At 73.1% G+C, this 56,171-nt stretch carries 50 protein-coding genes and 1 pseudogene (1 of these 51 running past the window's edge); 22 read left to right on the plus strand and 29 right to left on the minus strand.

The features are described from left to right. Positions 1–474 precede the first annotated feature (474 nt). The gene (gene aspS / locus ABZY13_RS11265; protein WP_356629197.1) at positions 475–2,238 is read right to left on the minus strand and encodes an aspartate--tRNA ligase; all 1,764 of its coding nucleotides are present in this window, start codon (positions 2,236–2,238) and stop codon (positions 475–477) included. Between the two features lie 161 nt (positions 2,239–2,399). On the opposite strand from aspS, the gene ABZY13_RS11270 reads away from it, so the two are divergent. Further along, entirely contained in the window at positions 2,400–4,550 is a 2,151-nt protein-coding gene (locus tag ABZY13_RS11270) for a SpoIIE family protein phosphatase (protein WP_356629199.1), read from the plus strand. A 156-nt stretch (positions 4,551–4,706) separates the two neighbouring features. Here the strand turns inward: ABZY13_RS11270 and ABZY13_RS11275 are convergent, their stop codons facing one another. The 4 genes from ABZY13_RS11275 to ABZY13_RS11290 all read right to left on the minus strand — a co-directional run bounded on the left by ABZY13_RS11275 (position 4,707) and on the right by ABZY13_RS11290 (position 6,840). Then, positions 4,707–5,678, minus strand: a complete 972-nt coding sequence (locus ABZY13_RS11275) for a pirin family protein (protein ID WP_356629201.1) — start codon at positions 5,676–5,678, stop codon at positions 4,707–4,709. Positions 5,679–5,768: 90 nt separating this feature from the next. Continuing rightward, a complete protein-coding gene (locus tag ABZY13_RS11280) occupies positions 5,769–5,891 on the minus strand; it encodes a hypothetical protein (protein WP_356629203.1) in 123 nt (40 codons plus the stop codon). Beyond that, positions 5,864–6,259: a hypothetical protein gene (locus ABZY13_RS11285; RefSeq protein WP_356629205.1), complete on the minus strand. Its 396-nt coding sequence runs from the start codon at positions 6,257–6,259 to the stop codon at positions 5,864–5,866. The genes ABZY13_RS11280 and ABZY13_RS11285 overlap by 28 nt, the downstream gene beginning before the upstream one ends. A gap of 116 nt (positions 6,260–6,375) precedes the next feature. Further along, positions 6,376–6,840: an SseB family protein gene (locus tag ABZY13_RS11290; protein ID WP_356629207.1), complete on the minus strand. Its 465-nt coding sequence runs from the start codon at positions 6,838–6,840 to the stop codon at positions 6,376–6,378. Positions 6,841–7,007: 167 nt separating this feature from the next. On the opposite strand from ABZY13_RS11290, the gene ABZY13_RS11295 reads away from it, so the two are divergent. The 3 genes from ABZY13_RS11295 (at position 7,008) to ABZY13_RS11305 (ending at position 10,646) form a co-directional block, all read left to right on the plus strand. After that, positions 7,008–8,834, plus strand: coding sequence for an acyl-CoA dehydrogenase (locus ABZY13_RS11295; protein ID WP_356629209.1), 1,827 nt, complete (start codon positions 7,008–7,010; stop codon positions 8,832–8,834). A 105-nt stretch (positions 8,835–8,939) separates the two neighbouring features. Further along, a complete protein-coding gene (locus ABZY13_RS11300) occupies positions 8,940–10,235 on the plus strand; it encodes a M18 family aminopeptidase (protein ID WP_356629211.1) in 1,296 nt (431 codons plus the stop codon). A 159-nt stretch (positions 10,236–10,394) separates the two neighbouring features. Further along, on the plus strand, positions 10,395–10,646 hold the full coding sequence (locus ABZY13_RS11305; RefSeq protein ID WP_356629213.1) for a DUF6458 family protein: 252 nt from the start codon (positions 10,395–10,397) through the stop codon (positions 10,644–10,646). Positions 10,647–10,827: 181 nt separating this feature from the next. Here ABZY13_RS11305 and ABZY13_RS11310 read toward each other — a convergent pair whose 3' ends face one another. Both ABZY13_RS11310 and ABZY13_RS11315 read right to left on the minus strand, forming a co-directional pair. Next, positions 10,828–12,693 (minus strand): NHL domain-containing thioredoxin family protein, encoded by a 1,866-nt coding sequence (locus ABZY13_RS11310; RefSeq protein WP_356629215.1) that lies wholly within the window; start codon positions 12,691–12,693, stop codon positions 10,828–10,830. Between the two features lie 29 nt (positions 12,694–12,722). Next, the gene (locus ABZY13_RS11315; protein ID WP_356629217.1) at positions 12,723–13,136 is read right to left on the minus strand and encodes a cupin domain-containing protein; all 414 of its coding nucleotides are present in this window, start codon (positions 13,134–13,136) and stop codon (positions 12,723–12,725) included. A 51-nt stretch (positions 13,137–13,187) separates the two neighbouring features. On the opposite strand from ABZY13_RS11315, the gene ABZY13_RS11320 reads away from it, so the two are divergent. Both ABZY13_RS11320 and ABZY13_RS11325 read left to right on the plus strand, forming a co-directional pair. Further along, positions 13,188–14,195 carry a helix-turn-helix domain-containing protein gene (locus ABZY13_RS11320; RefSeq protein WP_356629219.1) on the plus strand — a complete coding sequence of 336 codons (1,008 nt, stop codon included), beginning with the start codon at positions 13,188–13,190 and terminating at the stop codon, positions 14,193–14,195. Continuing rightward, positions 14,192–14,683, plus strand: coding sequence for an LURP-one-related family protein (locus ABZY13_RS11325; protein ID WP_356629221.1), 492 nt, complete (start codon positions 14,192–14,194; stop codon positions 14,681–14,683). The genes ABZY13_RS11320 and ABZY13_RS11325 overlap by 4 nt, the downstream gene beginning before the upstream one ends. Positions 14,684–14,775: 92 nt before the next feature. Here the strand turns inward: ABZY13_RS11325 and ABZY13_RS11330 are convergent, their stop codons facing one another. Continuing rightward, positions 14,776–15,576, minus strand: coding sequence for a carbon-nitrogen family hydrolase (locus ABZY13_RS11330; RefSeq protein WP_356629223.1), 801 nt, complete (start codon positions 15,574–15,576; stop codon positions 14,776–14,778). A 228-nt stretch (positions 15,577–15,804) separates the two neighbouring features. Here ABZY13_RS11330 and ABZY13_RS11335 point away from each other — a divergent pair, with 228 nt between their 5' ends. Beyond that, positions 15,805–16,629: a maleylpyruvate isomerase family mycothiol-dependent enzyme gene (locus tag ABZY13_RS11335; RefSeq protein WP_356629225.1), complete on the plus strand. Its 825-nt coding sequence runs from the start codon at positions 15,805–15,807 to the stop codon at positions 16,627–16,629. Between the two features lie 165 nt (positions 16,630–16,794). Continuing rightward, positions 16,795–17,616 (plus strand): class I SAM-dependent methyltransferase, encoded by an 822-nt coding sequence (locus ABZY13_RS11340; protein ID WP_356629227.1) that lies wholly within the window; start codon positions 16,795–16,797, stop codon positions 17,614–17,616. A gap of 424 nt (positions 17,617–18,040) precedes the next feature. Here ABZY13_RS11340 and ABZY13_RS11345 read toward each other — a convergent pair whose 3' ends face one another. Both ABZY13_RS11345 and ABZY13_RS11350 read right to left on the minus strand, forming a co-directional pair. Beyond that, on the minus strand, positions 18,041–19,336 hold the full coding sequence (locus ABZY13_RS11345; protein WP_356629229.1) for an MFS transporter: 1,296 nt from the start codon (positions 19,334–19,336) through the stop codon (positions 18,041–18,043). After that, on the minus strand, positions 19,333–19,983 hold the full coding sequence (locus ABZY13_RS11350) for a GntR family transcriptional regulator (RefSeq protein WP_356629231.1): 651 nt from the start codon (positions 19,981–19,983) through the stop codon (positions 19,333–19,335). The genes ABZY13_RS11345 and ABZY13_RS11350 overlap by 4 nt, the downstream gene beginning before the upstream one ends. A 204-nt stretch (positions 19,984–20,187) precedes the next feature. On the opposite strand from ABZY13_RS11350, the gene ABZY13_RS11355 reads away from it, so the two are divergent. Further along, on the plus strand, positions 20,188–21,087 hold the full coding sequence (locus ABZY13_RS11355) for a serine hydrolase (RefSeq protein ID WP_356629233.1): 900 nt from the start codon (positions 20,188–20,190) through the stop codon (positions 21,085–21,087). A 74-nt stretch (positions 21,088–21,161) separates the two neighbouring features. On the opposite strand, the gene ABZY13_RS11360 is transcribed toward ABZY13_RS11355, so the two are convergent. Genes ABZY13_RS11360 through pdhA (ABZY13_RS11370) form a run of 3 tightly spaced genes read right to left on the minus strand, consistent with a single transcriptional unit; the run spans position 21,162 to position 24,802 of the window. Then, entirely contained in the window at positions 21,162–22,613 is a 1,452-nt protein-coding gene (locus ABZY13_RS11360) for a dihydrolipoamide acetyltransferase family protein (protein ID WP_356629235.1), read from the minus strand. A 10-nt stretch (positions 22,614–22,623) separates the two neighbouring features. Then, positions 22,624–23,601: an alpha-ketoacid dehydrogenase subunit beta gene (locus ABZY13_RS11365; RefSeq protein WP_356629237.1), complete on the minus strand. Its 978-nt coding sequence runs from the start codon at positions 23,599–23,601 to the stop codon at positions 22,624–22,626. Between the two features lies 1 nt (position 23,602). Next, positions 23,603–24,802, minus strand: coding sequence for a pyruvate dehydrogenase (acetyl-transferring) E1 component subunit alpha (gene pdhA, locus ABZY13_RS11370; protein WP_356629239.1), 1,200 nt, complete (start codon positions 24,800–24,802; stop codon positions 23,603–23,605). 431 nt (positions 24,803–25,233) lie between these two features. Between pdhA (ABZY13_RS11370) and ABZY13_RS11375 the strand changes: the two genes are divergently transcribed. Further along, entirely contained in the window at positions 25,234–26,277 is a 1,044-nt protein-coding gene (locus ABZY13_RS11375) for a phosphotransferase (RefSeq protein WP_356629241.1), read from the plus strand. A 15-nt stretch (positions 26,278–26,292) separates the two neighbouring features. On the opposite strand, the gene ABZY13_RS11380 is transcribed toward ABZY13_RS11375, so the two are convergent. Then, positions 26,293–27,957 carry a protein kinase gene (locus ABZY13_RS11380; RefSeq protein ID WP_356629243.1) on the minus strand — a complete coding sequence of 555 codons (1,665 nt, stop codon included), beginning with the start codon at positions 27,955–27,957 and terminating at the stop codon, positions 26,293–26,295. Positions 27,958–28,309: 352 nt separating this feature from the next. Here ABZY13_RS11380 and ABZY13_RS11385 point away from each other — a divergent pair, with 352 nt between their 5' ends. Next, a complete protein-coding gene (locus tag ABZY13_RS11385; RefSeq protein ID WP_356629245.1) occupies positions 28,310–29,950 on the plus strand; it encodes a protein kinase in 1,641 nt (546 codons plus the stop codon). 131 nt (positions 29,951–30,081) lie between these two features. On the opposite strand, the gene ABZY13_RS11390 is transcribed toward ABZY13_RS11385, so the two are convergent. Further along, positions 30,082–30,624: a bacterial proteasome activator family protein gene (locus ABZY13_RS11390; RefSeq protein WP_356629247.1), complete on the minus strand. Its 543-nt coding sequence runs from the start codon at positions 30,622–30,624 to the stop codon at positions 30,082–30,084. A gap of 304 nt (positions 30,625–30,928) precedes the next feature. Between ABZY13_RS11390 and ABZY13_RS11395 the strand changes: the two genes are divergently transcribed. After that, entirely contained in the window at positions 30,929–31,723 is a 795-nt protein-coding gene (locus ABZY13_RS11395) for a hypothetical protein (RefSeq protein WP_356629249.1), read from the plus strand. Positions 31,724–31,776: 53 nt separating this feature from the next. On the opposite strand, the gene ABZY13_RS11400 is transcribed toward ABZY13_RS11395, so the two are convergent. After that, positions 31,777–32,757, minus strand: a complete 981-nt coding sequence (locus tag ABZY13_RS11400) for an NAD(P)H-quinone oxidoreductase (protein ID WP_356629251.1) — start codon at positions 32,755–32,757, stop codon at positions 31,777–31,779. A 125-nt stretch (positions 32,758–32,882) separates the two neighbouring features. Between ABZY13_RS11400 and ABZY13_RS11405 the strand changes: the two genes are divergently transcribed. Next, a complete protein-coding gene (locus ABZY13_RS11405; protein WP_356629253.1) occupies positions 32,883–33,905 on the plus strand; it encodes an ATP-binding cassette domain-containing protein in 1,023 nt (340 codons plus the stop codon). Then, positions 33,902–34,750: an ABC transporter permease gene (locus ABZY13_RS11410; RefSeq protein WP_356629255.1), complete on the plus strand. Its 849-nt coding sequence runs from the start codon at positions 33,902–33,904 to the stop codon at positions 34,748–34,750. Before ABZY13_RS11405 ends, ABZY13_RS11410 begins: the two co-directional genes overlap by 4 nt. A gap of 33 nt (positions 34,751–34,783) precedes the next feature. Here ABZY13_RS11410 and ABZY13_RS11415 read toward each other — a convergent pair. Beyond that, positions 34,784–35,464, minus strand: a pseudogene (locus tag ABZY13_RS11415) (NAD(P)-binding protein); the annotation flags it as partial. Between the two features lie 212 nt (positions 35,465–35,676). Here ABZY13_RS11415 and ABZY13_RS11420 point away from each other — a divergent pair. Further along, on the plus strand, positions 35,677–36,813 hold the full coding sequence (locus ABZY13_RS11420; RefSeq protein ID WP_356629257.1) for a potassium channel family protein: 1,137 nt from the start codon (positions 35,677–35,679) through the stop codon (positions 36,811–36,813). Between the two features lie 109 nt (positions 36,814–36,922). Here the strand turns inward: ABZY13_RS11420 and ABZY13_RS11425 are convergent, their stop codons facing one another. The 5 genes from ABZY13_RS11425 to pdhA (ABZY13_RS11445) all read right to left on the minus strand — a co-directional run bounded on the left by ABZY13_RS11425 (position 36,923) and on the right by pdhA (ABZY13_RS11445) (position 43,708). Beyond that, entirely contained in the window at positions 36,923–38,383 is a 1,461-nt protein-coding gene (locus ABZY13_RS11425) for a molybdopterin molybdotransferase MoeA (RefSeq protein WP_356629259.1), read from the minus strand. Further along, entirely contained in the window at positions 38,380–39,354 is a 975-nt protein-coding gene (locus ABZY13_RS11430; protein WP_356629261.1) for an NTP transferase domain-containing protein, read from the minus strand. The genes ABZY13_RS11425 and ABZY13_RS11430 overlap by 4 nt, the downstream gene beginning before the upstream one ends. A 672-nt stretch (positions 39,355–40,026) precedes the next feature. Further along, positions 40,027–41,571, minus strand: a complete 1,545-nt coding sequence (locus ABZY13_RS11435; RefSeq protein ID WP_356629263.1) for a dihydrolipoamide acetyltransferase family protein — start codon at positions 41,569–41,571, stop codon at positions 40,027–40,029. Then, a complete protein-coding gene (locus ABZY13_RS11440; RefSeq protein ID WP_356629265.1) occupies positions 41,571–42,575 on the minus strand; it encodes an alpha-ketoacid dehydrogenase subunit beta in 1,005 nt (334 codons plus the stop codon). Before ABZY13_RS11440 ends, ABZY13_RS11435 begins: the two co-directional genes overlap by 1 nt. Beyond that, the gene (gene pdhA, locus ABZY13_RS11445; RefSeq protein ID WP_356629267.1) at positions 42,572–43,708 is read right to left on the minus strand and encodes a pyruvate dehydrogenase (acetyl-transferring) E1 component subunit alpha; all 1,137 of its coding nucleotides are present in this window, start codon (positions 43,706–43,708) and stop codon (positions 42,572–42,574) included. Before pdhA (ABZY13_RS11445) ends, ABZY13_RS11440 begins: the two co-directional genes overlap by 4 nt. Before the next feature lie 190 nt (positions 43,709–43,898). Between pdhA (ABZY13_RS11445) and ABZY13_RS11450 the strand changes: the two genes are divergently transcribed. Then, a complete protein-coding gene (locus tag ABZY13_RS11450) occupies positions 43,899–44,384 on the plus strand; it encodes an Lrp/AsnC family transcriptional regulator (protein ID WP_356629517.1) in 486 nt (161 codons plus the stop codon). A gap of 14 nt (positions 44,385–44,398) precedes the next feature. Here the strand turns inward: ABZY13_RS11450 and ABZY13_RS11455 are convergent, their stop codons facing one another. Both ABZY13_RS11455 and ABZY13_RS11460 read right to left on the minus strand, forming a co-directional pair. Further along, positions 44,399–44,986, minus strand: a complete 588-nt coding sequence (locus tag ABZY13_RS11455; protein WP_356629269.1) for a TetR/AcrR family transcriptional regulator — start codon at positions 44,984–44,986, stop codon at positions 44,399–44,401. Continuing rightward, positions 44,986–46,500 (minus strand): 3-hydroxyacyl-CoA dehydrogenase, encoded by a 1,515-nt coding sequence (locus ABZY13_RS11460; protein ID WP_356629271.1) that lies wholly within the window; start codon positions 46,498–46,500, stop codon positions 44,986–44,988. Before ABZY13_RS11460 ends, ABZY13_RS11455 begins: the two co-directional genes overlap by 1 nt. 192 nt (positions 46,501–46,692) lie before the next feature. Between ABZY13_RS11460 and paaN the strand changes: the two genes are divergently transcribed. After that, positions 46,693–48,384: a phenylacetic acid degradation protein PaaN gene (paaN, locus tag ABZY13_RS11465; RefSeq protein WP_356629273.1), complete on the plus strand. Its 1,692-nt coding sequence runs from the start codon at positions 46,693–46,695 to the stop codon at positions 48,382–48,384. A 92-nt stretch (positions 48,385–48,476) separates the two neighbouring features. Here the strand turns inward: paaN and ABZY13_RS11470 are convergent, their stop codons facing one another. From ABZY13_RS11470 to ABZY13_RS11480, 3 genes are read right to left on the minus strand one after another with little or no spacing between them, the layout of a single operon-like run. Continuing rightward, entirely contained in the window at positions 48,477–49,232 is a 756-nt protein-coding gene (locus ABZY13_RS11470) for a TrmH family RNA methyltransferase (protein WP_356629275.1), read from the minus strand. Beyond that, positions 49,229–50,464, minus strand: a complete 1,236-nt coding sequence (locus tag ABZY13_RS11475) for an HTTM domain-containing protein (protein ID WP_356629277.1) — start codon at positions 50,462–50,464, stop codon at positions 49,229–49,231. The genes ABZY13_RS11470 and ABZY13_RS11475 overlap by 4 nt, the downstream gene beginning before the upstream one ends. Further along, positions 50,461–51,366 carry a DUF5819 family protein gene (locus tag ABZY13_RS11480; RefSeq protein WP_356629519.1) on the minus strand — a complete coding sequence of 302 codons (906 nt, stop codon included), beginning with the start codon at positions 51,364–51,366 and terminating at the stop codon, positions 50,461–50,463. The genes ABZY13_RS11475 and ABZY13_RS11480 overlap by 4 nt, the downstream gene beginning before the upstream one ends. Positions 51,367–51,648: 282 nt before the next feature. Between ABZY13_RS11480 and paaA the strand changes: the two genes are divergently transcribed. The 5 genes from paaA to ABZY13_RS11505 are packed head-to-tail and all read left to right on the plus strand — an operon-like array spanning position 51,649 to position 55,334. Further along, positions 51,649–52,674: a 1,2-phenylacetyl-CoA epoxidase subunit PaaA gene (gene paaA / locus ABZY13_RS11485; RefSeq protein ID WP_356629279.1), complete on the plus strand. Its 1,026-nt coding sequence runs from the start codon at positions 51,649–51,651 to the stop codon at positions 52,672–52,674. Further along, positions 52,671–52,961 carry a 1,2-phenylacetyl-CoA epoxidase subunit PaaB gene (gene paaB / locus ABZY13_RS11490; RefSeq protein ID WP_356629281.1) on the plus strand — a complete coding sequence of 97 codons (291 nt, stop codon included), beginning with the start codon at positions 52,671–52,673 and terminating at the stop codon, positions 52,959–52,961. The genes paaA and paaB overlap by 4 nt, the downstream gene beginning before the upstream one ends. Beyond that, positions 52,958–53,692: a 1,2-phenylacetyl-CoA epoxidase subunit PaaC gene (gene paaC / locus ABZY13_RS11495; protein WP_356629283.1), complete on the plus strand. Its 735-nt coding sequence runs from the start codon at positions 52,958–52,960 to the stop codon at positions 53,690–53,692. The genes paaB and paaC overlap by 4 nt, the downstream gene beginning before the upstream one ends. Further along, positions 53,686–54,252 carry a 1,2-phenylacetyl-CoA epoxidase subunit PaaD gene (gene paaD, locus ABZY13_RS11500; protein ID WP_356629285.1) on the plus strand — a complete coding sequence of 189 codons (567 nt, stop codon included), beginning with the start codon at positions 53,686–53,688 and terminating at the stop codon, positions 54,250–54,252. The genes paaC and paaD overlap by 7 nt, the downstream gene beginning before the upstream one ends. Then, a complete protein-coding gene (locus tag ABZY13_RS11505) occupies positions 54,252–55,334 on the plus strand; it encodes a 2Fe-2S iron-sulfur cluster-binding protein (RefSeq protein WP_356629287.1) in 1,083 nt (360 codons plus the stop codon). Before paaD ends, ABZY13_RS11505 begins: the two co-directional genes overlap by 1 nt. A gap of 127 nt (positions 55,335–55,461) precedes the next feature. Here the strand turns inward: ABZY13_RS11505 and ABZY13_RS11510 are convergent, their stop codons facing one another. Both ABZY13_RS11510 and ABZY13_RS11515 read right to left on the minus strand, forming a co-directional pair. Beyond that, a complete protein-coding gene (locus ABZY13_RS11510; protein WP_356629289.1) occupies positions 55,462–55,809 on the minus strand; it encodes a rhodanese-like domain-containing protein in 348 nt (115 codons plus the stop codon). 110 nt (positions 55,810–55,919) lie between these two features. Further along, positions 55,920–56,171 carry the 3' portion of a hypothetical protein gene (locus ABZY13_RS11515; protein WP_356629291.1) on the minus strand. 597 nt of this gene lie beyond the right edge of the window, so the window shows 252 of its 849 coding nt (coding positions 598–849); its start codon lies beyond the right edge, outside the window; the stop codon is at positions 55,920–55,922.

Here is a 56,171-nt window from a genome sequence, read left to right on the forward strand (position 1 = left end):
GCCCGCGACAGCGGCGGCAACCTGTACCGCAACAGCGGTGACGGCAAGGGCTCGTTCGGCGGCCGAGTGAAGATCGCGACGGGCTGGAGCGGCTATAAGTCGGTGTCCTGACGCCTGCCACGGACACGAGGAAGGCGCCCGGGGTCTGGTACTCCGGGCGCCTTCGGTCGTTCAGGCGAGCACGGCTTCCTCCAGGAAGGAGGGCGGGGCGACTGGACACAGTGCTCGAGGCACGCGGAATCCCCTCTCCGACGACGTCCGCGAACGCATCACGACCTGCACCGACGCCGATGTCCTCGACCACTGGCTCCGCCGCGTCAGCGCCGTCACCCGCGCCGAAGACCTCTTCCCGGAGCCAGACCCCGACCCTGCCGCGCACTGAGCGCCTGTGCCGAGTGCCGCCTGGGCAGCGGGACGCGAAGGCGCCCGGAGCCCTCCTCGGGCTCCGGGCGCCTTGAAGGTCAGCGCGGATGGTTACTTCGGCTGCGGCTTGCGCACCGACAGGTGCAGTTCCCTCAGCCGGGCCTCCTCCAGCTCCGTCGGCGCGCCCATCATCAGGTCCTGGGCGTTGCCGTTGAGCGGGAAGGCGATGGTTTCGCGGATGTTCGGCTCGTCGGCCAGGAGCATCACGATGCGGTCGACGCCGGGGGCGATGCCACCGTGCGGCGGGGCGCCGAAGCGCAGCGCGCGGAGCATGCCGGCGAACTCGCGCTCGACGGTCTCGCTGTCGTAGCCGGCGATGGTGAAGGCCTTGATCATGATGTCCGGCTCGTGGTTCCGGATCGCGCCGGAGGACAGTTCGACGCCGTTGCAGACGATGTCGTACTGCCAGGCCAGGACGTCCAGCGGGTCCTGGCTCTCCAGGGCCTCCATGCCGCCCTGGGGCATCGAGAACGGGTTGTGCGAGAAGTCGATCTTCCCGGTCTCCTCGTCCTTCTCGTACATCGGGAAGTCGACGATCCAGCAGAACCGGAAGACGTTCTCCTCGAAGTGCCCGGCGCGCTTGGCGGCCTCGACCCGCACCGCGCCCATGATCTTCGAGACCTCGTCGAACTCGCCCGCGCCGAAGAACACGGCGTGACCGGCCTCCAGACCGAGCCGCTCGGTGAGGACCTTGACGTTCTCCTCGGTGAGGAACTTGGCGATCGGGCCGGACAGCGTCCCGTCCTCGCCGACGCGCACCCAGGCCAGGCCCTTGGCGCCCTGGGAGACGGCGTAGTCGCCGAGCTGGTCGAAGAACTTGCGGGGCTGGTCCTGGACCGCGGGCACCGGCAGCGCGCGGACGTGCTTGCCGGCGAACGCCTTGAACTCCGAGCCCTCGAAGACGTCGGTGATGTCCACCAGCTCCAGCCGGGCGCGCAGGTCCGGCTTGTCGGAGCCGTACTTCAGCATCGACTCGCGGAACGGGATGCGCGGGAAGGGGGAGGTCACCTCACGGCCGTTGCCGAACTCGGTGAACAGCTCCGTCATCAGCTTCTCGATCGGCTGGAAGACGTCCTCCTGCTCGACGAAGCTCATCTCGACGTCGAGCTGGTAGAACTCGCCCGGCGAGCGGTCGGCGCGGGCGTCCTCGTCGCGGAAGCAGGGCGCGATCTGGAAGTAGCGGTCGAAGCCGGAGATCATCAGCAGCTGCTTGAACTGCTGCGGCGCCTGCGGGAGGGCGTAGAACCTGCCCGGGTGCAGACGGGACGGGACGACGAAGTCGCGAGCGCCCTCGGGGGAGGTGGCCGTGAGGATCGGCGTCGCCATCTCGTTGAAGCCGAGGGCGACCATCTTCTGCCGGATCGCCGCGATGACGGCCGTACGCAGCATGATGTTGCGGTGCATGCGCTCGCGACGCAGGTCCAGGAAGCGGTACTCCAGACGCCGCTCCTCGTTGACCCCGTCCTCGGTGTTGATCGTGAACGGCAGCGGCTGGGCGGCGCCGAGCAGCTCCACCTCGCCGACCTCGACCTCGATCTCGCCGGTCGGCAGGTCCGGGTTGACGTTCTCGGCGCCACGCGAGACGACCTTGCCGTCGACGCGGACCGTGGACTCCTTGGAGACCTTGTCCAGAGCCTCGTAGGCGGGCGTGCCGGGACGGGCCACGAGCTGCGTGATGCCGTAGTGGTCGCGCAGATCGACGAAGAGGATGCCGCCCAGGTCGCGCCGATTGTGCAGCCAGCCGCTCAGCCGGACGTCGGTGCCGACGTCAGAGGCGCGGAGCTCGCCGCAGGTGTGGGACCTGTACCGATGCATCGTCGTTTCATCCAGTCTTCGCGGATCGGGCGTCGTGGGTCGTGTTTCACGTGAAACACGGTCCAGGGTACCGGGCGACCCATGATCGCCTCCCCTCCATTGCCCCGCCCGGCCATCGGGATCAGTGGCACGGTTCGATCCCGTGTTCCTACAGTGGGGCAATGCGCACTGGTGAGCCCCTGCCCTCCGTGGGGGACGTCCTCGCTTCCCTCGCGACCGGTCTGTGGCACTGGGACACCGCCAAGGGACTGGTCACCGTCGACGCCGAGGCGGCGCGGCTGCTCGGGCTGCCCGCCGAGGAGACCGTCCTCACCGAGGCCCAGGCGCGGGCCCGGCTGCACCCCGTCGACTGGAACGAGATCACCGGCGTCGTCCAGCTCGCCGTGGCCGAGGAGACCCTCGCCGAGGTGCGCATCCGGATCATGGACGACCAGGGGCGCCAGCTGCGCGTCGTCCGCAGCCGCTCCAAGCCCTCCTTCGACCCCGTGCGCAAGGCCTACGAGCTGATCGGCACCCTCCAGGAGGTCACCGACCCCTCGCCGGGTACCCCGGCGGGGCGGCGCGCGGTCACCGGGGACTGGCGGCGCTCCCGGGAGGCGTTCCTGCTGGACGCGGGCCGGGCGCTGGCCGAGGCTCGGTCCACGGAGGAGGTACTGCGCGTCGCCGCGGGGCTGTCGATGCCCGGGTTCACCCCGGACGGGCTGGCGGTCTTCGGCGTGGAGGGCGAACGGCTGACGGTCATCGGCCACCACGGGCAGAACTCCGGCGACGAGGACCCCTTCACCCAGATGGCGCTGACGACGGACTACCCGGCCGCCGAGGTCGTCCGCACGGGGCGGGCGGTGTACCTGTCCTCGCCGGAGCAGTACAAGGCCCGCTACCCGCTGACCTGGCCGCTCGCCGAGCGGTTCGGCCGGCAGTCCTGGGCGTTCCTGCCACTGGCGGTCGCCGGACGGACGATGGGCGCGTGGATGGCCGCCTTCAGCTATCCGGTCGCCTTCACCCCGGACGAGCGGTCGGTGCTGACGACCGTGGCGCGCATGCTCGCGCAGGCCCTGACGCGGGCCGGTACCGCCGAGAGCGAGCGGGAGCTGACCGACGGGCTCCAGCGCTCCATGCTGCCCACGCTGGGTCCCAAGATCCCCGGCATGAGCATCGCCGCCCGCTACATCCCCACCGGCGGCGGGCTCCAGGTCGGCGGCGACTGGTACGACATGATCCCGCTGCCCGGCTCGGGACGGTTCGCACTGGTCATCGGCGACGTCCAGGGGCATGACGTGCGGGCGGCCGGGCTGATGGGCCAGCTGCGGATAGCGCTGCGCGCCTACGCCTCGGAGGGCCACCGGCCGGATGCCGTGCTGAGCCGGGCCTCCCGCTTCCTGCACGGCATCTCCGCCCCGGACGACGGCCCCGCCGACGCGCGCTTCGCCACCTGCCTCTACGTCGAGGCGGACCCCGCGACCGGGGTGCTGGACATAGCCCGTGCCGGGCATCCGGACCCGGTGATCCGCATGGCCGACGGCACTGTGCTCCGGCAGCCGACCGCGGGCGGCCTGCCGCTCGGCATCGACCCGGACGCCGACTACCCCACGACCCGGCACGTCCTCGAACCCGGCGAGACGATGCTGCTGTGCACGGACGGCCTGATCGAGACCGGCGGCCACGACCTCGACAGCGGCTGGCAGCGCATCCGGCCGGTCCTGGAGGCCCGCGAGGGCGGCCTGGAGGAGCTGGCCGACGCCCTGGTGCAGGCCGTGCACGGACCGTCCTCCCACCACACCACGGGCCGGCTCGCCGACCGGCGGGAGGACGACATCGCCGTACTGCTGCTGTGCCGGCACGGCGGCGGATGCGGCTGCGGGGAACCGGTGACCGAGCGGCCGACGGTGCGCCGGACCATGCTGACGGTGGCGCAGGCCGAGCCGGAACGGGTCGCGGTGGCCCGGCAGCAGCTGCGGGACCTGCTGCACGACTGGACGTCGGAGGACCAGGTCGACTCCGCCGTCCTGCTGCTGTCGGAGACGCTGACCAACGTGCTGGTGCACACCGACACCGACGCGCTGCTCACCGCGGAGGTGGGGGGCCGGGCGCCGCGGCGGCGGATCCGGGTGGAGGTCGCCGACACCAGCGACGACCTGCCGCACAAGCGCCGACCCGGCGAACTGGCGTCCTCGGGGCGCGGGCTGATGCTCATCGAGATGCTGGCCGACTCGTGGGGCGTCGACCCGCGGGGCGAGGGGAAAAGCATCTGGTTCGAGTTCTGGGAGGGCGCGGAGGGCGGGGAGGCCGGGGAGGACTCCCGGGACGAGTAGGCCCGGGTCCCGATCGCCCGCTCGTCCATGTCGAAGCGACGTGCGTCCTCTTCTGGACCAGCCCTCCGCCGTGTGCCTGCGACCTGTTGGTCATCGGGCGGCGCGGGCGGTCCCGTCCGCCCCCGGACGGGACCGCCCGCTTGCGGCTGACGGGCCCTACAGCCCGCCCTCCGACATCCCGTGCACCGCCGGGATCGTCCCCAGCCGGCCCTTCTGGAAGTCCTCGAACGCCTGCTGGAGTTCCTCGCGGGTGTTCATGACGAACGGGCCGTAGTGGGCCATGGGCTCGCGGATGGGCTGTCCGCCGAGGAGGACGACCTCCAGGTCCGGCGTGTGGGAGTCCTGCTTCTCGTCCGCGCGGACGGTCAGCGAACCGCCGGCGCCGAAGACCGCGGTCTGCCCCCTGTGGATCGGACGGCGTTCGGCGCCGACCGAGCCCCGGCCCGCCAGCACGTATGCCAGGCCGTTGAAGTCCTCCCGCCACGGCAGGGTGACCTCCGCGCCCGGCGCGACCGTGGCGTGGATCATCGAGATCGGGGTGTGCGTGATGCCGGGGCCGGCGTGGCCGTCCAGCTCGCCCGCGATGACGCGCAGCAGCGCTCCGCCGTCGGGCGTGGTCAGCAGTTGAACGCTGCCGCCGCGGATGTCCTGGTAGCGCGGGGCCATCATCTTGTCCTTGGCCGGGAGGTTCACCCACAGCTGGAGGCCGTGGAAGAGACCGCCGGACATGACCAGGTGCTCCGGCGGGGCCTCGATGTGGAGGAGGCCCGCGCCCGCGGTCATCCACTGGGTGTCCCCGTTGGTGATGGTGCCGCCGCCGCCGTTGGAGTCCTGGTGGTCGAAGACGCCGTCGATGATGTAGGTGACCGTCTCGAAGCCGCGGTGGGGGTGCCAGGGGGTGCCCTTGGGCTCTCCGGGCGCGTACTCCACCTCTCCCATCTGGTCCATCATGATGAACGGGTCGAGGTGGCGGTAGTTGATCCCCGCGAACGCCCGGCGCACCGGGAAGCCCTCGCCCTCGAAACCGCTGGGCGCGGTCGTGACGGTGAGCACGGGGCGGGCCACGGCTCCGGCGGGCGCGGTCACACGGGGAAGCGTCAGCGGGTTCTCGACGGTCACGGCGGGCATGTCGACCTCCTTGGGCGGCGTACGGACCACTTTAGTTGAGCATTGAACTTCCTGCCACCCTCAACCGCGGCGCCTTGGCGGGCATTCCCCTCACTCCGGCGGCGTGCCCGGCAGCGCGGCGACCGTCCGGCCCGTCGCCGCCAAGCCGCACAGCAGCCCGCCGGATTCGCTCTCGCCCCTGACGATCAGCAGGAGCAGGACGGTCGGGTACACGGCGACCAGGGCGCCACCGGGTGCTCGGTCTTGAGGCGCAGCCTCCGCACCCGCTCGACGGCCACCGCCGGCCGGGGACCGGCGGCGTCCCGGTCGGGCGGCCGGCGCCGCACCGCCCCGGCGAACGCGGCCACGGCCGGGGCGCCGGCCGCGGCGATCCGGGGCGGCGGGTCCGGGGCGACGACCGTGAGGATCAGGGTCCGGCCTCCGCGACCGCCCGCCTCGACGCGTTCGACCGCCGCCACGGGGATGCGGTGGCGCAGCCCGCGGCGCTCCGGCGGAGCCTCCCCGGCACACAGCCGGGCCGTCGCCCCGAGCCGGTCGGCCGGCACGAGGGGTGAGGTGCGGTCGTTCTCGGGCGACGTCACGCGGGAACTGCAGCGAGCACGTCACGCGGGAACCCTAGGGAGCGCGGGGGCGGGCGCGCAGGCGTTCGATCAGGGTCGGCCGACGGGGCCCCGTCGGCCGGTGCGGCCGGGCGCGTTCAGCCGTACATCCGGCGCATCGCGAAATCGACCATCTGCTCGACGGCCTTCGCGTCGAACACCATCCGGTGCTCGCCCTCCATGTCCAGGACGAAGCCGTAGCCGGTCGGGAGCAGGTCGATCACCTCGGCGCCGGTGATGACGAAGTACTTGGACTCCTTGCCCGCGTAGCGGCGCAGCTCCTTCAGCGAGGTGAACATGGGGATCACCGGCTGCTGGGTGTTGTGCAGGGCGAGGAAGCCGGGGTTGTCGCCGCGCGGGCAGTAAACCTTGGAGGTGGCGAAGACCTGCTGGAAGTCCTCCGCCGCCATCTGGCCGGTCGTGAAGGCGCGCACCGCGTCCGCGAGGGAGGGCGGGGACGGCTCGGGGTAGAGCGGCGGCTGCTGGCCGTACCCGCCCGGCATCTGCTGCTGCGGCGGGACGTAACCCTGCTGAGCCCCTACGTTCTGGTCGTAGCCGTACATGCCCCACAGACTACTGACACCCCGAGAGGGCTGGGTCACAGATGTCCGGATCGGGGTTGCTTCTTATTACCGACGGGTAGCATCATCGTAGCTACTTGTTGGTACGCGAAATCAGCTGCGAGGAGTCAGTGCCTCGCCGATACCTCTCTTTCTACGGAGCCGTCGCCATGGGGCACTACAAGTCGAATCTCCGCGACATCGAGTTCAACCTCTTCGAAGTCCTCGGGCGGGACAAGCTGTACGGCACCGGCCCGTTCGCGGAGATGGACGTCGACACCGCCAAGAGCATCCTCGACGAGCTGACCCGGCTCTCGGAGAACGAGCTGGCGGAATCCTTCGCCGACGCGGACCGCAACCCGCCCGTCTTCGACCCGCAGACCCACACCGCCCCGGTGCCGGCGTCCTTCAAGAAGAGCTACCAGGCCTTCATGGACTCCGAGTACTGGCGTCTGGGCCTGCCCGAGGAGATCGGCGGCACCACCTCGCCGCGCTCCCTGATCTGGGCGTACGCGGAGCTGATCCTCGGCGCGAACCCGGCCGTGTGGATGTACTCCTCCGGCCCGGCCTTCGCGGGCATCCTCTTCGACGAGGGCAACGACGTGCAGAAGCACATCGCGAAGATCGCCGTGGAGAAGCAGTGGGGCTCCACGATGGTCCTCACCGAGCCGGACGCCGGCTCGGACGTGGGCGCCGGCCGCACCAAGGCCGTGCAGCAGGAGGACGGCTCCTGGCACATCGAGGGCGTGAAGCGCTTCATCACGTCCGGCGAGCACGACATGTCGGAGAACATCCTCCACTACGTCCTCGCCCGCCCCGAGGGCGCCGGCCCCGGCACCAAGGGCCTGTCCCTCTTCCTCGTCCCGAAGTACCTCTTCGACTTCGAGACCGGCGAGCTGGGCGAGCGCAACGGCGTCTACGCCACCAACGTCGAGCACAAGATGGGCCTGAAGGCCTCCAACACCTGCGAGATGACCTTCGGCGACCAGCACCCCGCCAAGGGCTGGCTGATCGGCGACAAGCACGACGGCATCCGCCAGATGTTCCGCATCATCGAGTTCGCCCGCATGATGGTCGGAACGAAGGCGATCTCCACCCTGTCGACGGGCTACCTCAACGCGCTGGAGTACGCCAAGGAGCGCGTCCAGGGCCCCGACCTGGCGAACTTCATGGACAAGACCGCGCCCAAGGTCACCATCACCCACCACCCCGACGTGCGCCGCTCGCTCATGACGCAGAAGGCGTACGCGGAGGGCATGCGCGCCCTGGTGATGTACACCGCCGCCGTCCAGGACGAGATCCAGGTCAAGGAGGCCGCCGGCGAGGACGCGTCTGCCGAGCACGCCCTGAACGACCTGCTCCTGCCGATCGTCAAGGGCTACGGCTCCGAGAAGGCCTACGAGCAGCTCGCCCAGTCGCTGCAGACCTTCGGCGGCTCCGGCTTCCTCCAGGAGTACCCGATCGAGCAGTACATCCGGGACTCCAAGATCGACACCCTGTACGAGGGCACCACGGCGATCCAGGGCCAGGACTTCTTCTTCCGGAAGATCGTCCGCAACCAGGGCGCGGCCCTGAACTCCCTCGCCGAGGACATCAAGAAGTTCCTCGCCCTCGGCACCGGCGGCGAGCAGCTGGCCGGCGCCCGCGAGCACCTCGCCAAGGCCGCCGTCGAGCTGGAGGCGATCGTCGGCCTGATGCTGACCGACCTCGCCGCCACCGAGCAGGACGTCAAGAACATCTACAAGGTGGGCCTGAACACCACCCGCCTGCTGATGGCCTCCGGCGACGTGATCGTCGGCTACCTGCTCCTCAAGGGCGCCGCCGTCGCGGCCGAGAAGCTGGAGTCGGCCTCCGCCAAGGACGTCCCCTTCTACACCGGCAAGATCGCCGCGGCGAAGTTCTTCGCGGCGAACGTCCTGCCGGGCGTCACCCTGGCCCGCAAGGTCGCCGAGGGCGTCGACCTGGACCTGATGGAGCTGGACGAGGCCGCGTTCTAGTTCCGCCGCCTTTCCCCGGCCGCCTTTTTCCTCGCCGTCCTTTTCCTCCCGAAGGCCCGCTCGCCTAGCCGCGAGCGGGCCTTCGGCCGTCGTTAAGGTGAACCCATGAGCGAACCCTCACGCTTCGACCGCGGCCACACGGACGACCTGATGTCCTTCCTGACGGCGAGCCCCACGCCGTACCACGCCGTGGCGAACGCCGCCCAGCGACTGGAGAAGGCCGGCTTCAAACAGGTCGCCGAGACGGACGCCTGGGACGGGACGAGCGGCGGCAAGTACGTGCTGCGGGGCGGCGCGCTGGTGGCGTGGTACGTCCCCGAGGGCGCCGCAGCCCACACCCCGTTCCGCATCATCGGCGCCCACACCGACTCCCCCAACCTGCGCGTCAAGCCGCTGCCCGACACCGGGGCGCACGGCTGGCGCCAGGTCGCCGTGGAGATCTACGGCGGACCCCTGCTGAACTCCTGGCTCGACCGCGACCTGGGCCTCGCCGGCCGGCTCTCCCTGCGCGACGGCACCACCCGGCTGGTCAACGTCGACCGCCCGCTGCTGCGCGTGCCGCAGCTCGCCATCCACCTGGACCGCGCGGTCTCCACGGACGGCCTCAAACTCGACAAGCAGCGCCACCTCCAGCCCGTATGGGGCCTCGGCAACGACGTCCGCGACGGCGACCTGATCTCCTTCCTGGAGGAGTACGCCGGACTGGGCGCCGGCGAGGTCACCGGCTGGGACCTGATGGTCCACTCCGTGGAGCCCGCCGCCTACCTGGGCCGCGACCAGGAACTGGTGGCCGGCCCGCGGATGGACAACCTGCTCTCCGTGCACGCCGGCGTCGCCGCCCTCACCGCGGTCGCCGCGGCGGGCGACCTGCCGTACATCCCCGTCGTCGCCGCCTTCGACCACGAGGAGAACGGCTCGCAGTCCGACACCGGCGCCGACGGACCGCTGCTCGGCGGCGTGCTGGAGCGCTCGGTGTTCACGCGCGGCGGGTCGTACGAGGACCGGGCGCGCGCCTTCGCCGGGACCGTCTGCCTGTCCTCCGACACCGGGCACGCCGTGCACCCCAACTACGCCGAACGGCACGACCCGACGCACCACCCGCGCGTCAACGGCGGCCCGATCCTCAAGGTCAACGTCAACAACCGCTACGCCACGGACGGTTCGGGCCGGGCGGTGTGGGCGGCGGCCTGCGAGCGGGCGGACGTGCCGTTCCAGTCGTTCGTCTCCAACAACTCCATGCCCTGCGGCACCACCATCGGGCCGATCACCGCGGCCCGGCACGGCATCAAGACCGTCGACATCGGCGTGGCGATCCTGTCGATGCACAGCGCACGGGAGTTGTGCGGCGCGGACGACCCGTTCCTGCTGGCGAACTCGCTCGTGGCCTTTCTGCGCGGGTAGTTGACCGGGAGTCGGCGACGCCGGCCGATCGATTCGAGGTAATCGACCGCGGGTGGTTGACAATTGCCGAGGACTGCCTCCCGGAAGCCGGGGTACCCGATCCGCACCGGAATCGCCGGAACGCCCGGCATCACCGGACCGGAAGAGGGAGGCAAACTCATGGGCCTCGGCGGGTGCATCATCCTCATCGCCGTGGGAGCCATCCTCACGTTCGCGACCGACTGGGACATGCAGGGTGTCAACCTCGACCTGGTCGGCGTGATCCTGATGATCGTCGGACTGATCGGCGTCACGACCTTCAGCAGCATCGCCCGGCGCAGGCGCGTGGTCGTGCCGCCCGCGTCGCCGGTCGTCGAGGACGCTCCCCACACCCACCGCCGCGACGGCTACAGCGACGGGTACGGCGTCTGAGCCCGATCCGACAGCCGGATCCGGCAGCCTGGCCGGCCGCGGCGGGGGCCTAAACGGCGAACGGCCGAAGCGGCGAACGCCTCGGCCCGTCGGACCGCCAGGGACGCGGCGGACGCTCCGCCCCTCGCGGCGGCGGGCGACGCGTCCGCCGCCTCGGCGCCCCCGCGGCGGCGGACGCGGCTCAGGCGTCCAGGCCGGCCAGGACGAGGGGCAGGCGGTCCGCGCCGTCCTCGGTCAGGCGGACCGGGACGCCCCAGTCCTGCTGGTGCACATGGCAGGCCGGGTACTCGTTGGCCGGGTCGTCGTCGCAGGACGCGGCCATCGCGGAGACGTGCAGGACTCCTTCCACGACGGCGGCGTTGAGTTCCAGGGCGCGGGACAGGTCCGTTCCCGCGCCTTCGCCGTGCAGCAGCAGCTCGGGGGGCGTGGCCGAGACCAGCAGCCGGGTGGACGGCCCGTACCGGGTGTCCAGCTTCTGCCCGGCCGGCGCCTGGAAGATCACGTCCAGCTCCAGCCGTCCCGGCACCACCTCGGTCGCCGCGCGCCGCGTGCGGTGGGCGACCGCCTCGACGCGCACCGCCTCCTCGGGCAGCCGCAGGCGGGTGAGCCGGTGCCGGGCGGACTCCACGACCACGATGTCGTCGCCGGCCAGCACGGCGTCGCTCGGCTCGCGCAGGTCGGTGGCCAGCGTGGTGACGTCTCCGGTCACGGGGTCGTAGCGGCGCAGGGCGTGGTTGTAGGTGTCGCTGATCGCCACCGAGCCGTCCGGGAGCGCGGTGACGCCCAACGGGTGCTGGAGCAGGGCCTGTCCGGCGGCGCCGTCGCGGTGCCCGAAGTCGAACAGGCCGGTGCCGACGGCCGTGTGAACGACGCCGTCCACGTCCACCCACCGCAGCGCCGACGTCTCCGAGTCGGCCAGCCACAGCCGCTCCTCCGTCGCCGCCAGCCCCGAGGGCTGCGCGAACCACGCCTGGGCGGCGGGCCCATCGACCAGCCCCTCGTTGGTGGTGCCGGCCGCGACGCCGACCGTGCCCTCGGCCGGGTCGTACGTCCACAGCTGGTGCACGCCCGCCATCGCGATCCACACCTTGCCCCGCCACCAGGCGACGTCCCACGGCGAGGAGAGGTCGACCTCGCGGGCCGGGCCCGAGGCGGGCGAGCCCTGCCACCACTGCCGGCCGGTGCCCGCGAGGGTGGTGACCTCGCCGGTGTCCGGATCCAGCCGGCGCAGGGCGTGGTTGACGGTGTCGGCGACGGCCACGGAACCGTCGCCGAGCAGCGCGAGCCCTTGCGGCTCGTTGAACGCGGCCCGGTCCGCGGCGCCGTCGGCGAAGCCGCGCTCCCCGGACCCGATCCGCCGCACCACCGTCTCGCCGTCGGCCGCCAGCTCCACCAGCTGATGCCGGGTCGTGTCGCTGACCAGGAAGGTCCCGCCGGGCAGCAGCAGCGCCTTGCCCGGGAAGCGCAGCACCGTGGGCTCCGGCTCGGGCGCGACGTACGGGCCGTCGCCGCGCCGCAGCGTGCCCTTCGCGGCGTGCTCCGCCTCCAGCTCCGTCACCAGCCGCTCAATGGCGTGCACATGCCCCTCACCGGCGTGCTGGGCGACGACGTACCCCTCCGGGTCGATCACCACCAGCGTGGGCCAGGCCCGTACCGCGTACTGCTTCCAGGTCGCCAGCTCGGGGTCGTCCAGCACCGGGTGCTCCACCCCGTACCGCTCGACGGCGTCGACGACCGCCGCGTGCTCGGCCTCGTGCACGAACTTCGGCGAGTGGACGCCGATCACCACGAGGGTGTCCCGGTGCTTCTCCTCCAGCTCGCGCAGCTCGTCGATGACGTGCAGGCAGTTCACACAGCAGAACGTCCAGAAGTCCAGCAGCACGATCCGCCCCCGCAGGTCGGCGAGGGTGTACTGCTTCCCGCCCGTGTTCAGCCAGCCGCCCCTGCCGGTCAGCTCGGGGGCGCGGACGCGGGCGCGGCGGGCGGTCGGGGCCGGGGTCTTGGCCGGGGTCGGATCCGGGGTCGGGGCCGGGGACGAGTCGCTCATGGATCAAGGGTGCCACCCGGCGCCGGCAGTCACCCCAGCGCGTGGCCCGTCGTGGCGTCGACGTGCGCCGGGATCTCGTCGTGGCGGTCGCCGACCGTGAGTGTGCCGGTGGGCTCGAAGAGGAGGATCTCGGTGGGCACGGGCGCGTACGGCTTGTGCTCGGTGCCGCGCGGGACGGTGAAGACGGAGCCCTTGGGGAGGACGACCGTGCGCTCCCCGGAAGCTTCGCGCAGGGCGATGTGGAGCTCCCCCTCCAGGACGAGGAAGAACTCGTCGGTGTGGTCGTGGACGTGCCACAGGTGCTCGCCCTCCACCTTCGCCACGCGGACGTCGTAATCGTTGACGGCGGTGACGATGCGCGGGCTCCACCGCTCGGCGAAGGAGGCGAGGGCGGCGGGGAGGGAGACGGGCTCCTGCGGCGTGCGTGCCTGAATCTGCGTCATGGCGTCATCGTCGCGGGGGCCGGAACGTCGTACGAGTGCTAGAAATCGCAGATGCCGCAACGATCCTCTCAGCCCTCGCCGGGCACCCACCGGGTCGCCGTGATCGTCGACGAGGGCACCAATCCGTTCGAGGTCGGCTGCGCCACCGAGCTGTTCGGGCTGCCACGGCCCGAGCTGGGGGCGGCGCAGCCGCTGTACGACGTCACGCTGTGCGGGCCCGCGCCCGTCATCCGGATGAACCACGGGTTCCTGACCGTCGGCGACCTGCCCGGACTGGAGGCCGTGGACGAGGCGGACACGCTCGTCGTCCCCGGCCGGCCGGACAATGTCGTACCGCGCGCGGAGGCCGTGCTCGACGCCGTCCGGCGCGCCCACGCGCGCGGTGTCCGCGTCATCGGCTTCTGCACCGGCACGTTCGCGCTCGCGGAGGCCGGGCTGCTGGACGGCCGGCGGGCGACGACGCACTGGATGTGGGCGGACTCCTTCCGGCGGCTGCATCCGCGGGTGCGGCTGGAGCCGGACGTGCTGTTCGTGGACGAGGGCGACGTCCTCACCGCCGCCGGCAGTGCGGCGGCCCTGGATCTCGGGCTGTACGTCTGGCGGCGCGACCACGGCGCGGAGGTCGCCAACGCGGTCGCGCGGCGGCTCGTCTTCGCCGCGCATCGTGACGGCGGGCAGCGGCAGTTCGTGGAGCGGCCGGTGCCCGAGGCGCCCGACGAGTCGCTCGCCCCGCTGCTCGCGTGGGCGCAGGAGCGGCTGGGCGAGCCCTTGACGGTGGCCGGTCTGGCCGCGCGGGCGGCGGTGTCGCCGGCCACCCTGCACCGGCGGTTCCGCGCCCAGCTCGGCACGACGCCGCTCGCCTGGCTCACCGGGGAGCGGGTGGCGCTGGCCTGTCGGCTGATCGAGCGGGGCGAGGAACGCCTCGACGTGGTGGCCGAGCGCTGCGGACTGGGCACGGCGGCCAATCTGCGGGCCCGGCTGCGGCGCGAGACGGGGCTCAGCCCATCGGCCTACCGGCGGCGTTTCGGGCCGGCCGCCGGGGAAGCGGTGTGCTCATGAGATACCTCGTGCGCGACCGGCTCCTCGCCTTCGGCGACGACTACTGGATCGAGAACGACAGCGGCGACAAGGTGTTCCTGGTCGACGGCAAGGCCATGCGGCTGCGGGACACCTTCGAGCTGAAGGACAGCGAGGGGCGGGTCCTGATCGACATCCGCCAGAAGATGTTCGCCCTGCGGGACACGATGGTCGTCGAGCGGGACGGCGAGCCCCTCGCGACCGTCCGGCGCAAGCGGCTGTCGCTGCTGCGCAACCACTACCGGGTGACCCTCGTCGACGGCACGGAACTGGACGTCAGCGGGCGCATCCTGGACCGCGAGTTCGTCATCGAGTACGACGGTGAGCCGCTCGCCGTGATCTCGCGCCGGTGGCTGCACGTCCGGGAGACGTACGGCGTGGACGTGGTGCGCGAGGACGCCGACCCGGCGCTGCTGATCGCGGTGACGGTGTGCGTGATCCAGCTGTCGGACAAGGAGCGGGAGGACTGAGGGAGGCGCTGGGCACGGGCGGGACGGCCGAGGCCGGTGGGGCGGCCGAACCCCGCGGCCGACGCCGAGCCGGCCGGTCCCGTCGTGGTGGCTCAGGGGCGGGGCGGCGGCTCGACACCCAGGACGCGGTCCTTCAGCGCCGGGAACTGTTCCCTGGTCGCCGGCACCTTCGCGGGGTCGAACTCCACCGTGAGGACCTCCTCGCCGGCGCCGGCCTCGGCCAGGACCTCGCCCCACGGATCGACCACGATCGAGTGACCCGCCTGGGGAACTCCGGCGTGGGTGCCGGCCGTTCCACACGCGAGGACGAACGACTGGTTCTCCACCGCCCGCGCCTGAGCCAGCAGCGTCCAGTGGGACCGCCGTCGCTCCGGCCACCCCGCCGACACGACGAAGGTCTCCGCGCCCGCGTCCACCAGGCCGCGGAACAGTTCGGGGAAACGGAGGTCGTAGCAGGTGGCCAGACCGAGCGTCGTCGCGCCCGGCAGACGGACCGTCACCAGCTCGCGGCCCGCCGCCATCAGCACCGCCTCGCCCTGGTCGAAGCCGAAGCGGTGCACCTTGCGGTAGGCGGCGACCAGATCGCCGGAGGGGGAGAAGACGAGAGAGGTGTTGTACAGCGGCCCCTCGGGGTCGCGCTCCGGGATCGAGCCCGCGTGCAGCCAGACGCCCGCGTCGCTCGCGGCCTTCGCCATGGCCTCGTGCGTCGGCCCCTCGACGGGCTCGGCCTCCCGGGCGAACTCCTCGTAGGCGAAGGCGCCGGTCGTCCACAGCTCCGGCAGCACCACGAGGTCGGCGCCCGCCTGGTCCCGTACCAGGGAGGCGGCCCGGCGCCGGCGGTCGGCGACCGATTCGCCCTCGTCTACGGCGATCTGGATCAGAGAGGCGCGCACACTACCACCGTCCTGGCATGGGAGGCCGTCCATACGGGCCTACGATCGTCACACGAAAGCACTGCCGGGGTGCCTGCGAGCAGCGTAACTTGGGGGTCCTCCCTGTTCGAGCCGAGCCGAGAACACGGGAGAGTCCCGAGCCCACCGCCGACCGCAGCCACAGCCACCTCCCACTGGCAAACGCCGCCACAAACTGCCCGTGTACCGACCGCCGAGGGGTCCCGTTCCGTGAGTCTGCATCCCACCCTCCAGCCCTACGCCGACGCCTGGACGCACTCCATCGAAGCGATATCCGAGCTGGTGCTGCCGCTTGCGGAGGCGGACTGGAACCGGCGGACGCCGTGCCCGGGCTGGTCCGTGCGGGACATCGTGTCCCATGTCATCGGCCTGGACTGCGAGATGCTCGGCGATCCGCGCCCCATTCACGCGCTGCCGCGCGACCTGTTCCACGTCACCAACGACCACCAGCGGTACATGGAGATGCAGGTCGACGTCCGCCGCCACCACACGGCGCCGGAGATGACGTCCGAGCTGGAATACACGGTCATCCGCCGCAACCGGCAGATCCGCAACGACTCCCGCGCCCCGGGCGCCAAGGTGCGCGGGCCGCTCGGCGCGGAGCTGACCCTCGAGGAGTCCATGCGCAGCCACGCGTTCAACGTGTGGGTGCACGAGCAGGACCTGCGCGCCGCCCTCGGCCGGCCCGGCAACCTCGACTCGCCCGGCGCGCAGGTGGCGCGGGACGTGCTGCTGGACGCGCTGCCGGACGTGGTGGCGAACAGGGCCCAGGCGCCGCGCAGTTCGGCGATCGTCTTCGACGTGAACGGGCCGGTGGAGTTCCTGCGCACGATCCGCGTCGACATCCAGGGCCGCGGCACCCTGGAGACGGCCCCCGCGCTCGGGCCGGCCGCCGCTCTCACCCTCGACTGGGAGACGTACGTCCGCCTGGCCTGCGGCCGGGTGACGCCGGAGGCGGTGGCGGACCGGGTGAAGACGGAGGGCGACCCGGATCTGGCGGCGGCGATCCTGCGGAACTTCACGGTGACGCCGTAGGACTTCACCGCGTCCGTCGCGCGGACGCCGGCGCCGGTTGTTCGGCGCCGGGCACTCGGTCCCGGTTGCTCAGTCCCGGTTGCTCAGTCCGGTCGTTCGGCGTCGGTCGTTCGGCGTCGGTTATTCGCTGTCGTCGGCGGTCGTGCCGTCACTAGCGTGCGCCCCATGAGCGACGACCTCTCCAGCACCGCCCCGGCCGCCTCCGCCGCCGCGTACGACGGCCCCGCCCGTCTCACCCGCCTCCCCTTCCACGGCCCCCTGTCGGAGGCGCGCGCCGACGACCTGGTACGGCGGCTCGCGGGAAACGCGCCCACGACCGTGCTGGACATCGGCTGCGGCTGGGGCGAGCTGATGCTGCGCGTCCTGGCCGCCGTGCCCGCGGCGACCGGTGTGGGGATCGACCTCCACGCCGAGGACCTGGAGCGGGGTCGCGGGGCGGCGCGGGAGCGCGGTCTGGACGGGCGGGCGCTGTTCGTGGCGGAGTCGGCGGCGGGGACCGCGCGCGGCCCGGCCGACCTGGTGCTGTGCGTGGGCTCCAGCCAGGCGCTCGCGCCGGACGGGCCGGAGGCCGGGGACCACCTCCCCCACGCCCTGCGCGAACTGCGCCGCCTCGTCGCCGACGGCGGCCGGGTCCTGCTCGGCGAGGGCTTCTGGCAGCGCACCCCGGCCCCCGCGGAACTGTCCCGCATGTGGCCGAACGCCTCCGCCGCCGACCACCACGACCTGGCGGCCCTCATCGGCCTCGCCGTCGGGGCCGGGTTCCGCCCGGAGTGGATCGAGACGGCCAACACGGACGAATGGGAGGCATTCGAGTCCGCGTACCTGGCGGACACGGAGGTCTGGCTCGCCGCCCACCCCGGCCATCCCCGCGCCGCCGAACTGCGCGCCCGTGCCGACCGCCACCGCTCCGCCTGGCTTGCCTACCGGGGCGTCCTGGGCCTGGCGTACCTCACGCTGGTCCCGGTGACGACACCGGCGCCCGCCTGACGACCGCCCCGGCCGGCGGGGCCGCCCCAACCGGACGGCCGCCCCGACCGGTGGGGCTGCCCCGACCCGACGGCCTCCCCGACCCGACGGCCGCCCCGGCCGGGCGTGCCCCACGCCGGCCCCGGCGGCGGCAGCGCCGCCCGCCCTGTGCCGACCGGGCGTACCCGGCCGAACCGGGTTCACGACCGGGACCGGGACCGACGCCCGCGCACGCCCCACCGACCACCCCGGCCTGTGAGACGTCCCGGGCGAACGTGCCGCCCGGCCGGAAGGGCCGCGGCTCGCCACCAGCCGCTCCCGTTCCTGTGGGCGCGCGCAGTCGGCGCCGCCGCGGGATCGTCGCGGCGGCCGGACCGACGTCTCCCGCCCGACGGGCCCGCCCCGGCCGGATCAGGCCCTTCGCCCGGTCGAGCCCTTCACCACCTCACGCCGGCACATGCACCGTCTCCACCCGGCTCGCCACCAGGCGCTCCCGCTCCCGGCGCGCGACCCGTCGGCGCAGCCGCAGGATCTGGGAGATGCCCAGCGCCTGGAGGACGAACACCGACGAGAACGCGATCCGGTAGTCGTCGTCCGTCGCGTCCAGCAGGACGCCGACGGCGAACAGCGTCACCATCGACGCGGTGAAACCGCCGATGTTCGTGATGCCGGAGGCCGTTCCCTGACGCTCCGGCGGATTGGCGGGGCGGGCGAAGTCGAAGCCGATCATCGAGGCCGGGCCGCAGGCCCCGAGCACCGCGCACAGCGTGATCAGCAGCCACATCGGCGCCCGCTCGCCCGGATAGCCGATCGTCGCCCCCCACAGCAGCGCCGTCGCCCCGATGGTGCCCAGCGCCAGCGGCAGCCGCGCCTCGTGGTGCCGGGCGATGATCTGGCCGTACACCAGCCCGAACGCCATGTTGGAGAGCACCACCAGCGTGAGGAGTTCACCGGCGGTCGCCCGGGACAGGCCCTGCGACTCGACCAGGAACGGCAGGCCCCACAGCAGCAGGAACACCATCGCCGGGAACTGCGTCGTGAAGTGCACCCACAGCCCCAGCCGCGTCCCCGGCTCACGCCAGGACATCGCGATCTGCCGCCGGACGTACGCCGCGCCCCGGTGCGGCACCGGCTCCGGCTCGTGCCCCTCGGGGTGGTCCTTGAGGAGGGTCAGCACCAGGACGAAGACCACGGCCCCGGCGATCGCGCTGCCCGCGAAGGCCGCCGTCCAGCCGACGCCGTGCAGCAGCCGGGCGATGACGAGGGTGGAGACCAGGTTGCCCGTCATGCCGGCCAGACCCGCGAGCTGCCCGATCAGCGGTCCGCGCCGGGCCGGGAACCAGCGGCTGCCCAGCCGCAGGACGCTGATGAACGTCAGCGCGTCGCCGCACCCCAGCAGTGCCCGCGAGGCCAGCGCCATGCCGTACGTCGGGGAGAACGCGAACCCGAGCTGTCCCGCCGTGAACAGCACCGCGCCGAGCGCCAGCACCTTCCTGGTGCCGAGCCGGTCGACCAGCAGGCCGACGGGTATCTGCATGGCGGCGTAGACCATCAGCTGGAGGATGGAGAACGTGGACAGCGCGGACGCGCCCACGCCGAAGCGGTCCGCGGCGTCCAGTCCGGCCACGCCGAGCGAGGTGCGGAAGATGACGGCGACGAAGTAGACCGAGACGCCGATGCTCCAGATGGCGACGGCGCGCCGGCCGCCGGGCGGGTCGCCGGGCAGCGTGCCCCGGCTCATCGGACCTCTCCCCGCGCGAGGTGCGAGAACCAGCCGACGTGCCGGTGGACGATCTCCACGGCCGCGTCGGCGTCCCCGGCCCGCAGCGCCGCCAGGATCTCCTCGTGCTCGGCGAGGGTCTTGGCGATCCGGTCGGGGTGGGAGTGCATCACGGCGACGCCCATCCGCAACTGCCGGTCGCGCAGCTGGTCGTAGAGGCGCGAGAGGATCTCGTTGCCGCCGCTGCGGACGATCTCGGCGTGGAAACAGCGGTCGGTGACGGCCGCGCCCGCCAGGTCGCCGGCCGCGGCCTGCTCCTTCTGCCGCGACAGCAGCCCTTCGAGGCGCTCGACGAGGCCCGGCGGCGCGGGCACGGCCTTGCGGGCGGCGTGCTCCTCGACCAGCAGCCGGGTCTCGACGACGTCCGCGATCTCCTGCGCGGAGACGGGCAGGACGAGCGCGCCCTTCTTCGGGTAGAGCCTGATCAGCCCCTCGACCTCCAGCCGCAGCAGCGCCTCGCGCACCGGCGTGCGCGAGACCCCGACGGCCTCGGCCAGCTCCCCCTCGGTGAGGAGGGTGCCGCCCTCGTAGCGGCGCTCCAGGACGCCTTGCTTGACATGGGTGTAGACACGGTCGGCCGCGGGCGGCTGCTTCAGGGCGAGGGACATGCGGACAGCATAGATACAACACGTACGCAAGAAAAGGACGCCAGGGAAGCGTCCGGCGAACACCCGGGGAAAAGTGCCCGATTTTCTCTCGCCCGCCGCACAACCATCGGCGAGACTCGTGTGTCACACCTATGCGGCTCATCGCTGTCGCCACTCAACTCGGCCGCAACGTAAGGGCATTCAACATAAATCGGGGTATCTGACTTGATAACCGGCATTAAGGGCATCCGGATCCGCAGAGCCGTCGCCGTGGGCGCGACCGCCGGCGCCGTGTTCGTCACCGGGGCCCTCACCGCGGCACCCGCGCAGGCCGCCACCAAGCCGACCATCGCCGCTCTCGGCGGCTACGCCATGAACAGCGCCGACGGCAAGACGCTGTACACCAAGGCGGCCGACACCAAGCGCGCCACCGGCTCCACCACCAAGATCATGACCGCCAAGGTCGTGCTGTCGCAGTCGAACCTCAACCTGGACGCCAAGGTCACGGTCCAGAAGGCGTACAGCGACTACATCGTCAGCAAGAACGCGTCGTCCGCGCGGCTGATCGTCGGCGACAAGGTCACCGTCCGCCAGCTGCTGTACGGGCTGATGCTGCCGTCCGGCTGCGACGCCGCGTACGCGCTCGCCGACAAGTTCGGCACCGGCACCACCCGAGCCGCCCGCGTCAAGTCGTTCATCGGCAAGATGAACGCCAAGGCGAAGGAGCTCGGCATGACGAACACGCACTTCGACTCCTTCGACGGCATCAGCAACGGCTCCAACTACTCGACGCCGCGCGACCTGACGAAGCTCGCCCGCAGCGCGATGAAGAGCTACACCTTCCGCACGGTCGTGAAGACGAAGTCGACCAAGCAGAAGGTGACCACGGCCAACGGCGGTTACCGGTACTACAGCTGGAGCAACACCAACACCCTGCTGAGCAACTACAGCGGCGCCATCGGCGTGAAGACCGGTTCCGGCAGCATCGCCAAGTACTGCCTGGTCTTCGCCGCGACCCGCAACGGCAAGACCGTCATCGGCACCGTGCTGACCTCCACCTCCGCGACCCAGCGCGAGACGGACGCGAAGCGGATCCTCAACTACGGCTTCGCCGTGCTGGGCTGAGCGACCGCCAGGAACCCGAAGGGGCCGGTCACCGCACTGCGGTGACCGGCCCCTTCTCCTTGCCCGTCGGGCCGTCAGCCCCAGGTGATCAGCCGCTTCGGCTGCTCCAGGACCGCCGCCACGTCCGCCAGCACCTTGGATCCCAGCTCGCCGTCGACCAGGCGGTGGTCGAAGCTGAGCGCCAGGGTGGTGACCTGGCGCGGCTTGACCTTGCCCTTGTGCACCCACGGCTGGAGCTTGATCGCGCCGACCGCGAGGATCGCGGACTCGCCGGGGTTGAGGATCGGGGTGCCGGTGTCGACGCCGAAGACGCCGACGTTGGTGATGGTGACCGTGCCGCCCTGCATCGCGGCCGGGCTGGTGCGGCCCTCGCGTGCCGTGGCCACCAGCTCGCCGAGGGACTCGGCGAGCTGCGGCAGCGTCTTGGCGTGCGCGTCCTTGATGTTCGGGACGATCAGGCCGCGCGGGGTGGCCGCGGCGATGCCCAGGTTGACGTAGTGCTTGACCACGATCTCCTGGTTCGCCTCGTCCCAGGACGCGTTGATGTCCGGGTTGCGCCGGATCGCGACCAGCAGGGCCTTGGCGATGAGCAGGAGGGGGTTCACCCGCAGGCCGGTGAACTCCTTGTCCTGCTTCAGCTCCTCGACCAGCTTCATGGTGCGGGTCACGTCGACCGTCACGAATTCCGTGACGTGCGGGGCGGTGAAGGCCGAGCCGACCATCGCGGCTGCGGTGGCCTTGCGGACGCCCTTGACCGGGATACGGGTCTCCCGCGCGGTGTCGTACGAGGCCGCCGCGGAGGACGCCGCCGCAGCGGGCGACTCCGCCGGCGCGGGCGCCGCGGTCGCCGGCGCCTCCACCGGCTGCGCCGCCCTGGACGCCGCCGCGTGGACGTCCTCGCGGATGATGATGCCGTCCGGGCCGGACGGGGTGACCGTGGCCAGGTCGACGCCCAGGTCCTTGGCCAGCTTGCGCACCGGCGGCTTGGCGAGCGGGCGCTGCGCGGGGGCGGCCGGGGCCGGGGTCGCCACGGGGGCGGGCGCTCCGTGGCCGTTCAGCTCGGACTGGATCGCCGGGGACGCCTGCGGGACCGGCACTTCCGGGCCCTTGCGCGGGCGGCGCCGGGTCGAGGAGGCGGCCACGCCGTAGCCGACCAGCACCGGCTGGCGGCCCTCGGGCTTCGCCTCGGCGGGCCGGGCGGGCTCGGCGGCCTGCGCGGGAGCCGGCTGCTGCGCGGGCGCCCCGGCAGCGGCGCCACCGCCGACCTCGACCGCGATGATCGACGTGCCCACGTCGACCGTGGTGCCCTCGGGGAAGTGCAGCGCGGTGACCACGCCGTCGTACGGGATGGGCAGCTCGACGGCGGCCTTGGCCGTCTCCACCTCGCACACCACCTGGCCGTCGGTGACCGTGTCCCCGGGCTGGACGTACCACTTGAGGATCTCGGCCTCGGTCAGTCCCTCGCCCACGTCGGGCATCTTGAACTCGCGTACGGAGCTCACGGAGCTCTCCGTCATCGTCGTCACGCCCCTCTCCTCAGTACGCCAGCGCGCGGTCGACGGCGTCGAGCACACGGTCCAGGCCCGGCAGGTACTCCTCCTCCAGGCGGGCCGGCGGGTACGGGGCGTGGTAGCCGCCGACCCTGAGCACCGGGGCCTCCAGGTGGTAGAAGCAGCGCTCCGTGATCCGGGCGGCGATCTCCGCGCCGGAGCCGAAGAACACCGGCGCCTCGTGCACGACGACCAGGCGGCGGGTCTTCTCGACCGAGGCCTGGACGGCGTCGAAGTCGAGCGGGGAGACCGAGCGCAGGTCGAGGACCTCCAGGGACCTGCCCTCCTCGGCGGCGGCGTCGGCGGCCTCCAGGCAGGTCTTCACCATGGGGCCGTAGGCGGCCAGGGTGAGGTCCGTGCCCTCGCGGGCCACGCGCGCGGCGTGCAGCGGGCCGGGGATGGCGTCGGTGTTGACCTCGGACTTGTCCCAGTAGCGCCGCTTGGGCTCGAAGAAGATCACCGGGTCGTCGCTCTGGATGGCCTGCTGCATCATCCAGTACGCGTCGGACGCGTTCGACGGGGAGACGATCTTCAGACCGGCGACGTGCGCGAAGAGCGCTTCCGGGGACTCCGAGTGGTGCTCGACCGCCCCGATGCCGCCGCCGTAGGGGATGCGGACGACGACGGGCAGCTTGACCTTGCCCAGCGAGCGGGCGTGCATCTTGGCGAGCTGGGTAACGATCTGGTCGTACGCCGGGAAGACGAAGCCGTCGAACTGGATCTCGACCACCGGGCGGTAGCCGCGCAGCGCCAGCCCGATGGCCGTGCCGACGATGCCGGACTCGGCGAGGGGCGTGTCGATGACCCGGCTCTCGCCGAAGTCCTTCTGGAGACCGTCGGTGACCCGGAAGACGCCGCCGAGCTTGCCGACGTCCTCACCCATGATCAGGACCTTGGGGTCGGTCTCCAGGGCGCGCCGCAGCGACTCGTTGATCGCCTTGGCCAGAGCCATTTTCTCCGCCATGTCAGTGACCCCCCTCACCCGCGGCGAAGCCGCTCTCGGATTCCGTCGCGAACGACGCCTGGTAGGCGGCGAACTGCGCGCGCTCCTCGTCGACGAGCGCGTGCCCGTCCGCGTACACGTTCTCGAAGATGGCGAAGTGGTCCGGGTCGGGCATGGCGCGGACCACTTCGCGCACTCGCCTGCCCAACGCCTCGCTCTCGGCTTCCAGTTCCGCGAAGAATCCGTCGTCCGCGTGGTTCGACGCCTCGAGGTGGCGGCGCAGGCGCAGGATCGGGTCCTTCGCCTCCCAGGCGAGCCGCTCGTCGTCGTGGCGGTAGCGGGAGGGGTCGTCGGAGGTGGTGTGGGCGCCCATCCGGTAGGTGTACGCCTCGACCAGGGTGGGGCCCTCGCCGCTGCGGGCCCGCTCCAGCGCCCACTTGGTGACGGCGAGGCAGGCCAGCACGTCGTTGCCGTCGACGCGGACGCCGGGGAAGCCGTAGCCGCGGGCGCGCTGGTAGAGCGGGACGCGGGTCTGCTTCTCGGTGGGCTCGGAGATGGCCCACTGGTTGTTCTGGCAGAAGAACACCACGGGGGCGTTGTAGACGGCGGAGAAGGTGAACGACTCCGCCACGTCGCCCTGGCTGGAGGCGCCGTCGCCGAAGTAGGCGATCACGGCGCTGTCCGCGCCGTCCTTGGCGACGCCCATGGCGTAGCCGGTGGCGTGCAGCGTCTGGGAGCCGATGACGATCGTGTACAGGTGGAAGTTGTTGCTGTTCGGGTCCCAGCCGCCGTTGTTGACGCCCCGGAACATGCCGAGCAGGTTGGTCGGGTCGACCCCGCGGCACCAGGCGACGCCGTGCTCGCGGTAGGTCGGGAAGACGTAGTCGTCGTCGCGCAGGGCGCGGCCGGAGCCGATCTGGGCGGCCTCCTGGCCGAGCAGCGACGCCCACAGGCCCAGCTCGCCCTGGCGCTGCAGCGCGGTGGCCTCGGCGTCGAAGCGGCGGGTGAGCACCATGTCGCGGTACAGGCCGCGCAGGTCTTCCGGGGTCAGGGCGGATACGAACGGGTCGTATTCGGCGTTCTCGACCCGCTCGCCCTCGGGCGTCAGCAGCTGGACGAGTTCCGGGTCGGTGCTCTTTTTGGCGGTCGTTCGCTTGCCGGCCGTGCTCTTTGTACCGGCGCTGCGTCGCGGTTTGCGCGCGGCAGTGCTCTCCACGGTCACGTGTGCTCCTCCGTCGGTCCGGCAGTCCCGGGTTCGCCGGGTGCCAGTGCGGCTCACCGGTCGCCCTCCGACGCACGGGGTTGGGTGCGGCTCTTCGGGAGACAGGCGTGACAGGTGCCCCGGCGAGCGCCCTGCAAAAGGCACGTTACCCAGGTACTCACATTTCTGCGAAACCCTTCCTGACCTGCGTTTTTGCTTGGATTTCCAAGTAAATCGCGAAAGTCGGGAACCGTTACTGGTCAGCGCCTTGCAGGTGGCCGGAACACGGGCACGTTATCCCGCGCACCCAGGTCACGGGAAGAGCCGGAAATCCGGCTGCTCCCGGGCGCGTCGCCACTTCGCGCCCACCTCGTGACCGAAAGCGACCAGCGACGACTGACTGTGACAACGCCCAGCTCACGGGCCCCGCCCAGTGCCCTAGCATCTGCCGCGTGCCGCTGCGATGTGTACCACCCCCCAAGACCCATGCGCCCCCGCTGAGCGCCCTTCTGCGGCAGTACGCCGCCGGTTCCGCGCTCACCTGCGAGCCCGTCGACCAGGGGCTGCTCAACCGCGGCTACCGGCTGCGGACGACCCGCGGCCGCTACTTCCTCAAGCACCACTTCGACCCCGACACCGCCGATCCGGCCGCCATCGAGCGCCGGCACCGGGCCACCCAGCGGCTGGCCGACCTGGGCGTCCCCGTCGCCCCGCCGCTGGCCGGGCGGGACGGCCGCACGGTCGCCGTGGTGGGCGGCCACGCCTACGCCCTGCACCCGTGGATCGACGGCGGGCACCGCCACGGCGGCCAGCTCAGCACCGGTCAGTGCGCGCGGCTCGGGGCGCTGCTGGGCGCCGTCCACGCGGGCCTGGAGCGGGTGATGCCGCCCAAGCGGGGCACCCCGCCCGCCACGAGCCCGCACCCGGTGGAGAGCGCTGACCCGGCCGACACGTTCGTGGTGATCGACGACCTCCTCGCGCGCGTGCGCCGGCACCGCCCCGCCGACTCCTTCGACCAGCTCGCCCGCCACCGCCTGGTGGAGCGGCGGGCGCTGCTGGAGCGGCACGCGGACCGCCGGCCGCCGCGCGGCGACTCGGTGGGCTGGGTGCACGGCGACTTCCACCCGTTCAACCTGCTCTACCGGGGGGAGAAACCGGCCGCGATCGTCGACTGGGACCGGCTCGGTGTGCAGCCGCGCGCGGAGGAGGCCGTACGCGCCGCCGCGATCTTCTTCGTACGGCCCACCGGGACGCTGGACCTGCCGAAGGTACGCGCGTACGCGCGCGCGTACCGGCGCGCCGCCCAGGCCACGCCCTCGCAGCTGGCGGCGGCCGTGCACCGGGTGTGGTGGGAGCGCCTCAACGACTTCTGGATGCTGCGCTGGCACTACGAGCGCGGCGACACGCGCGCGGACCCGCAGTTCCCGGCCGCCTCCGCGCTGGCGGTGTGGTGGACGCGGGAGTACGACGCGGTGTGCGGGGCGTTCGTGGACTGACGTCCCCGCCGTGGATCACTCGATGCCGCCCTGGGCGCCGGCGTTCAGCGCCCCGCCCGCGTCGGCCCCGCCCGCGTCGGCCCCGCCGGCGTCGGTGCCACCCGCGTCCGTGCCGCCCGCGTCGGTCCCGCCGGCGTCGGCGCCGCCCGCGTCGGTCCCGCCGGCGTCGGCGCCGCCCGCGTCGGCGCCCCCGGCGTCCGTGCCGCCGGTCTCGGTCGGCTGGGCGGACGTGGGCTGCGCGGTCGGTTCGTCCGTGGCCGTCTGGGAGGGCGTGGCGGAGGGCTCGTACGACGGGGTGTAGTCCCAGTCGTCACCGCCGCTGCCGCCGCCGCTGCCCTCGGTGGAGTCGTCCGTCTCCTCCTCGGTCTTCTCCTCGGTCGGCTTCTCGGACGGCGTCGGGTCGTCCTTGGTCTGCGAGCTGGTCGGCGACTTGGTGGTGTCGGTGCCGCCCTCGCCGCCGCCGGTGTTGTTCAGGGCCAGCGCGACGCCCGCCGCGATGGCGATCACCGCGAGCACGGCGAGGACCCACAGCTTGCCGCGTCCGCTGCCGCGGTTGCCGTGCCCCTCGAAACCGCCGTCGTCCCGGCCGCCGTAGCCGCCGCCGACCACCGGCTGCGGGATCTGCGCGGTGCCCTGCCCGTCGCCCGGGTGGGGCAGCGCGGCGGCGCCGCCCACGCCCATGACGGCGGTCCTGGCGCCGCTGTCGCGCAGGTCCACCGGGCCGGTGTTCCAGGTGCCGGTGTGGCCGCCCTGGTCGTAGAGCATCTGGAGGCCGTACTGGACCAGCCCGCGCATCTCCTCGGCCGTCTGGAACCGGTCGTCGGGCTCCTTGGCCAGCGAGCGCATCACCAGCCCGTCCAGCTCCGGCGGCACCGCGTCGGAGACCTCGGACGGCGGGGTCGGGATGTCCTGGACGTGCTGGTAGACCACCGACAGCGGGGTCTCGCCGACGAACGGCGGACGCAGCGCGAGCAGTTCGTAGAGCAGACAGCCCGTCGCGTACAGGTCGGAGCGGTGGTCGACGGCCTTGCCGAGAGCCTGCTCCGGGGAGAGGTACTGCGGGGTGCCCATCACCATGCCGGTCTGCGTCATGGTGGTGGACGCGCCGTGCAGGGCGCGGGCGATGCCGAAGTCCATCACCTTCACCGCGCCGTTGTGCGTGATGATGACGTTGGCCGGCTTGATGTCGCGGTGCACGATGCCGTGCTGGTGCGAGTAGGCGAGCGCCTCCAGGACGCCGGAGACGATGATCAGCGCCTGCTCCGGGCCCGGCGCCTCGGCGTTGAGCAGCAGGTCGCGGATGGTGCGGCCCTCGACCAGCTCCATCACGATGTACGGCACCGACTGGCCGCCGACGACGTCCTCGCCGGAGTCGTACACGGCGACGATCGCGTGGTGGTTGAGGCCGGCGACGGACTGGGCCTCGCGCGTGAAGCGCGCCTTGGAGACCGGGTCCTCGGCGAGGTCGGCGCGCAGCAGCTTGACCGCCACGGTGCGTCCGAGGCGCACGTCCTCGGCCGCGAACACCTCGGCCATGCCGCCCCGGCCGAGCCGGTGGGTCAGCCGGTAACGGCCGTCCCCGACAAGTCCGCCATTACCCCACATGTCCGGCGCGTCTGACATCCCGCCGCCAGTCGCCTCGGGGTCGGACGGGCCCTGAGCGCGCTGCTGCTGTGCCATCAGTCCTCGCCGTCGTTTCTGCCCGCGGTGCGCGCGGTGTTGTTGCGGTCTCCGTCGGCCACGCTACAGCCTCCGCGCAAGCCTCCGGTCCGGGATGCGCGCGAGGAACCGGACCGGAACGGACCGGTCATCCAACCGTGGCACGGCCGGGCCGTGCAAATCCCGTGTACCGGCCGTACGCCCGCTGTAACGCTTCCGCGACGCTTCTTTCGCGTACGGTCACGGAACGGGCACCGAGCTTGACGTGTCAGTGGCCTCGGGCAGACTTGGCCGGGAATAGCACTTTCGATCACTGGTGGATTGCGGGAGCACACGAGCCGCTGTCGCCGGCGCCTATGGGGGACGCAGAGAGATGAGCCAGGACGGCGCACAGGGCCGGTACACGGGGCGGGCGCTGGCCGGTGGCCGCTACCAGCTGCGCGACTTGCTCGGCCAGGGCGGCATGGCCTCGGTGCACCTCGCGTACGACACCGTGCTCGACCGCCAGGTCGCGATCAAGACGCTCCACACCGAGCTGGGCCGCGAGCAGGCGTTCCGGGAGCGTTTCCGCCGCGAGGCGCAGGCGGTGGCGAAGCTCACGCACACCAACATCGTGTCGGTGTTCGACACCGGCGAGGACGACGTCGACGGTGCGACGATGCCGTACATCGTCATGGAGTACGTCGAGGGCCGCCCGCTCGGCTCGGTGCTCGACGAGGACGTCCGGCAGTACGGCGCGATGCCCGCCGACAAGGCCCTGAAGATCACCGCGGACGTGCTGGCGGCGCTGGAGATCAGCCACGAGATGGGCCTGGTCCACCGGGACATCAAGCCGGGCAACGTCATGATGACGAAGCGCAACGTCGTCAAGGTGATGGACTTCGGCATCGCGCGCGCCATGCAGTCCGGCGTGACCTCGATGACGCAGACCGGCATGGTCGTCGGCACCCCGCAGTACCTCTCGCCCGAGCAGGCCCTCGGGCGGGGCGTGGACGCGCGCTCCGACCTCTACTCGGTCGGCATCATGCTGTTCCAGCTGGTCACCGGGCGGCTGCCGTTCGACGCGGACTCGCCGCTGGCCATCGCCTACGCGCATGTGCAGGAGGAGCCGGTCGCGCCCTCCTCGATCAACCGCGCGCTGCCGCCGGCCGTGGACGCGCTGGTCGCCCGCGCGCTGAAGAAGAACCCGAACGAACGTTTCCCCACCGCCGTCGCCATGCGCGACGAGTGCCTGCGCGTCGCCGCCTCCCTCCAGCCCGCCGCGCCGAGCATCGTGCCGGGCGCGCCCGCGCAGGCCGGCTCGGGCGTGGGCTCCGCGGTGTTCCCGCCGGTCGACCAGTCGTCGCCGTCCGCCGCGTCGGGCGTCCAGACGCCGTACCAGCCGACGCCGAACCCGTACGGCACGCCCACGCCCTCCCCGGCGTACGGCTACCCCCAGCAGAGCGGCTACCAGACGCCGGCCCCGTCCCCGTACGGCGGCCAGCAGACGCCGCCGCCGTACACCATCTCGCCCCAGCACCCGACGCCGGCGCCCTCCGGGGGCGGCCGGGGCAACAACAGGCCGGTGATCGTCGGCTCGGCGGTGGTGGCCCTGCTGGCGGTGGGCGGCCTGATAACGGCCCTGGTGATGAACGGCGGCGGGACCGAGGAGCAGGGCGGCGGCGGGGGCGCGAGCACGTCGGCGTCGGCGCCGGCGTCCCCGGCCGCGGGGGCCGGCTACACCGGGCCCGACAAGTCGAAGACCATCGACCCGACCGAGTGCAGCGAGCCGCAGGAGTCCTACAACGACGAGGACAAGATCCAGGTCCCGGACTTCAAGTTCAAGCACATCGACTCGGTCAAGGCCTGCCTCCAGGCGGCGGGCTGGCAGTCGAAGATCGTGGACTACCCGGAGAACACGTACGGCGAGGGCGCGGTGATGAAGCAGTTCCCGGCGCCCGGCACGGACGTCGACCCGGACGAGATGCCCGAGATCCAGCTCGAGGTGTCGACGGGGTACCCGCCGGCGTCCTGACACTCACGACCCAGCGGAAAGGCCCGGCGGTTGCCGGGCCTTCTTGCTGCTGAGCGGTTCCGGTCGCGGTCGGTGCGGCGGTTCCGGTGGCGGTCCCTACGGCTGCCCCAGGGCTTCCCCCAGGGCCGCCCCTACAGGTACGGCCCGCCCGAGCGGCCGCCCGTGCGCGGGTCCTCCGCGCCCTCGCCGCCCACGCCCGGCGGCAGGGCGCGGCGCATCTGCTCCAGCTGCGCCCGCGCCGCCATCTGCTGGGCGAACAGCGTGGTCTGGATGCCGTGGAAGAGGCCCTCCAGCCAGCCGACCAGCTGGGCCTGCGCGATGCGCAGTTCGGCGTCGCTCGGCGTCGCCTCGTCCGCGAAGGGCAGGGAGAGCCGCTCCAGCTCGTCCACCAGCTCCGGCGCCAGGCCGTCCTCCAGCTCCTTCACCGAGCTGGCGTGGATCTCCTTCAGCCGCGCCCGGCTGGCCTCGTCGAGGGGAGCCGCCCGTACCTCCTCCAGCAGCTGCTTGATCATGCTGCCGATCCGCATCACCTTGGCGGGCTGTTCGACCTGCTCGGTCACCGGGGTCTCGTGGGAGTCCTCGTCGCCGCCGCCGCTGAGAGCCATTCCGTCCTGGCCCACGACCAGGATCTTCTGAGCGCTCTCCGGCGACCTTTCGTTCCTCGGCATCTCCATGCGGCCCATTGTGTCGCACAGCCGCTCGCCTCTGTTACGCCCCTTCGGCGGCGTCCGGAATGCCGGGACCGGCGAGCGGGGTGAGGCTGGTGCCGTGACTTCCTGGGTACGGACGGTGCGGACGGTGCCCGCGGCACGGGCGGTGCGTGCGGCGGGGGTGCGTGGGGCGGGGGTGCGTGGGGCGGGGGCGGCGCAGGCGGGGCCTGCGGCACAGGCGGTGTGCTCGGGGCCTGCGGTGCGCTCGCGGCTTGTGGTGCGCTCGCGGCCTGCGGTGTTTGCGGCGGGTGCGGTACGGGTCGCGGGGGTGGTGCTGGTTCTCGGGGCCGTCGCCGTGGCGGGGGTGCCGTGCGAGGCCCGGGCGGCGGAGACGTACGGCGGCACCGGCGGGCGGGTCACGTCCGCCGCCGTCGGGCGGGAGACGCCGGGGAGCGGGGAGAGCGGGCCCGCGGCCTCCCCGGCTGCCGCGCCCTCGGACGGCCGGCACGCCCCCGACGGCGACACCGGCGCCCATGGCCCTGCCCCGAGCGCGTCCCCTTCCGATTCCCCGGCCGGGAAGACGTCCCCCAGCCCGTCGGCGTCCCCGAGCCCGTCGGCCACCGCGGCGACCACCGCCCCGGAGAAGACCGACGCCGCACCCTCCGCCGACGGCCGCACGCCCGGCGGCGCGGACGCCACGCCCGTCCCCGTTCCAACCCGTGCCTCCGACGGCACGACACGCCCGTCCCCCTCCCCGACCGCGACCGCCACGGCCGCCGACGGCGCCCCCGCCCCGCAGGCCGAGGGCGTGGCGACGTCCGCGCGCCCTTCGGAGCCATCGGTCGGGCCGAGCCGGGCGGGCAGCCGGGCCGGTGAGGGCCGTATGCGGCCGGGACGCCCGCCGGAACGGGAGACCACGCCCCCGCCCGCGACGACGCCCCCCGCCCCGGCCACACGAGCCCCCGAGGTCGTCCCGTCCGAGCCGCGGGCAGCCGTACGGGAGGCCGGGGCCCCCGCGGAGCCCGTGGTGCGGATCCTCCCCCTGGGCAGCGGTCTGGTCCTCATCGGCCTCGGCCTGGCCCTGGCCCTCCTCGGCCTACGACTCCGCCGGGAGGGGGCGTGACGAGCCGCCGCGTCGGACGACCCGGCCGCACCGGACCCCCCGGCGGTCACCGCCTACGGCACGACCAGCAGCACCTTCCCCACATGCGTGCTCTCCTCCACCGTCCGGTGGGCCTCCGCCGCGTCCGGCATCGGCAGTTCGCGGTCGACGACCGGGCGGACGTGGCCGGCGGACACCAGGGGCCAGACGTGTTCGCGGACCGCCGCGACGATGGCCGCCTTCTCCTCCAGCGGGCGGCCCCGCAGCGTGGTGGCGCTGATGGCGGCGCGCTTGCGCAGGAGCGCGCCGATGTTCAGCTCGCCCTTGACGCCGCCCTGCATGCCGATGATCGCCAGCCGGCCGTTCACGGCGAGGGTCTGGACGTTGCGGTCGAGGTACTTGGCGCCCATGTTGTCCAGGATCACGTCGGCGCCCGCCCCGTCCGTGGCCTTCTTCACCTCGGCGACGAAGTCCTGCTCCCGGTAGTCGACGAGGATGTCCGCGCCCAGCTCCGCGCAGCGCTCCAGCTTCTCCCGGGTGCCCGCGGTGACGGCGACCCGCGCGCCCACGGCCTTGGCCAGCTGGATCGCCATCGTGCCGATGCCGCTGGAGCCGCCGTGCACCAGCAGGGTCTCGCCCGGGCGCAGATGGGCGATCATGAACACGTTGGACCACACCGTGCAGACCACCTCGGGCAGCGCCGCGGCCCGCCGCAGGTCGATGCCGTCGGGCACCGGCAGCAGCTGACCGGCCGGCACCGCGACCTTCTCGGCGTACCCGCCGCCGGACAGCAGCGCGCACACCTCGTCGCCGACGGACCAGCCGCCCACGCCGGGCCCCAGCGCGGCGATGCGCCCGGCGCACTCCAGGCCGGGATACCGGGACACGCCGGGCGGAGGGTCGTAGAAGCCCTGCCGCTGCAGCAGGTCCGCGCGGTTGACCGCACTGGCCGTCACCTCGACGAGGACCTCGCCCTCGCCGGGCTCCGGGTCGGGGACCTCGTCCCACACCAGCGCCTCGGGCCCACCAGGTTCGGGAATCGTGATCGCATGCATGGAAGGGACGCTACCCGCCCCGCTCCGGCCGAGACCGTTCGAATATCCCTGTGCGCGGCCGATGAGTTTGCGGGACCGTGGAGGTCTGTCCTGCGTCACCCCAGTACGCGGAAGGACCACCCATCATGAGCCAGCAGACGCCCGGCCTGGCGATCGAGACGGCGGGGCTGGTGAAGACGTTCGGCGAGACGAGGGCCGTCGACGGCGTCGACCTGGCCGTGCCCACCGGGACGGTGTACGGAGTGCTCGGCCCCAACGGCGCCGGCAAGACGACCACCGTGAAGATGCTCGCCACCCTGCTCAGACCGGACGGCGGGCAGGCCCACGTCTTCGGCCACGACGTCGTCCGGGAGGCGGACGAGGTCCGCGGCAGGGTCAGCCTGACCGGGCAGTACGCGTCCGTGGACGAGGACCTCACCGGCACCGAGAACCTCGTCCTGCTCGGCCGGCTCCTCGGCCACCACAAGCGGGCCGCGCGGGAGCGCGCCGCCCAGCTGCTGGAGGCGTTCGGGCTGACCGACGCGGCCGGCAAGCAGGTCAAGCACTACTCCGGCGGCATGCGGCGCCGCATCGACATCGCCGCGTCCATCCTGAACACGCCCGACCTGCTCTTCCTGGACGAGCCGACGACCGGCCTCGACCCGCGCAGCCGCAACCAGGTGTGGGACATCGTGCGCGCGGTCGTCTCGCAGGGCACGACGGTGCTGCTGACCACCCAGTACCTCGACGAGGCCGACCAGCTGGCGTCCCGGATCGCCGTCATCGACCGCGGCAAGGTGATCGCCGAGGGAACGAAGGGCGAGCTGAAGGCGTCCGTCGGCGCCGGGTCGGTGCATCTGCGGCTGCGGGACCCCGGGCAGCGGCCGGAGGCATCCCGCATCCTGCGGCTGGTGCTCGACGCCGACGTCCAGCTGGAGCCCGACCCGGTGGCGCTGACGGCCCGGGTCGGAAACGGCGCGGCCCAGGGCCGGGTCGCGGCCGAGCAGGCCGCCGAGGCCCTCGCCCGGCTGGCCCGCGACGGCGTCGTCGTGGACAACTTCTCCCTGGGCCAACCCAGCCTGGACGAGGTCTTCCTCGCCCTCACCGGTCACGACACCAAGGACCGGGACACCGACCACCTCGACACGAAGGACGGGGCAGCCGCATGAGCACAGCGACCTCTGCCGAAGCCAGGGAACTGGCCCCGGTCAGCACCGAGTCCCTGGCCGCCCTGCTGGTCGCGAAGGAGCGGCCGGCGCGGCCGAGCGCCCTGTCGGCGTCGCTCACCTTCGGCTGGCGCGCGATGCTGAAGATCAAGCACGTGCCGGAGCAGCTTTTCGACGTCACCGCCTTCCCGATCATGATGGTGCTGATGTACACGTACCTGTTCGGCGGGGCGCTGGCCGGTTCGCCGAAGGAGTACATCCAGTTCCTGCTGCCGGGCATCCTGGTGATGTCGGTCGTGATGATCACGATGTACACCGGCGTCTCGGTCAACACCGACATCGAGAAGGGCGTCTTCGACCGGTTCCGCAGCCTGCCGGTCTGGCGGCCGGCTGTGATGGTCGGCTATCTGCTCGGCGACGCGCTGCGCTACACCATCGCGTCCGTGGTGATGCTGACCGTCGGCATCGTCCTCGGCTACCGCCCGGACGGCGGGGTGGGCGGTGTGGTCGTCGGGATCGCCCTGCTGATCGTGTTCGCGTTCGCGTTCTCGTGGGTGTGGACGATGTTCGGGCTGCTGCTGCGCACCGAGAAGTCGGTGATGGGGGTCAGCATGATGGTGCTCTTCCCGCTGACCTTCCTGTCCAACGTCTTCGTGGACCCGACGACCATGCCGGGCTGGCTCCAGGCGTTCGTCAACAACAGCCCGATCACGCATCTGGCGTCCGCGGTGCGGGAACTGATGGCGGGCGAGTGGCCGACCGCCGAGATCGCCTGGACGCTGGGCTGGGCGGGGCTGTTCATCCTCGTCTTCGGTCCGGTGACGATGCGGCTCTACAACCGCAAGTGAGCAAGGGGGCGGTGCCGGTCGCCCGGCGGCCGGTCACGTCCACGGGCCGCGCCGGCCGTTGTCCGGCGCGGCCTTCTGCACGATGGTGATCAGCCGGTCCGTCAGCTCCAGGCGCCCCACCGCCGGATCGTCGTAGCCGAGCACCCGGTGCCCGCGGACGACGCTCACCACCGGATCGTCCATCTCGCGCGGAGTCCTGCCCACCTCCGCCTTCGTGACCGGCCGTTCCACGATGTCCAGCCCGCTGCCCCGGCGGATGAGGTCCTCCATCACCAGCCCGGCGGCGGGGCTCAGCACGGACAGCCCCAGCAGCCGCCCGGCCGCGCCCGCGCTGGTGATCACCTCGTCGGCGCCGGACTGCTTCAGCAGCGGCGCGTTCTCCTCCTCGCGCACCGCGGCCACGATCTTCGCGCCCGGGTTGAGCTGTCGGGCCGTCAGCGCCACCAGCACGGCCGTGTCGTCGCGCTGGGTGGCGATGACGATCTGCCGCGCCCGCTGCACCTCGGCCCGCCCCAGCACGTCGCTGCGGGTCGCGTCCCCGAGCACGCTCTCGAAGCCCTGGGCCGTCGCGGCGTCGATCGCCTTGGTGCTGGGGTCGATCACGACGACCTGGTCCTTGCTCACGCCGGTGGCGCAGACGGCCTGGATCGCGGCCCGTCCCTTCGTGCCGTAGCCGACGACGACGGTGTGGTCGCGCAAGGGAAGCCTCCAGCGGATCCGCAGCGAACGGGTGCCTGTCCGGCGCCGGGCGGTGCGGGCGGTCCCGGGCGCGCCACCGACGCTACCGATCCGCGTCCCCGGCTGAACACTCGGTCGGCGTGTCGCGCGGGGGGCCTCGGCGCCGGCCGGGGACCCGGTGCGGAACCATGGTCCCGACGACCGACCGGATCAGCCGGCCATGGGCAGGCAGGCACAGGGGGCATGTGATGAAGGACGACGAGAAGCCGCCGTCCCCGCGAGGCGTGACGCAGTCCATCCTGCGCTCACTGTGGAGCCGCTCGCGCACGGAGGCCCGCGACGACGCCGAGGCGGGCCGCTCCATCACCATGCCGACGCAGAGCGTCGTACCGCCCCTCCAGCAGGTGATACAGCGGCTGACCATGGCCCTGGTCGTGCTGATCGTGACGGTCGTCATCGTCTATCTCGACCGCGACGGCTACCGCGACAACTCCGGCGGCCCCCTGGGCGTGATCGACGCCGCGTACTACGCCACCGTCACCCTCTCCACCACCGGCTACGGCGACATCACCCCGGTCAGCGAGGGCGCCCGGCTCACCAACATCTTCGTGATCACGCCGCTGCGCGTGCTGTTCCTGATCATCCTCGTCGGCACCACCCTGGAGGTGCTCACCGAGCGCACCCGCCACCAGGTCCGCATCCACCGCTGGCGCGCCCGCACCCGCGGCCACATCGTCGTCATCGGGTACGGCACCAAGGGCCGGCACGCCGTGGAGACCCTGATCGGCCAGGGTGTCCGCCGGGACCGGATCGTCGTCGTGGACGCGCAGCGCAAGACGGCCGCGGCGGCCGGCGACGACGGCCTGGTCGCGGTGACCGGCGACGCCACCCGGTCCGACACCCTGCTCAAGGCCGAGGTGCACCGCGCGGCCCGGGTGATCGTCGCACCCCAGCGCGACGAGACCGCCACCCTCATCACGCTCACGGCCCGCCAGCTCAACCGCCAGGCCACGATCGTCGTCGCCGTCCGGGAGGACGAGAACGTCCCGCTGCTCAAGCAGTCCGGCGCGGACACCGTGGTCACCAGCTCCAGCTCGGCCGGCCGGCTCCTCGGCACCTTCATGGCCCGCCCGCCCGTCGCCCGCACCCTGGAGGACCTGATGACCCTGGGCAGCGGCATGGACCTCATCGAACGGTCGGTGACGCGGGAGGAGGTCGGGCGCACCCCCCGCGAGTGCGTCGACCTGGTCGTCGCGGTCGTCCGCAACAAGAAGCTGATGGGCTACGCCGACGGCTGGCGGACCGAACTGCGCCACGGCGACCGGGTGATCACCGTCGGCCGGCCCGTGACGTCCGAGGCGGCGCAGGCGGAGAACGCCGAGTGAGACCGCATGGCGTTCCCACGGCGGCCCCTGTCCCGGCCACGGTGGCGTGCGGTTGGGGTTGCGGTTGCGGTTGCAGCCGTCGCCGCGGGTGCGGTGTGCAGCCGATGTTTCACGTGAAACACGCGGCGATCCCGGCCGTCGCCCACGGCAGCTCCAGGATCTCCGCCTCCTGACCGGGTCGCGTCCCGCCCGGCGGTACGACCGCCAGCGCGTCGGCGGCGGCGACCCCGCGCAGCATCGCCGGACCGTTGTAGTGCAACGGCACGGCATGGTCGCCGCGCAGCACGACCGGAACGAGCCGGGTGTCGTACGGGTGCCCGTGCGCCGCCTCCGTCAACGGCAGCGTGTACGGCTCCTGGGCCGGACGTGCCGCGAGCGTCCGCAGCAAGGGCTCGGCGAGGGTGAGCAGCCCGGAGACGGCGGCCAGCGGGTTGCCGGGCAGGCCGACCAGATGCTGGTCCTCCTTGGTGCGGGCCAGCAGCATCGGGTGGCCGGGGCGCACCTGGACCCCGTCGACCAGCAGCTCGGCCCCGATGCGGCGCAGGGTGGGGTGGACGTGGTCGACGGGCCCGGAGGCGGTGCCGCCGGTGGTGACGATCAGGTCCGCGTCGCTGTCCTCGAGGGCCCGGCGGAGGGTGTCGGCGTCGTCGGTGAGCCGGCGCACCGAGACGACCTCGGCGCCGAGGGCCCGCAGCCAGGGCGGCAGCATGGGGCCGAGGGCGTCCCGGATGAGGCCGTCGTGCGGGAGGCCCTCGGTGAGCAGCTCGTCGCCGAGGACCAGCAGCTCGGCGCGCGGTCGGGGCACGGTGGTGAGGGCGTCGTATCCAGCGGCGGCGGCGAGACCGAGGACGGCCGGGGTCACCAGGGCGCCGGGCGGCAGCAGCAGGTCTCCGCTGCGGCACTCCTGGCCGCGCGGGCGGATGTCCTGGCCGTGCCCGAGCGCGGGCGCCTCCGCGGGCCGGTGCGACTGGGGGAGGTCCGGGTGCAGCCGCCCCTTGTCGTCGACGCGGCCGTGCTCGCTGCGCAGGACGGCGGTCGTGTCCGGCGGGATCCGGGCGCCGGTGGCGATCCTGACGGCCTCGCCGTCCTCCAGCGGGGGGTGCTCGGCGTGGCCGGCCAGCACGCCCTCCTCGCGCACGTCCCAAGGGCCGGGGCCGGCGACCGCCCAGCCGTCCATCGCCGAGGTGTCGAAGGAGGGCAGGTCGGTGAGGGCGGTGAGGGGGGCGGCCAGGGTGAGACCGAGGGCGGCGTGCAGGGGGACGGAGACGGGGGCCGAGGTGCGGGGGGCGCCGGCCCGGGCGGCGATGCGGCGGGCCTCGGGCCAGGGGGTGGCGTGGTCGTGCCGGGGGGTGGGGTGGCCGTGCCGGGCGGTGGCGTGGTGCCGGTCCGCGGGGGCTGGGGCGGCCGGGGAGGAGCGGGGGGTTCCGGCGGGGGGCGTGGGCACGCCGTCGCGCGGCTCGTTCACGAGGGCGAGGGTCTCCTCGACGTCGAGGTCGTCGGCGTCCGGGGCGTCACGGAGGCCGCCGCTGTCGCGCAGTCCCCGGCCGTCTCGGACGCCCTGGCCGGTCATCCGGCGTCCGGGGTGGTGCCGGGGGCCGGGGCGGAGGCCGGGGCCGGGGCGGAGGCCGGGGCCGGGGCGGAGGCCGGGGCATGAGGGGCGCCTCCGGTGGCGGCGTCGGCCTCTTCCGCCCAGCGCTGCGCCAGCGCGGCGGCCTTGCGGCAGGCCTCCGCGACGGCGTCGGGGCCGCCTTCGGCACGGCCGGCCGCGTAGCCGACGAGGAAGGTGGTCAGCGGCGCCGCCGGGCGTGCCACGCCGTGGGCGGCGTCACGGGCGAGGTCGAGCAGCAGGCCGGTGTCGACGTCCAGGTCGATGCCCAGCTCGTCCTTGACTGCGGAGATCCATTCGTCCAACACGAGACCATGCTCCCTGATGCGTGCGCGGGCCCGGGCGATGTCCGCCCAGGTGTCGCAGTCGAACGACGCGACGGGGTCGGTGATGCGGGCGAGGTCGAGCCGGCCGGTCAGCCGCCGCAGCGGCAGGCCGGTCAGCGCGCCGTGCTCGGCGGTGAGCGCGGTCAGCTCGCGGCGCAGTACGAGGGTGCGGTAGGCGGCGACCAGCGGCTGCTCACGGCCTTCGGCGTCGACGAGCAGCACCCCGTCGGCGCGGCCGGCGCCCAGGGCGTCCAGCAGGCGCCGCACCGTGTCCCGGTCCAGGAACGGCAGATCGGCGGAGAGCACCAGCACCCGGTCCGCCGTGACCGGGCGCAACCCGGCGTCGAGGGCGGCGAGCGGTCCGCCGCCGGGGGGTTCCTCACGCGCCCGGACGACCGGGCGCGCGGTGGGCCGGGGGTCGGCGACGACGACCGTGGTGCGGGCGTCGGCGCAGGCGGCGAGCACCCGGTCGAGCAGCGCCCGGCCGCCGACGCGCACACCGGGCTTGTCGGCGCCGCCGAGCCGCCGCGCGGCGCCGCCCGCGAGCACGACGGCGTCGTACGCGGGACCGGCGGCGCCCCGCGAACGGGTCGGGTCGTACGAGGTCACTCCCCGAGTATGAGCGCCCGGAAGATCGTTGCCACCTCCGAACGGTGCTCGGGGGGCCGGAGGTGCCGGACGTCACAGACGGGGTGGGGGCGTAGGGGTGCGTGGGGTGGGGGCGTAGGGGTGTGGAGCGTGCGGGGGCACGCTCCATGCGGGCCGTCCGAGGCCCACGGGAGGGGGCACGCCAGGCCAACGCGCCACCCCAGGCCCACGGGGCACGCGGGGGCCACGCCAGGCCGCGCGGTCACGCCAAGGCTGCCGGGTCACGCCGGGGCATACGGGCCCCCAGGTCAGCGGGGCCATCCCATGTGGGGCGGCTGAGGCCTTGCGGGCCACACCGAAGCCCCGGAGCATGTGCGGGCACGCCAGGCCGCACGGGGTCACGCCGCCCCTACGAGACCATCCGACGACCGCCGGGCCACCCCGCCCCCTGTCCGATCCCCCGCCGGGCCGCCCATCGCACGGAGCCTGCGAGGCCACGCCGGCCCTGCGGGGCCACACGGGGCCGGGCCATGCCGAGCCGCAGGGGCATCCGAGACCGCGCGGGGGCCGACGTGCACGCCACATCAACAGCTCTGGGCCGCGCGGGCCTGCGCAGAGCCACGGCACCGCCCCACGGGGATCACGCCCGGCCACGCCTGGCCCCCGCGGCGGTGCGGGCCGGGCCGGCCCGGCTCACAGGGTCCGCAGCAGCACCGCCGGCTGTTCCACGCAGTCCGCGACGTACCGCAGGAAGCCGCCCGCCGTGCCGCCGTCGCACACCCGGTGGTCGAAGGTGAGCGACAGCTGGACGACCTGCCGGACCGCCAGCTCGCCCTCGTGCACCCACGGCCTGGGGACGATGCGGCCGACGCCGAGCATCGCGGCCTCGGGGTGGTTGAGGATCGGCGTGGAGCCGTCGACGCCGAACACGCCGTAGTTGTTCAGCGTGAACGTGCCGCCGGTCAGCTCCCCGGGCGTGAGCGCGCCGGCGCGGGCCGCCTCGGTCAGCCGCGCGAACTCCGCGGTCAGCGACTCGGCGTCCCGTGCGTGCGCGTCCCGCACCACCGGGACGACCAGGCCCCGCTCGGTCTGCGCGGCGAAGCCGAGGTGCACCCGGTCGAACCGGACGATCTCCCTGGCCGCCTGGTCCACCGTGGAGTTCAGCTCGGGGAAGCGGGCCAGGGCTGCGGTGCAGATCCGGGCCAGCAGCGCGAGCAGGGAGATCTTCGGTCCCCCGGCGGCGTTCATCGCCGTGCGGGCCCGCATCAGCTCGGTCGCGTCGGCGTCGACCCAGCAGGTGGCGTCCGGTATCTCGCGCCGGCTGCGGGAGAGCTTGTCGGCCACGGCGCCGCGGACGCCCTTGAGGGGGATGCGGGTGTCGCCGTGGACGGAGGCCGGAGCGGGGGCGGGGCGCGCGACCGGTGCAGCTGCGGGCGCCTGGGGAGACAGCGGGGTCTGCGCGGTCTGCTGGGGCAGGGCCTGCCCGTGCCGCGGTTCGGCCTGCGGGCGCGCGGTGCGTCCCTGGGCGGCGGCGGCCCGGAGGGCGTACTCCACGTCCGCGCGCAGGATCAGCCCGTCCGGGCCGGAACCGGTCAGCTCCCGCAGATCCAGCCCGTTCTCCCGGGCGAGCCGCCGGACGAGGGGCGAGATGACGGGCACGGGACCTTCGCCCCGCATGGCGTCCCCGCTGCCGTTGCCGTCGCTCCGGTCGGCGGTTTCCCCGGCGTCGGCGGCCACCGCCCGGGCGGCCGGCGCCGTCGGACGGACCCTTCTGCGCCGGGCCGGAGGGGCGCCGGTGCCGTAGCCCACCAGGACGTTGCCGGAGGACTCGCCCGGGCCGGCCTCGGAGCCGCCGTCCGCGCGGACCCCGGCAGCGGACGCCGCGGACGAGCCGTTGGCGGAAGATCCGTTGATCGACGGGCCGCCGGCCGACGGACCGGCGACGCCCGTGCCGGTCGCGGACGCGTCGGTGTGCGGCGCGTCGGAGGCGGACGCGCCCACCGCGACCGTCAGCAGCGGCGCCCCCACGGGCAGTTCCGTGCCCTCCTCGCCGTAGCGGGCGGTGACCACACCGCCGTAGGGGCAGGGCACCTCCACCATCGCCTTGGCCGTCTCCACCTCGACCACCGGCTGGTCGACGGCGACCACGTCGCCCACCTCCACCAGCCAGCGCACGATCTCCGCCTCGGTCAGCCCCTCGCCGAGGTCGGGGAGTTTGAACTCCAGCACCTGTGCCATCAGCTCTCGGCCTCCCATTGCAGACGCGCCACCGCGTCCAGGATCCGGTCCACGCCGGGCAGGTGATGCCTCTCCAGCATCGGCGGCGGATAAGGGATGTCGAACCCGGCCACGCGCAGCACCGGCGCCTCCAGGTGGTGGAAGCAGCGCTCCGTGACCCGGGCCGCGATCTCCCCTCCCGGTCCGCCGAACCCGCCCGACTCGTGCACGACGACCGCCCGCCCGGTCCGCCGCACCGAGGCGCAGACCGTCTCGTCGTCGAACGGCACCAGGGAGCGCAGATCGACCACTTCGAGGTCCCACCCCTCGGCCCGTGCCGCCTCGGCGGCTTCGAGGCAGACGGGCACCGACGGCCCGTACGTGATGAGCGTGGCGCTCCGGCCGGAGCGCCGCACCACCGCGCGGCCGATGGGTTCAACGTGCTGCGGGTCCTGCGGGTTCCAGGCGGCCTTGGACCAGTACAGCCGCTTGGGCTCCAGGAAGACGACCGGGTCGTCGGAGGCGATGGCCGCGCGCAGCAGGCCGTAGGCGTCGGCGACGGTCGCGGGCGTCACGACGTGGAGCCCGGGGGTGGCCATGTAGTACGCCTCGGAGGAGTCGCTGTGGTGCTCGACGCCGCCGATGCCGCCGCCGTAGGGCACGCGGATGGTCAGGGGCAGCGGCATGGCGCCGCGGGTGCGGTTGCGCATCTTCGCGACGTGCGAGACGAGCTGCTCGAAGGCCGGGTAGGCGAAGGCGTCGAACTGCATCTCCACGACCGGCCGCAGCCCGTACATCGCCATGCCGACGGCCGTGCCGAGGATGCCGGCCTCGGCGAGCGGGGTGTCCGTGCAGCGGTGCTCGCCGAACTCCTCGGCGAGCCCGTCCGTGACGCGGAAGACGCCGCCGAGCGTGCCGACGTCCTCGCCGAGGACGTGCACCGCGGGATCGGCGGCCATGGCGTCGCGCATGGCGCGCGTGAGGGCCTGCGCCATGGTGGCGGGCTTCACGGCGACCGTGGTCATCGGGGTTCCCCTTCCTGGCCGGCCTCGATCTCGGCCAGCAGCTGGGCCCGCTGCTCGCGCAGCTGCGGGGTGGGCTCGGCGTAGACGTGGGCGAACAGGTCCATCGGGTCCAGCTCGGCGTCCTCGTTCATGCGGGCGCGCAGGTCGGCGGCGAGGGCCTCGGCGTCCTCGCGGGCGGCCGTCATGGCGGCGTCGTCGAGCCATCCGCGCGCGGTCAGCTCCCGCTCCAGCAGCAGGATCGGATCGTGCTCCCGCCAGAGGTCCGTTTCGGCGTTGTCGCGGTAGCGGGTGGCGTCGTCGGCGTTGGTGTGCGCGTCGACGCGGTACGTCACCGCCTCCACGAGGGTCGGACCGCCGCCCGCGCGCGCCCGGCGTACGGCGTCGGAGAGCACCTCGTGCACGGCCGCGGCGTCGTTGCCGTCGACCAGCCGCCCCGGCATGCCGTACCCGACGGCCTTGTGGGCCAGGGAGGGCGCGGCGGTCTGCTTGGCGAGCGGGACGGAGATCGCGAAGCCGTTGTTCTGCACCAGGAAGACCACGGGAGCCTGCCAGACGGCGGCGAAGTTCAGCGCCTCGTGGAAGTCGCCCTCGCTGGTGCCGCCGTCGCCGACCATGGCGAGCGCGACCACGTCGTCGCCCTTGAGCCGGGCTGCGTGCGCGAGGCCCACGGCGTGCGGGAGCTGCGTCGCCAGCGGCGTGCTGAGCGGTGCCACGCGGTGCTCGTAGGGGTCGTAGCCGGTGTGCCAGTCGCCGCGCAGCAGGGTGAGCGCCTCGACCGGGTCCACGCCGCGGGCGATGGCGGCGAGCGTGTCGCGGTAGCTGGGGAAGAGCCAGTCACGGTCCTCCAGGACGAGCGCGGCGGCGACCTCGCAGGCCTCCTGGCCGGTGCTGGAGGGGTAGACGGCGAGCCGGCCCTGCTTGGTGAGGGCGGTGGCCTGCGCGTTGTAGCGGCGGCCGCGCACCAGGTGGGCGTAGAGCAGGCGCAGCAGCGCCGGGTCGGCCTGCGCGGCGGCCTCGGTGCCGAGGACGCGGTACGGAGCCGGGTCGGGCAGCAGCGGCGCGGGGTCGGTGCGGGGCTGCCAGGCGGGCGGCGGCGACGGCCGATACGCGCCACGCTGCTCCATGACCGTCATGACGGCACCTCCTTGTGGGGGCGGCGAAGGGAGGCGCGGCATGTGTGATGCGCCTCACCAACCGATTGTTCGGTCGTCGGCACATTTTGGCTACAGGGCCCCCGAGGCTGTGGACAAACGGTTCTCCACAGCCTGTGATGGACGCAGGACGTCCACAGAGGCGAGGCGGGGGGACATGGCATCTGAACAAATGGCCGACGGCCCGGAGCCCGGCGGCCCGTCGCAGCCCCCGCGTCCCCTCGACGCCATCGACCAGGACATCCTGCGGATGCTCCAGGCGGACGGCCGCGCGTCGATACGGTCCGTCGCCGAGCGGGTCCACGTCTCGCGCGCGAACGCCTACGCGCGCATCAACCGCCTGGTCGAGGACGGCGTCATCCGCGGCTTCGGGGCCCGCGTCGACCATGAGCGCGCGGGCCACGGCACCTCGGCGTACATCACCCTGAAGATCGTCCAGAACTCCTGGCGCACGGTGCGCGAACAGCTCCGGCAGCTGCCCGGGGCCTCGCACATCGCCCTGGTGGGCGGCGACTTCGACGTGCTGCTGCTGGTGCACACCCCGGACAACCGCGCCCTGCGCGAACTGGTCCTCACCCGGCTCCAGGCGATGCCGGAGGTCCTCAGCACCCGCACCCTGCTGGTGTTCGAGGAGGAGGACCTGGAGCCCCAGGGCTGACGCCCGGCGGCTGCTCAGCCCGCGCGCAGGCCGGCGAAGGCCAGCCGGACCACCGCGTCGACCACCTCGCGCTCGGCCATGCCCCGGCCGTCGGGCCGGTACCACTCCACGATCGAGTTGATCATGCCGAAGAGCAGCCGGGTCGCCAGCCGTTCCTCCACGTCGCCGCGCACGTCGCCCTCCGCGACGGCCGCCCTCAGCAGCTCGGCCACCCGGTGGTCGAAGTCGCGGCGCCGCTCCAGGGCCCACCGCTCGGTGTCCGTGTTGCCGCGCACCCGCAGCAGCAGCGTCACGTACGGCAGCTCCGCGATGAGCACCTCCACCGTGCGCCGCACGACGTGCTCGAGCCGGTCCACGGCGCGCCCCGCGCGCGCGTGCTCCTCGTCCAGGATTCCGAAGAGACCGTCCAGGGCCCGGCTGACGGCCCGCCGCAGCAGCTCCTCCTTGCCCGTGACGTGGTGGTAGATGGACGACTTGGAGATGCCGGCCGCCTTGGACAGGTGCTCCATGGAGGTGCCGTCGTAGCCGCGCTCGTTGAAGACCTGGACGGCGACCGAGAGCAGCGTCTCCGGGGTGTACGTGTCCCGCCTGGCCGTGGTCATCAGGCGCCGCCCTCCCGCTTCTCGGAGGCGTGGGCGTGGCGGTAGAGCGCCAGGGACGGCGCGTAGCGCCCGGAGGGGTCGCGCAGGTGCAGGTCGTCCAGGAGGGAGTACGCCCAGCCGCGGCCGAGGCGGCGGCTCCACTCGAAGGGGCCGAGGGGGTAGTTGACGCCCAGGCGCATGGCGGTGTCGATGTCCTCCTCGGTGGCGACGCCCTTGGCGACGGCGTCGTGCGCGAGGTCGACGATCCGGGCGACCGTGCGGGCGACGATCATGCCGGGCACGTCGCCGATGACGCTGACCTTCTTGCCGAGCGCCTGGAAGAGGCCGGTGGCCTCGGCGAGGGTCTGCGCGGAGGTGTCCTGGGAGGCGGAGAGGGCGATCCGGGTGGCGCGGCGGTAGTCCAGGGCGAGGTCGAAGTAGACGACGTCGCGGAACTCCACGGACGTCTGCCCGTCGGCGAGCACCAGCTGGCCGCCGCTCGGCAGCACCAGGCGCGTGCCGTGGTCCTCGTCCTCCTCACGGACCTCGATCCCGGCCTCGCGGATCAGCGCGAGGAGTTCCCCGGCCGGCCCGAGGTCGCCCTCGGCGACGACGTGGGCGGGCGGGGCGGCCCGCTCGGCGGTGTGCGGCTCGGGGCGCTCGGCGTCCTCGCGGTGGTCGTACCAGCCGTGCCCGGTCTTGCGGCCGAGCCGGCCGGACTCCACCAGGCGGCGCTGGGCGAGCGAGGGGGCGAAGCGCACGTCCCGGAAGAACGACTCCCACACGGAGTGCGTCACGGACTCGTTGACGTCCTGCCCGATGAGGTCGGTCAGCTCGAAGGCGCCCATCCGGAAGCCGCCGGACTCCCGCAGGACCGCGTCGATGGTGGCGGGGTCGGCGCCCTGCGCCTCGTAGACCGCGAAGGCCTCGGCGTAGAAGGGCCGGGCGATGCGGTTGACGATGAAGCCGGGGGTGTCGGCGCAGGCGACCGGCGTCTTGCCCCAGGCGCGTGCCGTCTCGTACGCGCGCGTGGCCGACGTGACGTCGGTGGCGAAGCCGGAGACCACCTCGACCAGCGGGAGCAGCGGCGCCGGGTTGAAGAAGTGCAGGCCGACCAGGCGGCCCGGGGCGCGCAGGGCGCCGCCGATCGCGGTGACCGACAGGGAGGAGGTGTTGGTGGCCAGCAGACAGTCGTCGCTCACGACGTCCTCCAGCGCCCGGAACAGCTCCTGCTTGACCTCCAGGCGCTCCAGGACGGCCTCGACGACCAGGGCGCAGTCCGCCAGCTCCGCGAGGCTCTCGGCGGGCCGGAGCCTGGTCTTGGCGGCGTCGCGTTCGGCGCCGGTGAGGCGGTCCTTCTCGACGAGCCGGTCGAGCCGGGCGCCGATCGCGGCGGCCGCTTCCGCGGCGCGGCCCGGGGCGGCGTCGTACAGCCGTACGGGGTGGCCCGCGACCAGCGCCACCTGGGCGATGCCCTGGCCCATGGTGCCGGTGCCGACGACCGCCATGGGGCTGCTGAGGTCGAGTGCTGTCATGTGCGCGATCCTCCCGCACGGGGTTGTCCACAGATGCGGCGGACCCCCTTGTCCCGACCGATCGTTCGGTTACTCTAACCGTGTCCGCACCTTCTCGCCCATCTCTCCACCCGTCACTCCGTCACTCCGCCCCTCTCTGTGCCCAGGTCACGAGCTCGACGAAGAGCTCCCGAGACGAGGAGTTGGTCCCGCATGCCCGCCGAACTCACCGCGCACACGCTGATCGCCCAGCACCGGCCCACCCTCGACCAGGCGCTGGAAGTGATCCGCACGCGCGCGTACTGGTCGCCGCATCCCGAGCACCCCAAGGCCTACGGGGAGAACGGCAGCCTGGACGCGGCGGCGGGCAAGGCCGCCTTCGACGCCCTGCTCGGCACCCGCCTCGACCTGGGCCAGCCCGGCACGGACGACTGGGTGGGCGGCGAGGTCTCGCCGTACGGGATCGAACTGGGCGTCACCTATCCGCACGCCGACCCGGAGGTCCTGCTGCCCGCCATGAAGGCCGGCCAGCGGGCCTGGCGGGACGCGGGCGCGGAGCTGCGCGCGATGGTGTGCCTGGAGATCCTCAAGCGGATCTCCGACCGGACGCACGAGTTCGCCCACGCGGTCATGCACACCTCCGGGCAGGCGTTCGTGATGGCGTTCCAGGCGGGCGGCCCGCACGCGCAGGACCGCGGCCTGGAGGCGGTGGCTTATGCGTACGCCGAGCAGGTCCGCACGCCCGGGACCGCCGAGTGGACCAAGCCGCAGGGCAAGCGGGACCCGCTGACGCTGACCAAGCGGTTCGTCCCGGTCCCGCGCGGGATCGCGCTGCTCATCGGCTGCAACACCTTCCCGACGTGGAACGGCTATCCGGGCCTGTTCGCCTCCCTGGCCACCGGCAACGCGGTCCTGGTCAAGCCCCACCCGCGCGCGGTGCTGCCGCTGGCGCTGACCGTGCGGGTCGCGCGGCAGGTGCTCGCCGAGGCGGGCTTCGACCCGAACCTCGTCGCGCTGGCCGCGGAGCGCCCCGGCGAGGGCATCGCCAAGACGCTCGCCACCCACCCGGCGATCCGGATCGTCGACTACACCGGGTCCACGGCGTTCGGCGAATGGCTGGAGGCCAACGCCCGCCAGGCGCAGGTCTACACCGAGAAGGCCGGCGTCAACACGATCGTCGTCGACTCCACCGCCGACTACCGGGGGATGCTCTCCAACCTGGCGTTCTCGCTGTCCCTTTACAGCGGCCAGATGTGCACCACCCCGCAGAACCTGCTCATCCCGCGCGACGGCATCGGCACCGACCAGGGCCACAAGTCCTACGACGAGGTGGTCGCCGACCTCGCCAAGGCGGTCGACGGCCTGCTCGGCGACGACGCGCGCGCGAACGCCCTCCTCGGCGCGATCGTCAATCCGGACGTGAAGGCCCGCCTGGAGGCCGCCGCCGGCCTGGGCGAGGTCGCCCTCGCCTCACGGGAGATCACCAACCCGGACTTCCCGGGCGCGGTGGTGCGCTCGCCCGTCGTCGTCAAGCTGGACGGCGCCAAGCCCGACGCCGAGGCCGCCTACATGAGCGAGTGCTTCGGCCCCGTCTCCTTCGCCGTCGCCGTCGACTCCACCGCCGACGCGCTGGAGCTGCTGCGGCGCACGGTGCGCGAGAAGGGCGCGATGACGGTCGGCGCGTACACGACCGACGAGCAGGTCGCGCGGGACATCGAGGAGGTCTGCCTGGAGGAGGCCGCCCAGCTCTCCCTCAACCTCACGGGCGGCGTCTACGTCAACCAGACGGCGGCGTTCTCCGACTTCCACGGCTCGGGCGGCAACCCGGCGGCGAACGCGGCCCTGTGCGACGGCGCGTTCGTGGCGAACCGCTTCCGGGTGGTGGAGGTCAGGCGCGAGTCCTGACACGGGCGAGGGGGCGAGCGCACACCGCGCCCGCTCCCGGCCGCCGGTCCCGCTCCGGCCGCCCAGCCGGCGGCCGACGGGTCCGGCGGCCTTCAGCCGTCGAGCCCGCGGACGCCCGACGCGCTCCAGTGGTACAGGGTCATCGCCACGCTCGTGGCGAGGTTGTAGCTGGACACCTGTGGGCGCATCGGAAGCGACACCAGGTGGTCGGCCCGGGCGCGCAGCGCGGTGGAGAGACCGGTGCGTTCCGAGCCGAAGGCCAGCAGGGCGTCGTCGGGGAGCTGCAGGGCGCGGATGTCCTCGCCCTCCGGGTCGAGGGCGTAGACGGGGCCGGGCGGCAGCGCCTCGTCGGGCAGGCGCTCCACCACCGTCGCGAAGTGCAGCCCGGCGCCGCCGCGCACGACCGTGGGGTGCCAGGGGTCGAGCGTGCCGGTGGTGACCACCCCGGTCGCCCCGAATCCGGCGGCCAGCCTGATCACGGCCCCGGCGTTGCCGAGGTTGCGCGGGTTGTCGAGGACGACGACCGGCGCCGTCCGCGGCGACCGGGCCAGCGTCCGCAGTCCCGCCTCGCGGGAGGGCCGTACGGCCAGCGCGGCCACCCCGGTGGGATGCGGACGCGGCACGAGCGAGGCGTACGTCGGCTCCGGCACCGGCGTGAGCAGCGCGGCCAGCGTCTCCCGTACGTCCGGCGCCAGCTCGTCGGCGAGGGCCAGCGCGGCGTCCCGGTCGGCGGCCACCGCGACCGGCACCTCGGCCCCGAAGCGCAGGGCGTGCTTGAGGGCGTGGAAGCCGTCGAGGAGGACGCAGGCGCCGGCGAGCCGGTGCCAGTCGCTGACGGGGTCGGTCATGCCGTGAAGCCTACGCGGGCCTCTCCGGGCCGCTCGGCGTCGTCCGGCTTCCGCCGTTCCGGCACCGATTCGGGGACGGAGCCGGAGCCGGAGCCGCGCCGGAACGCCCGCTCACGCGCGCGTGCCGCCCAGCCGCCGATGCGGCGCAGGAACGGCGTCGGCAGGAACACCGCGTCCGCCGCGATCATCGCCAGCGAGAAGAACGGCAGTCCGAGCACCACCGCGATCACCGCGTGCTCGGTGATCATGACGGCCAGCAGGACGTTCTTCACCCGCCGGTGGAACAGCGTGAACGGGAAGGCGACCTGCACCAGCACGGTCCCGTACGTCACCACCATCACCATGAGCCCGCTCGCGGACAGCAGATCGGCGAGCGCCGGCCAGGGCGAGAAGTAGTCGAGGTGCAGCGGGTAGTAGACGGCGGTGCCGTCCTGCCAGCGCGAGCCCTGGATCTTGTACCAGCCGGCCGTGGCGTAGATCAGGCACGCCTCGGCCATGATCACGAACAGGGCGCCGTTGTGCAGCACGTTGGCGATCACGTCGAGCAGGATGCGGGGCTCGGCGCTCCGCGAGCGGCGCCCGACGGCCCACCACAGGCCCTGAGCCGCCCAGACCCCCCACAGCAGCGCCGGCACCAGCCAGCCCGACTCCATCCGCCCGGTCCCGGTCACCACGGCCAGGGCCACACCCAGCACGGCCCACAGCAGCGGCCCGGTCCGGTCGGCGACCCGCTCCCCCCGCGCGCGTGCCGCCGCCTCGCGCCGGGCGCGCCGCGCGTCCAGCGACCACACCTGCCCGCACCGCGTGAACACCAGGTAGATGGCCATCAGGTGCAGGACGTTGTCCCCGCCGTCGCCCATGAAGACGCTGCGGTTCTGCAGCGACAGCACGCCGACCATGAACAGGACGGACGTCGTCCGGGTGCGCCAGCCCAGCGCCAGCAGCAGGCTCGCCGCCACGGCGAGCAGGTAGACGGCCTCGAACCACACCTTCGAGTCCGACCACATCAGGACGGTGAACGCCCCGTTCATCGAGATCAGCTGCTCGGCCAGGCCCCAGGACCACGGCCCGTCGGGGCCGTACATCTCGTGCCGGTGGGGAAGCTCGCGCAGCAGGAACAGCAGCCAGGTGCCGGCGAACCCGATGCGGATCACGGCGGTCTGGTAGGGGCCGAGGGCGGACTCGGTGACCCGGGCGATGCCGCGCGAGACGGCCATGACCCAGCGGTTCATCGGTTGCCCCCCGCGGCCTCGTCGGTGCCTCCCGTGGCCTCGGCCGCCGGCACGGACCACCAGGGCAGCACCCGGTCGACGGGCTTCAGCGAGACCCGCTCGCCGCTCCACCCGGGCGGCCGGACGTTGGTCGTGCGGGCCCTGAGCTGCACCAGCTCGATGGTGCCGCCCGGCCCGGCGGCCTCCGCCCGGTCGAGACGCAGCACGGCGATGCGGCGCAGGTACGACTCGCTGAGCGTCCCGCGCGTGCCGGTGGCGCGGTTGTCGCCGTCGTGCGTGGCGGCGAAGAAGTCCCAGGCGCGGCGCAGCTCGTTCTGCTGGGTGTGGCTCGGCAGCAGGTTGCCGTCGATGGCCCGGCCGTCCTGCGCCGACAGGTCGTACCAGCCGGTGACGCGCGAGGAGCCGTCCGCGCCGCGTGTCTGGGCGCGCACCTGAACGGCGATGTTCTGCTGGAGCGGGTTGGGCGCGAACAGTTTCCAGTTCTGCTCGAACTCCGGATAGACCCAGTCCTGGACGACTTGGCCGTGCTTCTTGGTGACCGTGTTCGACGGCGCGACGTGCAGGAACACCATCCCGAGGTGGACGCAGACGGTGATCGCGACGACGGCGAGGGCGAGCGCGACGCCGACCTGGTAGCGCGGGGACAGGGCGGCTATGCCCGAGCGGGGGTCGCCCGACGCCGGCTCGGCCGCCGGCTCGACCGTCGAATCCGCGGGCGCCCCGGCCTTCGGCGGGGCCCCGGGCCCGGGCGTCGTCGGGGGATCGCCGAGGCCGCCGGCCCGTGCTCCGCCCGTGGTCCGCCGCGGGTCCCCCTGCGGCTCCCTCTCCGGCTCCCGGCCCGGCGGAGCGGCGGCAGCGCCCGCCGCGGCGTCGTCCGTTTCCCTCGCGCCCTGCGCGTCCATCACGCCCCGTTTCCCGTTTTCCGGTCAGTCGTCCGCCGCCCGGCGGCCCGGCCCCTTCGCAGGCGGCCTTCGCAAGCACCCCTCGTGGGCGGCCCCGCGGGCGGCCCCTCGCAGGCGAACGGTACTCAGCCCCGCCCCGCCCGGCACAGCCCTCTCCACAGCCCGCCCCGTGAGTTGTCCACAGCGGTTGACACCTTACGGCGCTCGGCCGACCATGGAATCGCACGAACCGAACGATCGGTCGGGAGACTGTTCCGGGCACTGCCGAGGCGAGGGGACCCCATGGCGACAGCAGCCGCGCACCCAACGGACCGCACAGCGACGGTCGGCGTCCACGACGCCACAGCCACCGACGACACCGCCGCCATCGCCGCCCACCAGCGCGCCTTCGACGCCGCCGTGGCCGCCGACGAGCGCATCGAGCCCCGTGACTGGATGCCCGACGCCTACCGAGCGACCCTCGTCCGTCAGATCGCCCAGCACGCCCACTCCGAGATCATCGGCATGCAGCCGGAGGCCAACTGGATCACCCGCGCCCCCTCACTGCGCCGCAAGGCCATCCTCATGGCCAAGGTTCAGGACGAGGCGGGCCACGGCCTGTATCTCTACAGCGCCGCCGAGACGCTCGGCACCAGCCGGGACGAACTGCTCGACAAGCTCCACTCCGGCCGCCAGAAGTACTCCTCGATCTTCAACTACCCCACGCTGACCTGGGCCGACGTCGGCGCGATCGGCTGGCTGGTGGACGGCGCCGCCATCACCAACCAGGTGCCGCTGTGCCGCTGCTCCTACGGTCCGTACGCGCGGGCGATGGTGCGCATCTGCAAGGAGGAGTCCTTCCACCAGCGCCAGGGGTACGAGCTGCTGCTGGCGCTCAGCCGCGGCACCCCCGAGCAGCACGCGATGGCGCAGGACGCCGTGGACCGCTGGTGGTGGCCGTCCCTGATGATGTTCGGGCCGCCCGACGCCGAGTCCCAGCACTCCGCGCAGTCGATGGCCTGGAAGATCAAGCGGCACTCCAACGACGAGCTGCGCCAGCGTTTCGTCGACATCTGCGTCCCCCAGGCCGAGTCCCTGGGCCTGACCCTCCCGGACCCCGACCTGAAGTGGAACGAGGAGCGCGGGCACTACGACTTCGGTCCGATCGACTGGACCGAGTTCTGGGAGGTCCTCAAGGGCAACGGCCCGTGCAACGAGCAGCGGCTGTCCCGGCGCAGGCAGGCGCACGAGGACGGCGCGTGGGTCCGCGAGGCCGCCGCGGCGTACGCGGCCAAACACACCGGCGAGCACGAAGGGGCACGCGCATGAGCAGCACGACCGACTGGCCGCTGTGGGAGGTCTTCGTCCGCTCCCGGCGCGGGCTGTCCCACACCCACGCGGGCAGCCTGCACGCCCCGGACGCCGAGCTGGCCCTGCGCAACGCGCGCGACCTGTACACCCGGCGCGGCGAGGGCGTATCCCTCTGGGTCGTCCCGTCCGCCGCGATCACGGCCTCCTCGCCCGACGAGAAGGACCCCTTCTTCGACCCGGCCGCCGACAAGCCCTACCGCCATCCCACGTTCTACGACATCCCGGAGGGGGTGCAGCACCTGTGACCACGACGCCCGCCAAGGACACCGTCCCCACGACGGCCGCCCTCGCCCTCGGCGACGACGCCCTGGTGCTCTCCCACCGCCTGGGGGAGTGGGCCGGACAGGCGCCCGTGCTGGAGGAGGAGGTCGCCCTCGCCAACATCGCCCTGGACCTGCTCGGCCAGGCCCGGGTCCTGCTGTCGCTGGTCGGCGACGAGGACGAGCTGGCCTACCTGCGCGAGGAGCGGGCCTTTTGCAACCTCCAGCTGGTGGAGCAGCCGAACGGCGACTTCGCCCACACCATCGCCCGCCAGCTGTACTTCTCCACTTACCAGCACCTCCTCTACGACCGGCTGGCCGGCGGGGACGGCCCCTTCGCGCCCCTGGCCGCCAAGGCCGTCAAGGAGGTCGCCTACCACCGCGACCACGCCGAGCAGTGGACGCTGCGGCTCGGCGACGGCACGCAGCTGAGCCATGAGCGGATGCACCGTGCGTGCGAGGCGCTGTGGCGATTCACCGGCGAGATGTTCCAGCCGGTGGAGGGCCTGGACGTGGACGGCGAGGCGCTCAAGGCGGACTGGCTGGCGTCGGTCGGCGCCGTCCTGCGCCGTGCCACGCTGGAGCTTCCCGAAGGTCCGCAGTCGGGCGCGTGGACGGCGGGCGCGGGCCGGCAGGGCCTGCACACCGAGTCGTTCGGGCGGATGCTCGCCGAGATGCAGCACCTGCACCGCAGCCATCCGGGGGCGTCGTGGTGACGGCCACCGCCCTGGAGGCGGAGCTGCTGGAGGTCGCCGGCTCGGTGCCCGACCCCGAACTGCCCGTACTCACCCTGCGCGAGCTGGGCGTGGTCCGTGCGGTGCGGCTGCGCGGCACGGACGCCGTCGAGGTCGACCTCACCCCGACCTACACCGGCTGCCCCGCCATCGAGGCCATGTCCGTGGACATAGAGCGCGCGCTGCACGAGCACGGGGTGCGTGAGGTCACGGTCCGCACCGTGCTCTCGCCCGCCTGGTCGACGGACGACATCAGCCCCGAGGGCCGGCGCAAGCTCCTCGAGTTCGGCATAGCCCCGCCCCGCGTGCGCACCGCCTCGGGACCGGTACCGGTGACACTGGGCCGCACCCGCACGGACGCGGGCGCCGCCCCCCGCACGGGCACGGCCCCCGCGCCCGCCCCGGAGCCCGAGCCGGTCCGCTGCCCGCACTGCGGGGCCGCCGACACGGAGCTGCTCAGCCGCTTCTCCTCCACCGCCTGCAAGGCGCTGCGGCGGTGCCTGTCCTGCCGTGAACCGTTCGACCACTTCAAGGAGTTGTGATGGCCCGCTTCCACCCGCTCCCGGTGGCCGCGGTCGACCGGCTCACCGACGACTCCGTCGCCCTCACCCTCACCGTCCCCGAGGAACTGCGCGAGCAGTACCGCTTCTCTCCCGGCCAGCACCTCGCGCTGCGCCGGGAGATCGACGGCAGGGAGGTCCGGCGCACCTACTCGATCTGCTCCCCCGCCCCGGCCCCGGACGCCGGACCGCGCACGCTGCGGGTCGGGGTGCGGCTGCTGGAGGGTGGCGCGTTCTCGACGTACGCGCTCAAAGAGATCAACATCGGGGACGAGCTGGAGGTGATGACCCCGGCGGGCCGCTTCACCCTGGACCCGGCGCCCGGCCTGTACGCGGCGATCGTCGGCGGCAGCGGGATCACCCCGGTGCTGTCCATCGTCTCGACCCTGCTGGCACGCGAACCCCGGGCCCGCTTCTGCCTGATACGCAGCGACCGCACCGCCGCCTCGACGATGTTCCTGGAAGAGGTCGCCGACCTGAAGGACCGCTACCCGCAGCGGTTCCAGCTGGTCACGGTCCTCTCCCGCGAGGAACAGCAGGCGGGCCTGCCCTCCGGGCGGCTCGACCGGGAGCGGCTGACCGGGCTGCTGCCCGCGCTGCTGCCGGTGGCCGAGGTGGCGGGCTGGTTCCTGTGCGGGCCGTACGGGCTGGTCCAGGAGGGCGAGCGGGCACTGCGCGAGCTGGGCGTCCCGCGTGCCCGGATCCACGAGGAGATCTTCCATGTGGAGACGGGCGAGACGGGAGGCACCGGCACGTCCACGGCAGCCACCACCGCTCCCGCGCCCGCACACAGCACGGTCACCGCCCGGCTCGACGGCCGCGGCGGAACCTGGCCCGTCCGGGCCGGGGAGTCCCTGCTGGAGACGGTCCTGCGCAACCGCCCCGACGCCCCCTACGCCTGCAAGGGCGGGGTGTGCGGCACCTGCCGGGCCTTCCTGGTCTCCGGCGAGGTCCGCATGGACCGCAACTTCGCGCTCGAGACGGAGGAGACGGAGGCCGGATACGTGCTGGCGTGCCAGTCGCATCCGGTGACGGAGAGGGTGGAGCTGGACTTCGACAGATGACGGCCGCGCCGGCCGGTGAACGAGCGGTCGGCGCCAGGAAGGGCCGACGGCAGGAACGGCGGACGGCAGGAACGGCCGACGGTCAGCGGGCGCCGGACAGGCGCCGGACCATCGAGCGCCGGGGGCGCTACAGCACGAACCCCGGTTCGCCCTGGTCCGTAACGACGGGTCGGCCCGCCGCCGCCCACACCTGCATGCCTCCGTCGACGTTCACCGCGTCGATGCCGCGCTGGACGAGGTACATCGTGACCTGGGCCGACCGCCCGCCCGAACGGCAGATCACATGGACGCGGCCGTCCTGCGGGGCAGCCTCGGTCAGCTCGTCGTAGCGGGCGACGAACTCGCTGATCGGGATGTGCAGCGCGCCCTCGGCATGGCCGGCCTGCCACTCGTCGTTCTCGCGGACGTCCAGCAGGAAGTCGTCGTCCTTGAGGTCCGTGACCTCGACCGTGGGGACACCAGCTCCGAAGTTCATGCCTCCGACGCTACCCGACGGACGGCCGAGCCCGACCGGAGGACGAGGCCGACCGGGCCGACCGCTCCCGTGCCGCCCTTCAGGCCTGGCCGGGACCGGTCAGTGACCAGTCAGTCGGGGCCGGTCAGCTCCGCAAGCTCGGCCTCGCGGCCCGCGACCTCCGCCAGCAGTTGCTCGGCGATCTCCTCCAGGAGGCGGTCGGGGTCCTCCGGAGCGAGCCGCAGCATGGAGCCGATGGCGCTCTCCTCCAGCTCGCGGGCGATGACGGTGAGCAGTTCCTTGCGCCGGGAGAGCCAGTCGAGGCGGGCGTACAGCTCCTCGCTCGGGCTCGGCGCGCGCTCCCGGGGCGCCGGGCCGGCCGC

The sequence above is a fragment of the Streptomyces sp. NPDC006610 genome, from assembly GCF_040611575.1.
In the GTDB taxonomy this organism is placed as follows: domain Bacteria; phylum Actinomycetota; class Actinomycetes; order Streptomycetales; family Streptomycetaceae; genus Streptomyces.

Coding starts and splice junctions, on each gene's coding strand:
- aspS (WP_356629197.1), bottom strand. CDS start 2,238: ATGCATCGGTACAGGTCCCACACCTGCGGCGAGCTCCGCGCCTCTGAC.
- ABZY13_RS11270 (WP_356629199.1), top strand. CDS start 2,400: ATGCGCACTGGTGAGCCCCTGCCCTCCGTGGGGGACGTCCTCGCTTCC.
- ABZY13_RS11275 (WP_356629201.1), bottom strand. CDS start 5,678: ATGCCCGCCGTGACCGTCGAGAACCCGCTGACGCTTCCCCGTGTGACC.
- ABZY13_RS11290 (WP_356629207.1), bottom strand. CDS start 6,840: ATGTACGGCTACGACCAGAACGTAGGGGCTCAGCAGGGTTACGTCCCG.
- ABZY13_RS11295 (WP_356629209.1), top strand. CDS start 7,008: ATGGGGCACTACAAGTCGAATCTCCGCGACATCGAGTTCAACCTCTTC.
- ABZY13_RS11300 (WP_356629211.1), top strand. CDS start 8,940: ATGAGCGAACCCTCACGCTTCGACCGCGGCCACACGGACGACCTGATG.
- ABZY13_RS11305 (WP_356629213.1), top strand. CDS start 10,395: ATGGGCCTCGGCGGGTGCATCATCCTCATCGCCGTGGGAGCCATCCTC.
- ABZY13_RS11310 (WP_356629215.1), bottom strand. CDS start 12,693: ATGAGCGACTCGTCCCCGGCCCCGACCCCGGATCCGACCCCGGCCAAG.
- ABZY13_RS11315 (WP_356629217.1), bottom strand. CDS start 13,136: ATGACGCAGATTCAGGCACGCACGCCGCAGGAGCCCGTCTCCCTCCCC.
- ABZY13_RS11320 (WP_356629219.1), top strand. CDS start 13,188: ATGCCGCAACGATCCTCTCAGCCCTCGCCGGGCACCCACCGGGTCGCC.
- ABZY13_RS11325 (WP_356629221.1), top strand. CDS start 14,192: ATGAGATACCTCGTGCGCGACCGGCTCCTCGCCTTCGGCGACGACTAC.
- ABZY13_RS11340 (WP_356629227.1), top strand. CDS start 16,795: ATGAGCGACGACCTCTCCAGCACCGCCCCGGCCGCCTCCGCCGCCGCG.
- ABZY13_RS11345 (WP_356629229.1), bottom strand. CDS start 19,336: ATGAGCCGGGGCACGCTGCCCGGCGACCCGCCCGGCGGCCGGCGCGCC.
- ABZY13_RS11350 (WP_356629231.1), bottom strand. CDS start 19,983: ATGTCCCTCGCCCTGAAGCAGCCGCCCGCGGCCGACCGTGTCTACACC.
- ABZY13_RS11365 (WP_356629237.1), bottom strand. CDS start 23,601: ATGGCGGAGAAAATGGCTCTGGCCAAGGCGATCAACGAGTCGCTGCGG.
- ABZY13_RS11380 (WP_356629243.1), bottom strand. CDS start 27,957: ATGGCACAGCAGCAGCGCGCTCAGGGCCCGTCCGACCCCGAGGCGACT.
- ABZY13_RS11385 (WP_356629245.1), top strand. CDS start 28,310: ATGAGCCAGGACGGCGCACAGGGCCGGTACACGGGGCGGGCGCTGGCC.
- ABZY13_RS11390 (WP_356629247.1), bottom strand. CDS start 30,624: ATGGAGATGCCGAGGAACGAAAGGTCGCCGGAGAGCGCTCAGAAGATC.
- ABZY13_RS11400 (WP_356629251.1), bottom strand. CDS start 32,757: ATGCATGCGATCACGATTCCCGAACCTGGTGGGCCCGAGGCGCTGGTG.
- ABZY13_RS11405 (WP_356629253.1), top strand. CDS start 32,883: ATGAGCCAGCAGACGCCCGGCCTGGCGATCGAGACGGCGGGGCTGGTG.
- ABZY13_RS11410 (WP_356629255.1), top strand. CDS start 33,902: ATGAGCACAGCGACCTCTGCCGAAGCCAGGGAACTGGCCCCGGTCAGC.
- ABZY13_RS11420 (WP_356629257.1), top strand. CDS start 35,677: ATGAAGGACGACGAGAAGCCGCCGTCCCCGCGAGGCGTGACGCAGTCC.
- ABZY13_RS11425 (WP_356629259.1), bottom strand. CDS start 38,383: ATGACCGGCCAGGGCGTCCGAGACGGCCGGGGACTGCGCGACAGCGGC.
- ABZY13_RS11435 (WP_356629263.1), bottom strand. CDS start 41,571: ATGGCACAGGTGCTGGAGTTCAAACTCCCCGACCTCGGCGAGGGGCTG.
- ABZY13_RS11440 (WP_356629265.1), bottom strand. CDS start 42,575: ATGACCACGGTCGCCGTGAAGCCCGCCACCATGGCGCAGGCCCTCACG.
- pdhA (WP_356629267.1), bottom strand. CDS start 43,708: ATGACGGTCATGGAGCAGCGTGGCGCGTATCGGCCGTCGCCGCCGCCC.
- ABZY13_RS11450 (WP_356629517.1), top strand. CDS start 43,899: ATGGCCGACGGCCCGGAGCCCGGCGGCCCGTCGCAGCCCCCGCGTCCC.
- ABZY13_RS11455 (WP_356629269.1), bottom strand. CDS start 44,986: ATGACCACGGCCAGGCGGGACACGTACACCCCGGAGACGCTGCTCTCG.
- ABZY13_RS11460 (WP_356629271.1), bottom strand. CDS start 46,500: ATGACAGCACTCGACCTCAGCAGCCCCATGGCGGTCGTCGGCACCGGC.
- paaN (WP_356629273.1), top strand. CDS start 46,693: ATGCCCGCCGAACTCACCGCGCACACGCTGATCGCCCAGCACCGGCCC.
- ABZY13_RS11470 (WP_356629275.1), bottom strand. CDS start 49,232: ATGACCGACCCCGTCAGCGACTGGCACCGGCTCGCCGGCGCCTGCGTC.
- ABZY13_RS11475 (WP_356629277.1), bottom strand. CDS start 50,464: ATGAACCGCTGGGTCATGGCCGTCTCGCGCGGCATCGCCCGGGTCACC.
- ABZY13_RS11480 (WP_356629519.1), bottom strand. CDS start 51,366: ATGGACGCGCAGGGCGCGAGGGAAACGGACGACGCCGCGGCGGGCGCT.
- paaA (WP_356629279.1), top strand. CDS start 51,649: ATGGCGACAGCAGCCGCGCACCCAACGGACCGCACAGCGACGGTCGGC.
- paaB (WP_356629281.1), top strand. CDS start 52,671: ATGAGCAGCACGACCGACTGGCCGCTGTGGGAGGTCTTCGTCCGCTCC.
- ABZY13_RS11505 (WP_356629287.1), top strand. CDS start 54,252: ATGGCCCGCTTCCACCCGCTCCCGGTGGCCGCGGTCGACCGGCTCACC.
- ABZY13_RS11510 (WP_356629289.1), bottom strand. CDS start 55,809: ATGAACTTCGGAGCTGGTGTCCCCACGGTCGAGGTCACGGACCTCAAG.